The following is a 57671-nucleotide window of genomic DNA, read 5'->3' on the forward strand; positions in this document are numbered from 1 at the left end:
AAGAATTGTTCATGAGGAACGTGACACTTTTGAACGAATACGGAATCTTCTTCCCATTCGGTTATAATCATTTTATTCAAATGAATGAACAATCGGGCATCGGAGGCTTGCCTATGTACAATGTTCAAGTAGCGAATTCTTACTTAGTATAAGGGAAAAAAAAAGAGCCGGCTATAACGGGAAATGCCTTTCCGTTATAGCCGGCTCTTTTTCTTAGTTTATGTCGTTATCCTCAAACCATCTCTTGAATTCTGCTTTTTCATGGTAGCCTACTAATCGAGCCTTTTCTTGTCCATTATTATAATGGACGATGGTTGGTGTACTCTTTATGCCATAGTCGCTCCATCCTTGCTCGAATTCCAATAAATTGTACTGAACAAGGTCAATGCCCATCTCTTCAGCGAGGGGTGCAACCACCGGGGTGGTTTTTTGGCAATGCACGCATGTAGGGCTATAATAGTAGACGGTCATTTCTTCTTTTTTCTGCAAGTCATCCTCCAACTCTGCCGGAAGGATCAAATTTTGATAATTGGGATCATCCAATTGATCGACAGTTGCAGATTTCAAATTTTCTTTTCCATATGGATTCCCTTTTGCTTTTTCTTCTTTTTTCATATTTGTCACAACGCCCAGTATGATGAATAGAGCGACGATAATCACTAAAAATACAGCTATTTTTTTCATTAAGCGGAAGCCTCCTTGGATCTTGCCCATACGATGTAACTGCATAGGAATATAATGATGAATGCTATGAGAGCTAAGGCAGGGATTGTAATGAATCCAAACCAATTAATATATTGACCTGTACATGGAACCCTTCCGCATGCTAGTGCATGGTCGGAAAAGAATGAAACCTTTTGAATCAGATAATGGTACGTTGAAATGAGTGCGCCAATCCCAGATAATATCATGGTATAAAAGCTGATCCAATGGTCTTTGCGAATGATGGCTATACCTATAATGACTGTAAAAGGATACATGATAATCCGTTGGTACCAACAAAGGGCACAAGGTTCGTATTGCTTGATTTCAGAAAAGTATAAACTTCCAAACATGGCAATGATGGAAGCAGCCCATGCAATAAATAGCCAGTTTTCCTTACTGTCTTTTGTCTTGTCCATCGCTCACTATTCCACCTTTTTTTTCTTTAATAAAAGTATAGTCTGTATCGATGGCGTCTGTAAAATATATGTTCTTAAAAAATGCTTCATAAGAGGATTCATCAAGGTATTTAACAAGTGAATGAGGGATCCCAAGTGTTTTAATTTTAAAATTAGGGGTATAATCTTCGATGAAGAGTATAAAGGAGCCTGAGAAAAATGCCTAATTTAGACCTGCATAAATTTGAGAAAATCATGGAAATACGAAATATGAAGCCAGGGGACATAGACGAAATCATTGCTATGCAAGCGACTTGTTTTCCAGGGATGGATCCATGGAAACGAGACCAGCTTGAAAGTCATTTGGAAATCTTTCCGGAGGGCCAATTTGTAGCTGAGTATGATGGCAAAGTGATTGGTTCCTGTTCCAGCCTCATTATCAACTTTGACGAATATGATGATCGCCATACTTGGGATGATGTGACGGATAATGGCTACATCACGAATCACAATCCTGACGGTTATAATTTATACGGGATCGAGGTCATGGTTCATCCTAAATTCCGCAGGATGAAAATAGGACAAAGACTATATGATTCAAGGAAAGAACTAGCAGCACAAATGAACCTGAAAAGTATCATCATCGGAGGCAGGATTCCGAATTACCACAAATATGCGGATGAATTGTTACCGAGAGAATACGTCAAGGAAGTGCAATTACATAAAATTTACGATCCGGTCCTATCATTCCAGCTTTTAAACGGGTTCACTCTGATGAGGATCAATCCCAACTATTTGCCAGATGATTTGGCCTCCAATAAATACGCAACACTCATGGAATGGAATAATTGGGATTATCAGCCGAAAACGAAGCGTTATTACAAGACTTCGGAACCAGTTCGGATATGCGTTGTACAATATATGCTCCGTCGTATTGAATCATTTGAAGATTTCGCCAACCAAGTGGAATATTTCACGGATGTAGCTTCCGACGCGAGCGCTGATTTCGCAGTATTCCCAGAACTGTTCACGACCCAGCTGATGTCGTTCTTAAATGAACGGTCTCCAAGTCTGGCAGTCAGAAAGCTATCGGAATTCACGGAACAATACATCGAATTATTCACGAGGCTTGCTGTAAGATATAACGTCAATATTATTGGCGGTTCTCATTTTGTTAAAGAGGAAGATGACAATATCTATAATATTGCCTATTTATTCCGCCGCGACGGGACCATTGAAAAGCAATATAAAATCCACATCACTCCCAATGAAAGGAAATGGTGGGGAATTAATGCGGGGGACCGCGTGCGTGTCTTTGATACGGATTGTGGAAAAATCGCGATTCAAATCTGTTATGACATCGAATTTCCGGAACTTGCCCGGATTGCGACTGATATGGGTGCCAAAATCCTTTTCACACCTTTCTGTACGGAAGATCGGCAAGGCTATCTGCGCGTTCGCTACTGCGCCCAGGCACGTGCTGTAGAAAATCAGATTTACACGGTCATCTCCGGAACGGTGGGTAACCTGCCGCAGACGGAAAACATGGATATCCAATATGCGCAGTCCGGAATTTTTGCTCCATCAGATTTTGAATTTGCTCGTGATGGCATTGTCGGGGAAACAAGTCCCAACCTTGAAATGGTACTTATCGGTGATGTTGACCTGGAAATCTTGCGACGGGAGCGGCAGTCCGGTACTGTAAGACAGTTGAAAGACCGTCGTCATGATATTTACAAGCTGAATTATAAATATGGGACTAAGTAAGGATTTAGTTGGGCTCGTGATGAAAAAGCAACGCTGGTAGCTTTTTCGTCGCGAGCCTTTACTTCAATTATTGGGAAATATATGTTAATTTGGTAATAGGATTAGATACATATAAACATTACATAACGGCGTTGAGAGGAGATGTTGGAGATGGAATGGAAATCTTTATATACCGCTTGGGCAGGCTACCAGAATTTGAATGAGGAATTACGGGTCCTGCTCGAGGAAATGCAACGGGATGAAGCTAAACTCGAAGATGCCTTTTATAAGAACTTAGAATTTGGGACAGGCGGCATGCGTGGGGAAATTGGAGCTGGAACAAACCGGATGAACTTATATACGGTTCGGAAGGCAACGTTAGGACTGGCACAGTATATTTCTTCATTCGGAGAAGAGGCGAAGAATAGGGGGACGGTCATTGCCTATGATTCGAGGCACAAGTCACCGGAATTCGCACTGGAGGCGGCTAAAACGTTGGCCACATTCGGAGTGAAGGCCTATTTATTCGATGAATTGCGTCCTACACCCGAATTATCCTTTGCTGTTCGGGAGCTGAATGCTTTTGCTGGAATCGTGATCACGGCAAGCCACAACCCGCCTGAATACAATGGATACAAGGTGTACGGACCGGATGGGGCCCAGCTGCCTCCTGATGCGGCAGACCAAGTCATCGAATATGTGAATGCAATTGAAAATGAACTGGATATACAGATTAAAGAAGTTGAAGAACTTAAGGATAAGGGGCTTATCGAAATCATTGGCGAAAAGCTTGATGCCGCTTATAATCAACAACTATTAACGGTTCCAGAGAATCCTCAATTAGCGGAGGAAATCGACGTGTCGCTTGTATTCACGCCTCTTCACGGGACGGCCAATAAATCAATAAGGCGTGCCCTTACTGATTTAGGCTATCACAATGTCCATATCGTCAAGGAACAAGAATTGCCTGATCCTGATTTTTCGACAGTGAAGTCCCCGAATCCGGAGGAGCCAGCCGCATTTGAAATGGCCATCGAGCTCGGAAATAAAGTGGAAGCAGATTTGCTAATCGCCACGGATCCCGATGCCGATCGACTTGGAATCGCCGTGAAGAACGAAGCAGGTCAATATGTCGTTTTGACGGGCAATCAAACCGGTGCCTTGTTCTTGGATTATTTATTGCGACAGCAGAAAGAAAAAGGGACGCTACCTCAGAATGGAGTTGTCTTGAAAACAATCGTGACCTCGGAAATCGGAAGGGCTATTGCCAAATCCTACGGGTTGGAGACCGTCGATGTACTGACTGGATTCAAGTTCATTGCTGAGAAAATAAATGAATACCACGAAAGCGGAGAACAAAGCTTCGTCTTCGGATATGAAGAAAGTTATGGCTATCTAATCAAGGACTTTGCCCGCGATAAAGATGCCATCCAAGCCGCACTACTGGCAGTGGAAGTATGTGCCCATTACAAGAAGCAGGGTCTGACCCTTTATCAAGGCTTGATGAATGTCTTTGAAAAATATGGATTCTATTTGGAAGGACTGCGTTCATTAACCTTAAAAGGAATTGAAGGGGCGAAACAGATTCAGGGAATATTGGATCGGTTCAGGCAGAACCCTCCCACACAGATTGCCGGTATCCCGGTAGCTGTGGCAGAAGATTATCAGAACGGCAAAAAGCATATTCTAAAGACCAATGATGTGGAAGATATTGAACTTCCGAAATCTAACGTTTTAAAATACTTCCTCGATGACGGAACGTGGGTATGTCTCCGTCCCTCGGGTACAGAACCGAAAATCAAATTTTATTTCGGGGTCCAAGGGGCATCCATGCAGGAATCTGTAGATAAGCTTTCAGTCGTCATGACTGATTTCATGAGTGAAATTGAAGCATTGGTGTAATGTATTAGGGATGGGAACGGAGGGCCTTAATGGTTCTTCGTTCTTCCATGTGTCGATCATGTAGAAATAGCTTAAATTTAAGCAAATCCTACAGTGCTTTTGGTATACTGAAATAGACATTATTATTCAAACCATAAAAAACATCCAAGGAGGGATATTTTCATGAAATTAGTTATCATTAACGGTTCACCACGTAAGCAGGGCCGTACAGGGATTACTTCACGCTTCATTTCTAAACAATACGGAGCAGAATTAATCGATTTAAGCAACAGTGAAATTCCTTTGTATTCCGGGGAAGGCGAGCAATACCAATTGAAAGTGATTCAAGATCTTCGTACAAGCATTGAAGAAGCGGATGGTGTCATTTTGGCGACTCCAGAATATCACGGTTCTATGAGTGGCGCTTTAAAAAATGCTTTGGATTTCCTTAGCAGCGACCAATTTACACACAAGCCAGTTGCGCTTCTGGCCGTTTCAGGTGGAGGAAAAGGTGGAATCAATGCCTTGAATTCGATGAGGACGGTCGGACGCAGTCTTTATGCGAATGTGATTCCAAAGCAATTAGTACTTGATCCTCATTGCTTCGATTACGAAAATGACGGATTGAATGAAGATTCAGCATTGCTTGTAGAGGCTTTGGTGGATGAGTTAAAAATGTATGCTACTGCATATGCAACGATAAAAAAATAGAGGAAAAAGGGTCAGGTGCATATGCCTGACCCTTCCTTGTTTCCTAATTATAGGGTCCACCAGCCATAGTTTAATCCCCGTAAAACGCAACTTGTATAATATTTCCCTTTTTGTACAAACTAATGTTGATTTCAGTAAAGAACTTCATTTCCATATTCACTCGTCTGTTCAGCAGCATGGTCAAGATAACGAAATAGGGCATACAGCTGAGATTGAACAATTTGGTAATCGTGCTCAAACTGATAAGCGTGTAAAAAATGTTCGATTTTCTTCGAAAGAATGTGATCTTTCGTACGAACCATCAATACTAACAGGCTGTCCCAATCCGAGCGGTGTGTGTGAAACAAAGCCTGATCATAATCCGCTATCCTCATGTCATTCTCCTCCTTAATAAGGAGCTATTTGTATTTTGTACAGAATGAGCAGAAGCTCTCCTTACAATAAGTGGCGATATAGAAAAAACGGTGTTTGTTGTTTTTTACCTGAATAATAAATAAAGGTGAGTACATGAAAAAAATCATTTTCATGGGGGTTATCTGTTTTCTGCTTTTACCTCCAATCACGTTCTCGGAACAGCGATATTCACCAGAAACAATGGAAAAAGACCTTTTAAAAATACAGAAAAAGTATCAATTAGAGGTTGAAACAATCGGTAAAACTGAAAAAGGAAAACCAATAAAGGCCGTTAAACTTGGTAAAGGGAAAAAATCGATTCTAATGGTCGGTGCCCATCATGGTAGGGAATGGTTAAGTTCCCTTATCCTGATGGCGATGCTGAAAGACTATGCCTCCGCCTATCAAACGGGTAAGCCAATCGGTGAATTTTCGTCAAACTTATTGGATGAAGTCAGTATCTGGTTCATTCCAATGTTGAATCCTGATGGAGTCCGCATCCAGCAGGGAGATCTTTCCCACTTAAATGTCTGGGAGAGAGCGTCAGTCTGGAAAATGAACGACTATAGCACAGATTGGTCCCGGTGGAAAGCCAATGCGAAGGGCATTGATTTAAACAGACAATATCCGAGTGGATGGGATGACATCGACAATGAAGCGAAAAGACCCACGTATCAATTTTATAAAGGAAAACGCCCGCTGATGGCAGCGGAAGTGAAAGCCCTCTCGACCTTCACGAAAAAAGTCGATCCCCTTTTTGCGGTTTCCTACCATACGTCCGGGCGGGAAATATTTTGGCACTATCATAATAAGCATAAGAATATGGCGAGGGATTATGGGATTGCCAAAAAAGCGGCGGAGATGACAGGGTATGAACTGACGATTCCGGATAAAGAAGCGATTGGCAGTGGCTTTACGGATTGGTTCATCACTGAGTTTGAACGGCCGGCACTGACCATTGAGCTTAGTTATTTAGTTGAGGAAACGAATCCACCCCTATCCGTATTTCCCGAGGAGTGGAAAAGAAATCATCAAGTTGGGATCATGCTTGTTAAAGAAGCAAAAGAGCTGAATAACAAGGACGCGGTTATACATAATAAGACTAACTAGAAAAGAATGAGGAGGAAGAAATGAGGAAATTACTGACGTTGATCATGGGATTCATGGTGATCATGCAACTTGCCCCAAGTACCCCGCTTGCTGCCAATCCGGATTATGAGAAATATGGAAAGATAGCCATCGCAGTCGTTCAGGCCGATTATCCAGGAGATGATGTGACCGACTATGAATACAAAGGCCGTAAAAAATTGGCCAATAATCAAGTTGAAGATGACTTTGTATTCCTCGTTGTGGAAAATGGTAAGGAATTTAACGTAATTGTGACGATTCAACATAACCTGAAAAATAATAAACTATTGAGTATGAAGGTAACCGAACAGAAGAAAAAATAAACACGAGTAAAAGCACCTCCGTTTTTCGGGGGTGCTTTTTTCTGGTTTCAGACAATGAGACGACTGAAAACAAAAGTAATAGAAAGGAGTTTGTTCACAGCGATTGGAGCCTATGTTACATTGAATATAACAAATTTTACCTGTAGTGGAGGTGTAAGATGTCCGATCATTCACATGACGAATTGTTAGCCGGAGGTAATGTATCGAAAGTATTTCGGTCAGGTCATACCGTTAGACGGGATTTAAAGTCCAACAGCGAAAGAATCCATGCCTTATTAAAACACCTTGATAAGAAAGGATACGATCATGCCCCTAAGTTCCTTGGTATCGATGAAAATGAAAGAGAAATTCTATCATTCATCGAAGGGGAAGCTGGTCATTATCCCTTGAAAAAATATATGTGGTCAGATGAAAACTTACAGGGGATTGCGAAAATGCTCCGTCTCTATCATGATGCTGTCATTGACTTTCCCTTTGACGATAGTTGGCGACCAATAGACCATACCCCACAACATAGGGAGGTGTTATGTCATAACGACTTTGCCATGTACAACATCATTTTTCAAAACGGAAGACCGATGGGCATTATTGATTTTGATGAAGCCGGACCTGGTCCACGGATTTGGGACATCGCTTATACGCTTTACACCAGTGTTCCATTAAGTAGATTTTATCTTGATGAAACAGGCGGGAAAATGAATTACCAGTCAGATCAAGACGCTCACCGGATAAAAAACAGGGTTGCTTTGTTTTTTGACTCATACGGTGAGGATGTTGCCGGAAATTATATCGAAATGGTCCTGCTGCGCTTAGAAGGATTATGTAAAACCATCACAAGAAGAGCGAATGAAGGTGATCCAGCATTTCAAAAGATGGTGGATGAAGGGCACCTTGAACATTATCGGGACGATATCACTTTCATTTCTGAGCATAGGAATGAATGGGCTTGAAATTCAAGCTATTCAAGGTCATCATGAACTTTTCATTGCATTTATGAGGAAGGAACAAGTATAGTTAATAACAGGTTAAATACAGCAAGATTTTAGGGGAATTCGATAATGAGAAAGTTTAAAAAAGTGTACGTTGAAATAACGAACATATGTAATCTGAAGTGTAATTTTTGTCCGAGTTCTAGTTTGCAGAGAACATTGAAATTTATGGATCCTGAAGGTTTTACCCACGTAATCGAGAAGATAAAACCACATACCGACCATATATACTTCCATCTGATGGGTGAACCATTTTTAAATAAAGATTTGGGTACGTTCCTGGATATTAGCGCCGAAAATGACCTGAAAGTGAATATTACGACAAATGGCACGTTGATTCAAAAGGTGAAGGATAAGCTTCTGGCCAAAAAAGCCCTTCGTCAGGTGAATATCTCCCTTCATAGTTTTGAAGCGAATGATACCAATAATAGCCTAGAAACGTATGTCAGCAATATAACCGATTTTATTAACGAGGCAAACGCAACCAGCGAAGTGATCTGTGCAATCCGACTATGGAATATGGACTCGGATGAACTTAAAGCGAGTAATGGATTGAACGATGACATTCTCTCGATGTTGGAAGAGAAGTTGTCATTGGATATTCGTTTAAGTGAAGCCCTTCAGGAAAAGAATAATATCAAACTGAAGGACCGGGTTTATATCAATATGGCGGAAAAATTCGAGTGGCCGGAACTCGACCGCGATATCATTGATGAAAATATATTCTGCTATGCATTGAGAGACCAGCTAGGCATTTTAGTGGATGGTACGGTAGTGCCTTGTTGCCTGGATAGTGAAGGAAAGATCCCACTTGGGAATATTTTCGAGTCATCCTTAGAAGAAATTCTTGATGGTGAACGGGCGAAGAACATGTATGACGGTTTTTCGAGAAGATGTGCGGTTGAAGAGCTTTGTAAACGATGTGGCTATGCAAAACGCCACAAAAAATAAATGGTAGTGAGTTAATCCCACGGAGATATACTTCGTGGGATTTTATTTTATTGATTATTCAGAATATTATTGTTTTTTGAAAATGTACGTGTTAGAATGTTCTCTATTATCAGTGAAGGCAATACTTCATAATTAATGAAAAAAAGTATATAATTCATTTTTTGCCAATGAAGGGAAGGGTTTTATGGATGTTCAGCTAAAAGCTAAGGAGATATTCCCGTCATTATCGTCAGGGCAAAAAAAAGTGGCAAAATACTTATTGAGCCATTCGCATATCTTTGCGGTCAGCTCAGCTCAAACATTAGGTAAGGAGATAGGCGTGAGTGAGACGACGATCATACGCTTTTCTTACTCATTGGGGTTGAGCGGATTTGCTGAACTTCAAAAACTGATTCGAAATCAGCTCATATTCGAGAGTAGTAGCTTGAATGAATATCATTCTTCTAAACTGGAAGTCGCAAATCAGCCCAACTTCATGGCACAAGTGATGGAACAAGATATCATGAGCATAAAAAAGACCATAAATAATCTGTCGAATGATAATTTTACAAAAGCGGTGGATAAAATTGTTGTAGCCGATAGTGTTTTAATATCAGGACACCGTTTATCCTTTTCAGCGGCACATTGGTTAACGTTCACACTTAGGCTAGTGAAGGATGATGTTCAATTATATAGACCGGATACAGACGATATTTTTTTACAACTGAATAAAATGACAGAAAATTCCGTATTTATAGCGATATCCTTTCAGCGCTATGTGAAAGAAACGGTGAAAATTACAGAAATGGCAAAACAGGCCGGGGCATTTGTAATTGGCATTACGGATTCCGATTTGGCACCAATTGCTGAATATGCGGATGTATTATTACCGGTTTCAACGCCTAGGACGTCGACCATCGATACGGCACCTGTATTATTTTCTTTATTAAACAGTTTAGTAGCGGGTGTCTCGATTAAGAATGAAAAGAAAATTAAAGAAAGAAATACCAAATATGACGCATATAATCAGGATGATTTTTTCTTTTGAAGGGGGAGATGGAAATGGATATTACACAATCACTTGTTAAATTAAGACCACGCATCATCGAGATATTTGACCATTTGCATGCAAATCCTGAAACGAGCTGGTATGAAGTGAATACAACTTCTTTCATTACTGACATTTTAATAGAGAATCAATGCACGGTGACAACCTTTGCCGATTGTACTGGCGTAATTGGGGAGATGGGGGAAGGTAGTTTTACGGTTGGGCTACGTTCGGATATTGATGCACTGTGGCAAGAAGTGCATGATACCTTCCAGGCCAATCATTCCTGTGGTCACGATGGGCATATGACTTTGGCAATAGGCGTTTTCCTGGTTTTGAAGGAAATGAATTTTCAACCAAATGGGAAATTGAAATTCATTTTTCAGCCCGCTGAAGAAAAAGGAACGGGTGCCTTAAAGATGATCGAAGAAAAAGTTGTCGATGATATGGATTATCTATATGGCGTACACCTAAGGCCAGCTGAAGAAGTGAGTGATGGTCAGGCATCACCTGCCATCGTTCATGGTGCAGCACAGTTCATAAAAGGACAAATTATCGGAACGGATGCACATGGTGCAAGGCCTCATCAAGGTCAAAACGCGATTGAAATAGGAGCTTCATTCGTCACAATGCTAAACAATATCCACCTTAATCCCTCCGTCCCTTATTCCGTAAAAATGACGCAATTTTCTGCAGGTGGAGAAAGCTCGAACATCATTCCAGGCAAAGCTACTTTTTCACTGGACTTACGCGCTCAGAAAAATGAAATCATGAAGGACTTAACATCGAGAGTGAAAAAGATTGCAGAAGCATTGGCCCATACCCATGGTGTTGAAATCAATCTGGAGTCAAACGGATATGTAGCGGCTGCACATGTCAACGAACAAGCCCAAGCGATCATGGCCGAGGCCATTTCAGATACATTGGGCATAGAAAACATGGTTCCCCCTGTCATTACGACGGGAGGAGAGGACTTTCATTTTTATACCTTGAAGAAACCCAATATAAAAGCAACGATGCTCGGATTGGGTTGTGGCTTAACACCAGGCCTGCATCATCCGCTTATGACCTTCAATAAAGAAGCATTGCTTTCTGGAATCGAAATTTTAACGAAAGCCATCCTTCTTACTTTTGATAAACATGGAGAAGGGGACCACCATGAGTAATGAATTATTTATCAAATCGTTATCAACATTAAAAGAATTACAAGAGGTGCAGCAACTAGAAACGCTTGTATGGGGCATGGATAGTATTCCCACCCATCAGACGCTGACAGCAGTCAAGAACGGAGGGATTGTTTTAGGCGGTTATATCAACGATCAGTTAGTGGGCTTTCAATACAGCTTCCCTGGATTTAAGGATGGAAAGGTCTTTCTTTGCTCGCATTTGTTGGCTATCCACCCGGATTATCAGAAGAAGGGATACGGAAAGTTGTTGAAGCTGGCCCAGAGAGAGGAAGCACGTAAAAAAGGCTACGATTTAATTTCTTGGACATACGATCCGTTGGAAAGCGTGAATGCCCATTTAAATATCGGAAAACTTAAGGCGATTTGCCGCACCTATATGGAAGATTGCTACGGCAAGCTTGAAGGCTCTCTTAATGAAGGGCTCTCTACTGATCGTTTTATGGTGGAATGGTATATCAATCAAGATAATCAAAAGGATCAGGAGTTACATCGTCAGGTGACGCATCTCGTAACGATTGAAAAGGATGAACAAGGTTTTCCTTTCATCAAAGACTATTGGCTGGATACATATGAAGAGGTGATAGCCATCCCTATACCAACAGAGATACAAAAAATCAAAAAAGAAAGTCTTTCGTTGGCAATGGATTGGCGTTCCAAAACACGTGAGATATTCCAGGCCCTTTTTGCCAAGGGTTATGTAGTAGTCGGGATTGAACGGAACAAAGAGGATAATATCCAACATTACATCTTAAAAAAACAGAATTGAGTGGGGAATATACATGAAAATAAAAGAAGTGCGTTTACGTCATTTGAATATGGATTTAATTGCGCCATTCACAACGAGCTTCGGTACGTTTGTAGATAAAGAATTTATCTTGGTGGAAGTGAAAAATGAAGCGGGATTATCGGGATGGGCCGAATCCGTGGCGTTTGCCGCTCCTTGGTATAACGAGGAAACCATTAAAACGAACTGGACGATGCTGGAGGATTTCCTGATTCCGCTTGTGTTGGATAAAGAAATAGAACATCCAGGTGAAGTGGCTGAACTATTTGCCCACATCCGAAAAAATAATATGGCCAAATCGGCTATCGAGGGAGCTATATGGGATCTTTATGCTAAAGACAAGAATATCCCGTTGAGTACAGCTCTAGGTGGGGAACTGGAAAAGATTGATGTTGGCATTAGTATCGGTATCCAAAAAACAGTTCCCGACCTGCTGGACAAAATCGAAAAGGGACTGAAAGATGGTTATAAACGGATCAAGATTAAAATTCAGCCAGACTGGGATGTCGATGTGATCAGGGAAGTACGCAATCGCTATCCGGATGTACCGATCATGGCGGATGCGAACTCGGCTTATCGCTTGAAGGATATCGAGTTACTGAAACAACTCGACCAATTCGACTTAATGATGATTGAACAGCCATTGTCATCGGATGATATTGTCGATCATGCGACATTACAAGCAAGTATCACGACACCGATTTGTCTGGATGAAAGCATTCATTCCGTAGAAGATGCCAGAAAAGCACTGGACTTGGGTAGCTGCAAAATCATCAATATCAAAATTGGCAGAGTGGGCGGTTTATCGGAAGCAAAAAAAATCCATGATTTATGTAAAGAGAGAAATGTGCCTGTATGGTGTGGGGGCATGTTGGAATCAGGTGTGGGGCGTGCTCATAATATCGCATTGACCACACTTGATAATTTTACAATGCCTGGTGATACAGCCGCTTCTGCGAACTATTGGCATAAAGACATCATCAAACCTGAAGTGACAGTAGAAGATGGCGTCATCCATGTTCCGAAGACGGCTGGTATTGGTTATGAAGTGGACACTTCCATTGTCGACGAATTCACGTCATATAGTAAACGCTACACAAAATAAGCAAGCAAGAAGGAATGGCACTCAAGCTTCAGTGTTCGAAAACTGAAGCTCGGGTGTTCATTACACTAAAAATGGGTCAATCTCCATGTGAATTAAATTGTCGGAATAATCATAAAATTAAGGTGGACTTCCTATGAAAAACAGTATTAATTTAGCTGGTGCATATATTGGGATTATTATTGGGGCAGGATTTGCTTCAGGTCAAGAAGTGTTGCAATTCTTCACGAGCTTTGGAATTTACAGTGTAGCGGGAATTATCGTCGCGACTGTATTATTTGCATTCCTCGGGATGCAAGTGACAGAATTGGGATGCACTCTTCAAACACGTTCGCATAAAAGCATCATCGATCACTTATGCGGCCGGTATTTAGGTAGAGTTGTCGATGTAATCATTACCTTTTTCCTGTTTGGTGTTACCGTGATCATGATTGCTGGTTCAGGTTCCATTTTTGAAGAGCAATTTGGCATTCCAAGTATCGTTGGCGCCGCAATCATGACGGTTCTCACCATTGGGACTCTCCTGCTTAAGGTTGATAAAATCATGTCGATCATCAGTGCCGTCACGCCATTTTTATTTATCATCATGATCATTGTTGCTGGTTATGCATTCTTTACATCCGATCTTCATTTTAGAGAAATCATGACTTCATCTAGTAAAGAAACGGCTGCAGCAGGAAATTGGATGATGGGCTCATTGCTGTATGTTTCCTATAATATTACGGCTGGAATCGCGATGTTAGCCGTAATGGGTGGCACGATGAAAAGTAAGAAAGAAGCGGGAGTTGGTGGGATTTTAGGTGGAATCGGTTTAGGAATCCTATTATTCTTGATTAATATGGGAATGATGTCCGACTTAAAAGGCATTGAAGGAGTAAGCATGCCTACTCTTTACTTGGCAAATGAAATCTCGCCTTGGTTGGGGAATATTTTATCCTTAGTCCTTTTAGGCATGATTTATAACACGTCAGTTGGGATGCTTTATGCATTTACGGCTAGGCTGGTACCGTCTGAAACAAGGAACTTTAAAATTTCGGTTATTGTCGTAGGAATTCTCGCATTTCTGGCCAGCTTTGTTGGTTTCATTAAATTGGTTGGAACCGTTTATCCGTTAACAGGGTATTTAGGTTTTGTCATCATTGCAGCGCTTATCGTTTCATGGGTACGCTCAAAAACGAAAAAACAGGCATTGCATGCGGAAATAGCAAAGTAATAGCAGCAAGAGTTCAAATTTCTATATTTCTTAACACTTTCACTCTTGAGGGTGTTTTTTTCTGTGTGCGAATGACCTTTAAGGCGGAACAAAGCATTTTTCCGCCTTTTTTTCATACATTAGACTAAAGACAGAAGACATGGGGGGATATCGGATGAATGGATCGGAGCAGAAGGCTCTGGAATATGCCATCAGTGAAATTACGGAAATAGCCACTGGATTCGGATTGGATTTTTACCCGATGCGTTATGAAATTTGTCCATCGGAAATCATTTATACGTTTGGTGCGTATGGTATGCCGACCCGTTTTTCACACTGGAGCTTCGGGAAGCAATTTCATAAAATGAAACTGCAATATGATTTCGGTTTAAGCAAAATCTATGAATTGGTCATTAACTCTGACCCGTGTTACGCGTTCTTACTGGACTCGAATTCACTTGTGCAAAATAAATTGATCGTGGCGCATGTTCTAGCTCACTGCGACTTTTTCAAGAATAATGTCCGTTTCCGGAACACGAAGAGAGACATGGTAGAAAGCATGTCGGCCACGGCAGAGCGAATCCGGGAATATGAAGTCTTGCACGGAAAGCGGGAAGTGGAAACATTCCTGGACGCCCTTTTGGCGATTGAAGAACATATCGATCCGTCACTGATGAGGCCGAAGCTCGCTTGGACGATGGAGGATGAGGAAGAAGAGGAGGAAGTGAAGCCGGCCGCAACAGAGTATGATGATTTATGGAGTCTTGAGAACAAAGATGTGAAGAAGAAGCCGACTGCTAAAAGAAGGAAGAAATTCCCGCCACGTCCTGAAAAAGATATCATGCTATTCATTGAGCAATACAGCAGGGATTTAACGGATTGGCAACGTGACATCATGACCATGATCCGTGAAGAAATGCTCTACTTCTGGCCACAGCTCGAAACGAAAATCATGAACGAAGGCTGGGCATCGTTCTGGCATCAGCGGATTATGCGTGAACTGGATTTGACTTCAGGTGAATCCATTGAATTTGCGAAACTGAATGCCGGAGTCGTGCAGCCATCACGCACGAGCATCAACCCTTATTACCTGGGATTGAAGGTGTTTGAAGATATCGAAGAGCGGTATGACAACCCAACCGAAGAAATGCTTAAACTCGGCATCGAGCCGGGGTCGGGCCGGGAAAAGATGTTCGAAGTCAGGGAAATTGAATCGGATATATCTTTCCTTCGTAACTACCTGACCAAAGACCTTGTCATGCGGGAAGATATGTACTTATTTCAAAAGCAGGGTAAGGACTATAAAATCGTCGATAAGGCGTGGGAACAGGTGCGGGATCAGCTCGTCAGCATGAGGGTCAACGGTGGATTCCCCTATATCACGGTCAATGACGGCGACTATATGCGGAATGGAGAACTATATTTGAAACATTGGTATGAGGATATAGAACTCGATTTGAAATACCTAGAAAAAGTCATGCCTTATGTCCACCAGCTGTGGGGGCGCCCAGTGCATATGGAATCGGTCATGGAGGGAAAAGAGGTTGTGTTTTCCTACGACGGAAAAGGGATACACAGGAAATATATATGAAGAAACGATACTGCCGGGAAATCGGCAGTTTTTTTCTGTAGGCATTTGGAGAAGTGGCCTGATATTTTTGAAAAACGTTCAATCTTTTTATCAATTTAAAAGGCCAATCTCTTTACATCTCAAACTCACGAAGTTGTCTAAAGAAAGAACATCAACGTTTTTCTACAAAACACAAGTTAAATATAAACAATCAGGGAGAAAGGCCGATGTATGAATGGAAAGAGTAAGGTGAAAAGGACTAATTTGTAAAGGTGATCCTTATCTACCATTTTATCTTATTTTTCGTGCGAAACGGCGAGTTGTAATTAAAGCATGGTTATGAAGATATTGAATTAGATATGAAATATCTGGAGAAAGTATTGCCTTATATTTATCAACTTTAGGGGAGATTGGTGCACCTAGAGACGGTGGTTGAGGCCAAAGAAGTTCTCTTCTCGTATGATGGAAAAGGGGTGCATCGCAAGTATTTATAAAGAAACTTTGGTCGTAATAAATATATTCTCTCATAAAAAAGAGCGAGCAATGTAATTCGAATTGAATTACATTGCTCGCTCTTCTAAAGGCTATGTTAAAGGATAAGGTTGATCTAAAAATGCACCCATTAGTTAGTCAAAGAAAAATTACATTCAATCACAGTCAGTTTAAACACATATGTGTATTAGTTATTTAAATCCTTTGATTATATCTTTTACAAGCTTAAGAAAAATAGTTTCCTGAAAATTAGATTTTCCAGACTCCACTTTCCATTATTAGTATCTCTTTCTGATCTAATAATCCATACACATTCATCGTGCTATCGCCGATCATAATATCTTCATGAACCGCAGATCGATTCATACCGAGCTCATTTAGTTCCTCTTCCGTTCTCATGGAGCCATCCAAAATATTATTAATGTAAGCTTGACCTAGTGCGATATGACAAGCTGCATTTTCATCAAATAGTGTACTTTTGAAAGTGATTCCCATTTTGGCAATGCCTGAATCGACTGATACCAGGGCAACTTCTCCCAGCATACGGGCACCATTATCTGTTTGAAGGAAATCGAGAACGACTTGATGTTGGGGTTCAATTCTAACTACTTTTCCATTTTTAAAGAACAGCTTTAATCTTTCAATAGTTTGTCCTGCTAATATAAGGGGCTTTGTGATGCTTACATATCCATTCACTTGATTCTTATTTGGGATGGTCCAAACTTCTTCAACGGGGATATTAGACATGAATTCTCTTCCATCTTTAGTCGTTTCAGATCCCCCTAACCAAACATGATTTTTGACTAAAGAAACAGTTAAATCTGTTTTTTTACTAATAAATCGCAAACCAGAAAACTTATAATTGTTCAACTTTTTCGCTATACTTTTCAAGGTACTATCATGTTGTTTCCAAGTTGATACAGGGTTTGGTTCATTTGATTTTGATGCTTCAAAAATATATGTCCATAAAAGTTCAATAGCTTTATTTTCAGGAAGATCTGGAAACACTTGCAGTGCCCATTCCTTTGTTGGTGCGTTAACAACTACCCATTTATTATGATTATCCATCCCATATGTTCGTATTGGACTCATAGCGATTGATTTTGCTTTAGTTACTATGGATGTTCTTTCCTCCCAATCAGAATCCATATCTGAAAACCTCGGTGCAACGATTGTGATTGTCGAATACCCAGACTTCGCATCATTTAATTTATTTTCAATGATTGATTTAGGGAAGACGTCTAAAAATTCGTCAGGAAGAAAACGCACTCGATCCTTTTCGATTTCCGAATCCCGTACATCAAGTGATACATATTGCGCCCCACTCTTATATGCTTCTTTTGAAATTTCGCGTACTAAAGACAAATGTTCAGGAGAAAAAACGATTTTAATTAAATCTCCCTTCTCAACTGTCACTCCAATATTCACAATTACTTTTGCATAATTATTTAAAGACATAAAGTACTCCTTTTATGAGATATTGATTGTTATATAGGAAACAAAAATGAGCTGGGAAATGAACCTCTAGCTCAATGTATTTTGATGTTTGTTTTTATTAACTATTTGATGTGATTATTTTTCCGTTCTTCACTACCACATGACTTGCCATTGTTCCTAAAATACAAATAGAATAGCTTGAGTCTTCTGGAGATGTATAAGTAACTTTTAATTTATCATCAATAGAATCTGAGTAAATGTTATCTATTTCATAATTCTTATTAGAAGAATCTGGAGAATAATTTTTAATTATTCCAATAGTCATATGATTAAACGAATCATTAGATTGTAATTGAAACTCAATAGTTACTTTCTTTGATTTTTTAAATATAGAGATTCAAATATAAGAACTTCAGCATTATCTAATTCTAAATCAGGAAGTTTATATTCACCTTTATCATTGTATTTTAATGGAATAAATGTGGAAAACCCAAAACTGTCCAATTTAATTTTTTCATTACCACTTAAAGAATCATCTTGTTCAGATTGTTCAGAATTTCTTACAGATGTTTTATTATCACCTGAGTGTTCTATGTTATTTGATGACTCACTAGGTAAAGTGTTTGTACACCCTACTAATAAAAAAATACTGAGAAAAAAATACCTACTGTTTTTTTCACCATATAGATTTTAACCTCCGTTTCCTTTTTGATACTGGATTTGAGTCAATATTTTGGACACAAAAAAGTTAAATCTTAAGCTGTATTTCTAATTTGATCTTCAATGGCTTGCAGGGTTTGGTACCCCAAACTACTATGAATCCTTTTTCTGTTATACCAACCCTCAATAAATTGGAACATCGCTAATTTTGCTGTTTGATAGTCTTGATATTGTGCATGGTTTACTTCTTCTTTTTTTAATATGGCATGAAAGGATGCAATGCAGGCATTACCATATGGGCACCCTTTCTGGCTAAAGGACTGCTTAATATGATGATTTTGGATATGTTGAGTAAACTCATCACTGGTATATTGTGAGCCAAGATCTGTATGAAGAACTAAGCCCTCTGCGGGCTTTTGTGATGTGTGTGCATGATTGAAAGCTTTTATAACTAGTTCAGTCGTCATAGAACGTGAAAAGGAATAGCCTACTATTTTCTTAGAATGAAGATCCAATACAGAAGCTAAATAACACCATCCGTCGTTTAATGTATGAATATACGTAATATCCGCTGCCCATTTCTCATTAATAGTATTGGTCGTAAAATCACGTTTGAGCCAATTCTCTAACTGTATAACCTTTTCTTTAGATGGATAAGGACGGTATTTTTTCTTAGTGATTGAACGAATCCCCATCTTACTCATTAAGCGCTGGACACGCTTGAGACTTAGGCTAAATCCTTTGGTTAATAAGATTTCATGGATCTTGGGAGCACCATAGCGACGCTCGCTGTCTAGGTGAATGTGATGAATTTCTTTCGTTAGTTCTTTGTTTTCCTGTTCGATTTGATACGACAAGTTGAAGAGACTGATAATGGCTACTTCTTGAGATTTCTAATACTTCACACATTTTCTTTACGGGATATTGGTTCTTGTGTTCCACGATAAATTCGGTGAGATCTGTCTCGGTTACTTTTTGGCGAATATGGCCATAGCCTTTTTTAGGATTTCAACTTCCTGCTTTAACCGAAGGTTTTCCTTCTGTATCGCAGCTAATTCCTTCGGAGTCATGGTCTCTTCCCCTAAACCAATAGGGGTAAATTCTTTAACCAACTTATAAATCGTTACGTCAGATACGCCATATTCGCCACTTAATTCTCTTACTGAGTTACCCGAGTGATAAAGATCTACAATTGTCTTCTTAAACTCATTATTATATTTTTTGCCTGTATGCTTACGTTCCAATCCGAACACATTCTCTCAAAAATCATTGTAAGGATTTAACTAAAATGTGTCCATGAAACTATACTAACTCCAATACAGCCTTTTTCTTTATGCAACTATTGGCGCAGATTAATTCAACAAGGGTAATTTACATTTTAAGTAGAATATATAGAGTGTAGGTATATTCGAAGAAATGAGGTGACCATCATAAAGAAAATTCTTAGTTTATTGTTTTTGTTTGTATTGTTTATTGGTGTAGTTGCTTGTAACAAAGATGTGGCGAAAGAGGCCAATATAGAAAAATTCGTTAGAGATTACAGTATGGAACGATATAACGTTAAAAACCCCTCTAATCCTCCGACTTCAGATGAAATTGCAAACAATGTTAAAGAATATTTATCAAAAGATGAATATGATACTCAAATAGCTAACCGTTATTACTCCATACCATCAATGGTAGCCAAGGAAATTAATAAAAGTATTGAGGTACAAGATCTTAACCTTGAAGAAAAAATTAAAAATGATGATAGTACAATTGTTTATAAATACACTTTAAAATTTAAGCTTTATGATGAGAAATCATCTGAAGTTTATGATAAAGAAGGAGAGCTAACTATCTCCACTAAAGATAATCAATTAAAAATTACTCGGGATTTTAGTAGGGGAGTAGAAATTGACGGGTTAGATGGTGGACTTTAATAAGAGCTTTTAGAATTAACGGGTGCTTTAATAGAAAACAAACATCAAAATATAATGAGCTTGGAGACTTATGAGCATTTTAAATCAACTTTTACCTTTAACATAGTCTTTTTATTTTAATTTGTTTGGATTGAATCGCTTTATTGGAAACATGGCTGGGCATCATTCTGGCATCAGCGGATTATGCGTGAACTGGACTTAACCTCAGGTGAATCCATTGAATTTGCGAAACTGAATGCTGGCGTCGTGCAGCCATCACGCACGAGCATCAACCCTTATTACCTGGGGCTGAAGGTGTTTGAAGATATCGAAGAACGCTATGATAACCCAACCGAGGAAATGCTTAAACTCGGCAACAAGCCGGGATCGGGCCGGGAAAAGATGTTCGAAGTCAGGGAAATTGAATCGGATATTTCTTTCCTTCGCAACTACCTGACCAAAGACCTTGTCATGCGGGAAGATATGTACTTATTTTAAAAGCAGGGCAAGGACTACAAAATCGTCGATAAAGCATGGGAACAGGTGCGGGATCAGCTCGTCAGCATGCGAGTCAACGGTGGATTCCCGTATATCACGGTCAACGACGGAGACTATATGCGGAACGGGGAACTATATTTGAAACATTGGTATGAGGATATAGAACTCGATTTGAAATACCTAGCTAGAAAAAGTCATGCCATACGTCCACCAGCTTTGGGGGAGACCAGTCCATATGGAATCAGTCATGGAGGGAAAAGAGGTTGGGTTTTCCTACGACAGAAAAGGGATACACCGGAAATACTTATAGTGAATGGAGGCTACCGGGAGATTGGCAGTCTTTTTGATGTGGGCATTTGGAGAAGTGGCCGACAGAATAGATTCACAAACACTTTTTGCTACACAAAACAGTTTTGTCGGCAAACAAAAAAGGCGATGCAACTTAGAGCATCGCATCCATTAATGAAAAGAAACTGAATCAATTCATAGCTATTTGAATCAGTTTTTAGAATGAGAGGAAAGACCCCGTCCGATAAGGTTTGCAGAAACTGGCTTTCTTCTCAATCCTCTTGCCCAAATTGATAATTGTCCTACTTGGTGATTTCATGAACAATGGTATGCCTCATAACTTCGCCCCAAGTATCCGTTACGATTCTTCCATCTGGCAGGGTATCGTAAAATAATTGATTTTCCATACGAGGATTCCAACTGTTCACAAAGTTCTCCACTTCTGAATGAAATTCTGAGTCCAATCTTCGAACCTTATTGAAACTTTTATAATTATTGAAACTCTCCTGAAAATCAGTTTTCCCCTGTAGGAGACGTATCCAACTCCATTCGACATCAACAATATGGAAAAGTGTATGTAATATACTTCCCATTCCACCTGTTCGGTTTTCCAAAAGTTCTCCTTCACTTAACTCTTCACACCAACGATCGATACCAGTCTTCTCTCACCATCCAGTTATATTTAAAAAGTGTTTGCAATAAAACCCCTCCGCAATAAGAAAATAAATACATTAAAAATATACTAAAGAACCTTATATAATTACGGTTCCAACAAACATAGGATATTAAACAGGGCTGTTTGTTCAAGAAGTTCCCTCGCTAGACATTACCATAAAATGGGTGAATACTATCCTTTTTATATGAAAGGCACCAACACCTTGGGAAATTAATAGAGTTCAATTGGTTTGAAAATTTTGACGGTTATGTGAACAGGTAGGATTTGCAACTAGACATCAAGAACACTATTTATATAAAGGGGGCTTCTATAATGAAAAAGAATCTACTGTCTATGAAATGTTCGTGCTGCAAAAAGGAATTGGACGCAATGGACTTGGTAATCATCAATGACTCACTTCAGATGACACATATTCAATGCCCTGATAAAGGGGAAATACCTATTATTGATGTTGGATATTATAATGCTGTTTCCCAAAAATACCTGACATTTACGTGAAAAAGCTCAGTAGGTCTGTAAAGCCTAGGACAGCAAAAATATATATATGCAACGGATTCGTCGTTAGCTAAAGATCGGAGCAACCTTAAAGGCAGCGCCGATCTTTATAATACCCTAATAAGAAGTCTACGAAAATCCGCAAAGAAGGTGTTTGTTATCCAAAAACAGTATGACACCCCAACGGAGGAAATGGTTTCAAGCGGTAAAGTTTATGAAGAAAAGATATTGCCGGGAGGTTCACTGGATTAAGTTGTAAGTATATGGATATAGTATATTATATCGGTAATCACTAGCTTATAGTTTACTTAAAATCAATTCGGGTAAAGACTTAAGGAGAGGCAAGCTACATACACATACTAATAAGGGTGGACAGAATCCATACATAGTTTTCAGAAATAGCATTCTGTTTCACTTTTATTAAATATCTTTTAGGAGTGACAGCAACTATGAAAAGCAAAAAATTAGCAATTGGATTGGTTTCTTTGGCATCAGCATTCGCATTATCAGCATGTAATGATGACAATGAAGAGAAAAACACTGATCAATCAACGAAGACGGAACAAAGCTCAGATGCGGATACGACTAAAGAGGAAACGAATCATATGGATCATGCTAAAGATTCTTCCAATGAAGCAGAGGTTCCTGATGGTTTGAAAGCTGCGGAGAATCCAAAGTATGAAAAGGGAAGTAAAGTAACGATTAAATCTGATCATATGGAAGGCATGGATGGAGCCGAAGCAACAATTGTCGGAGCATATGATACGACAGCTTATTCCGTTACCTATACACCTACAACGGAAGATAAAAAAGTTGAAGATCATAAATGGGTGATTCATGAAGAAATCAAAGATGCTGGTGAAGTCCCGTTAGAACCAGGTACTGAAGTGACTCTTGATACCGATCATATGGAAGGTATGGAAGGTGCAAAAGGTATCATTGAGGAAGCCGATACCACTACCGTTTATATGGTTGATTACAAACCTACAGATGGTGGGATTGAAGTGAAAAATCATCAATGGGTAACAGAAAGTGAACTATCATCTAAATAAGGATGAGTAGCTGTCGAAAGATCTTATCTCACTGGATAAGGTCTTTTTGACGTTAAAAATCTTTTGTCCGATTCATTTTCATGTAAAAGCATGTTCTGCTATAGCGGAGCATGTTTTTTACTTTTTCTCATTAATGATCAAGAATAGCTGCTTCCTGTAAGGATCTCATGTACCGTGTATTTTGAAGGGGAAGACATTTTATGAATGGAGCAGAATGCCCTCGGATTTTACCGAATTATTTCCTTTTTTTTATAATAGTTTAGGGGATTTTGTCGATATAACTAGTGGAATTCCTTTTTAGAGATTTTCTTTACGTCATCTATAAAAGGCGATACGAGTATACAGCAATACTTATTTATCACTTGAAACAGCATGGTTTTTAGGGGGACAAATGTAAATGGTACAAATCAAATCTGCTTCCAGTAGTAAAAGTAGTGCTTTGGAAGCCTTTCGGGAAATCAAGAGCGGTGTACATAATGAACCGAAGTTACTTCTCTTTTTTGCAAGTACAATTCAGAATTTTGAGGAATTAACCGCACTTTTTCATGAATCGTTTCCTCAATCGGAGATACTGGGATTAACCACAGTTGGTGAAATAGGTCCGAAAGGGATTTCGGAACATGGGGTTTCAGCCATGAGTTTTAACGGAAATAATTTCTCGGCAAAAGGTGTGATGATCAAGGATATCATCAAATATCCAATTTTTTATCGTGATCATTTAATCCAAGGTTTAAAAGAAGTGGGGATTGATCGAAACAGTAGGAATATCGAGAAAGAAGGCGTCGGCCTTGTCTTTCCCAATGGGTTATTGGGGGCGGAGGAAAAAATGCTATCCGTTGTGAATTCGGTATTCAAACAAGAAGGGTTTCCGCTGTTTGGTGGAACGGCCGGAGATGATGAAAAGTTCCAAGAGACATTGGTTTCTTATAACGGGGAAGTTTCGAATACGGCTGGGCTGGTTGCCTTCATTAAAACCGATGATGAGTTTGTGATACGTAAGGAGAATATCTTTCAGACGACAGGCAAGGAATTGAAGATTACTAAATCCGATACGGAAAGTCGTACCGTTTATGAAATGAATGGAAAAAAAGCGACGAGTGAATATGCCCGTTTATTGGGCATTCCTGAGAATCAGCTGTCAAACCACTTCATGTCCAATCCTTTGGGTAGGGCGGTCAATGAGGAAATCTATATTGCCTCACCTTTCCAAGCACAGTCAGACGGTTCCATTCAGTTTTATTGTCAAATATTCCAGGACTCGGTAGTGGAGATATTGGAACCGAAAAACCCAGTGGAAACGCTGAAAAGTACAGTGGCTGAATTTAAAGAGGAATTTTCTCAATTGGATGGTGTGCTGGGCATCAATTGCATCTTGCGTAAAATGCAGTTTAAAAACCAAGGTATTGTCCCCACATTGAATAAAGAATTAGAGAAAATTCCTAACTTGGGTGGATTTTGTAGCTACGGGGAGCAAATGAACAACACTCAATTAAACCAGACCCTTATATTACTGGGATTCGGGAAACGTAAACGGGGAGATGAAAAATGAGTATTCTAGATTTGCTGCGGAAGGGCAACGTCGAGAAAGTAACGAAAAATGAGGTTGTTGAGCTTGCGACCATGATGGATAAACAAGACTTCGATCAAGTTGTAAAAGGTTTGGAAGACTTGGTCGGATTATTACGGGAAACGAGCAGCAATAATTCTAAACAAGACAGCCAGTTAAATCATTTTGTTAATGATTTGAAATCTAGTATCGAAGATCAAAATCAGGCACTGGAAGAGACGGTTTCTAACATTCGTCATGTTGTAGGCAGTACGGAAAACATCGAGACGATTACGGATGAAGTATCTGTTCAAACAAAAGAAAGCATGGAAATGGTCTTGGCTGGAAGCGAAAACATCGATAGTTTAGTCGACCAAATGACGAATGTAAATGTCATTTTTCAACAATTTGAGGAAACAATCATTCGTTTACAAGAAGAAATCAAAGAGATTTCGAACTTTGTCGAGGTGATTGAATCGATTGCAGATCAAACGAATCTTCTCGCATTAAATGCCTCGATTGAAGCAGCGAGAGCTGGGGAACATGGTCGGGGGTTTGCTTTGGTGGCACAGGAAGTCAGGAAATTGGCAGATAAAAGTAAAGCCTCCCTGACGGAAATCAACCTGAAAGTAAGTAGTATCGTGAAAAACGTGGATACCTTTTCTGCCAGTGTTTCAGAGAAGACGAATGAAATCGAAGGTGTTATCCTGACCACTGAAAATACGAAAAAGTACTTTGAAGAAATCTCAAACAATGAGACGAAATTAGCCGAGAAAATGGATGAAATCAAAAAAGCGACAGGTGTTACCCTTCATGAAATGATTGGTTTTTCAGAAGGACTGGATGATGTACTGAATGGCTTTATCGAAAATAATGATAAAATCAAGGCCCTATACGCCTTGTCACAGGAAAAATTCATTTTTTCTACAGAAGCGTTTGCCTATATCACTCAAATGAAAGATTTAGTACAGGCTTTGAAGCAGGGTAAACTGTAGGTCGTGCACAAAATGAAAAATGAAACAAAGAAAACTGCCGATTAATTAGGCAGTTTTTTATTTTAGCTAAAATGAAATATTTTGCATTGAGGAAACATTTTGTCATAATGGCATATATTGTATAAAGGAGAGGATTCATATGAATTGGACAAATCGTACCCAAAAGAAAATCATAGGATATTCCGCCATGTTCAAGAAGCTGGGAATCATCAATGATCAGGAATATAAAAATATAATGAATACTGTTCAATCGAAGGATTAAGCTGTGGATATCTATAACCGCGGTTTTCAATAAGAGGTAAGACCCCATCTTTATTACTAAGTAAGGTGGGGGAGGCTGCGGTTATGAGTACAAGAGAAAGAGGATATGTTATGGTAGGGTAGAGATTACATTTACTGGTTGATTTTCTACTAAGTGGGAGGTTGAGATAAAATAATGATGCAAAACTTGTATATACATATGCCCTCATTCATTCTATTACTGTTCAGTTATGTACTTATCGGCATCCTTTTTTTTATTGTCTATAAAAGACAACAAAACCCGCCAAAGGTCTGGAAAGGATTGCTGGTTATGCTCATCGGAATTTTTTCTTTCAGCATAACTTTTAATCTATCAGCTGAAGTGATCAAGGTGCCCATCCTACCATTGGGAGTAGCGCTTTTATATTGGTTGTTGAGAAGAAAGGGAAATACAGAGCGTTGGCCGCGGTACCGTCGCTATGCTTGGTTAGGATTTTGGGTGAACTGTATCTTTTTGGCTTTTTCCTTCTTACATTCACCACTTGATCATTTCATGTTCCCAAATGATGAACCCTCGACATATATGCAGGATGTTGAAAAGGCTTCCTTGATCAACACACACCCAACTGCGAAGAAGGTCACATTGAATAATGAAGTGTTGCAAAGACAGGTGGACAAGATGAAACAAAAGCAAATCAAAAGTGAGTCTTGGTATTACAAAATTAATGAAAAAAATGGATATGAGGAACGTTTCCCTTATTTTCTGACAGGAACGGTTCCTAAAATGGGTAGTGGGCTTAAAACGGTCATTTATGTAGAAAAAGATGGAAAAGGTTTCCTCATTACCACGAATAAAGGACGCCAGGTTTACTTCCGGTCGGAAGAATCCGTGTTGTCTGGAGGTGCTGGTAAGAATGACTAAAAAAACGAAAACAATCATCTTAGTGATAGTGATTGTCCTTATTGTGGGAGTCCTTTCGATCATTCAATCCCCAAGAGAACCCGAAGCATTTCTTACGGATCAGCAAGTGATTAATCGGATCAATTCTTTTTTTCCTGAAGCAGAACCTAAGGTCATACAGGACGTTCTTTATTTAGATGATACTCATGTTTTTGTTCCTTTCATCAATGAAAGCAAAGAATACGGGATGAGTTTCTGGGTTTGGAAGGACAATAAATGGAGGGCGGCTTCCGTGGATAATGGGGGCGAGCCAAAGGCTTGGAATGGAGAAGGAGATTCATTCATCATGTGGAATCTAGACCCAAAGGATGAAGTGTCTGAAATCAAGACGTTTATGAAAAAAGATAGGAATTTCAGTGTATCAGGGGATGAGGCGACCTATGAACCCGGCCTAGAAATGATGCACAGTATCCCCATCAAAAATAAACCATACGGAGTCGAAACGTACCCGGATAGCTGGAGGACCCTTATGGATACGTATGCAGAACTACCGGGGCAAACCCGTTTTAATGAGTTCCTTGAGTACAGACAAACATTAAAAATAGGAAATATATTTTATAACAAGGATGGTAAGCAAGTCTTTCCGACAGTGCCTTCCGATGGAATCGGGTATTCAACAGGGAATGATTATGTGGATGTACCTTTCCTATTGTATTTAGAAGAAAGTGAATTGGAAGGTTCATATTGACAGGGGGCTGCCAAGAAATTGGCGGCCTTTGTGCGTTGTGTAAAAACTAGTATTCTTATATAGTTAAGGGAAGAAAGTTTTATAGAAGGAGTGGCTTAGAGGTGCTGGCATCATGAGTTCGACGGTTTTAGCTCTATTTATTTTTATGATTACGTTAGTGTTGGTCATCTGGCAGCCAAAGGGGCTGGGGATTGGCTGGAGTGCCTGCGGAGGGGCGATCATCGCTCTTTTGTTCGGTGTCGTTTCGTTCCAGGACGTAAGTGATGTGACGCAGATTGTCTGGAATGCGACGTTGACGTTCGTGGCGTTGATTATCATTTCGTTAATATTAGATGAAATAGGTTTCTTTGAATGGGCAGCACTCCACATGGCCCGTTATGCGGATGGAAAAGGCTTTCGTCTCTTCATTTTAGTGATGATTCTTGGAGCCATCGTTGCAGCGCTGTTTGCAAATGACGGGGCCGCATTGATTTTGACCCCGATTGTGCTAGCAATGGTACGGGCATTGAAGTTCGATGATAAGATGGTGCTGCCATTCATTATGGCAAGTGGATTCATCGCCGATACGACTTCCTTGCCATTTGTCATCAGCAATCTGGTGAACATTGTATCTGCTGACTTCTTCGGGATCAGTTTTGGTGAATATGCCAGCCGGATGATTGTTCCGACTTTATTCAGTTTAGGAGCTAGCATTCTCGTGCTCTATTTGTTTTTCAAAAAAGATATACCAGCAACGTATGACTCCGATCATTTGAAACGGCCGGCCGAAGCGGTAAAAGATCCGCGGATGTTCAAGATTTCCTGGTTGGTCCTTGCTGTTCTGCTTGTTGGCTATTTTTCAAGTGAGTTTATCGGTGTACCCGTTTCGTTTGTGGCTGGTGCAATTGCCATCGTTCTTTTAATCCTGGCAAGAAGAAGTCCAGCCGTGAAAATCCGTACGATCCTAAACGGTGCTCCGTGGAATATCGTCTTCTTCTCTATTGGGATGTATGTGGTCGTATACGGACTGAGGAATGTAGGATTGACCAGTCTATTAGCTGATGTCATTAAGGCAACGGCCAATCAGGGCTTGTTTTCGGCGACAATTATCATGGGATTCATCGCCGCAATCCTTTCTTCGTTCATGAATAATTTGCCGACGGTCATGATTAATGCCCTGGCCATTGCGGAAGTACAAACAACGGCTCCTATCAAGGAAGCTCTGATTTATGCCAATGTCATTGGTTCCGATTTAGGGCCGAAAATCACACCGATTGGATCTTTGGCCACACTTTTATGGCTCCATGTCTTAAAGCTCAAGGGAGTCCGGATCACCTGGGGATATTATTTTAAAGTGGGAATCATCCTGACTGTTCCGACACTATTCATCACTCTGTTTGGTCTATATATTTGGCTATTGATCCTTCATTAACGAAACTGCCAGTTTTCTGGCAGTTTTTCTTTTGTCGTAAAAATAATTGGTGAAGGAGTGATTCCTTTGAGATAATAGAATAAATGATTCAAAAAGGAGTTACATAGATGGCAGAGGATTTTAATATTCCGAGTACCAAGGTGGATGAAATCGACAAAAAAATCATTTCGATACTACATGAAGATGCGCGGATTTCTTATACGGATTTAGCAAAGCAAGTGGAGCTTTCGAGAGTGGCGGTTCAAGCGAGAATCAATCATCTAGTGGAAAAAGGGGTGATCGAACGATTTACGGCCGTCATCAATCCGGCTAAGATAGGTATTCATGTTTCTGCATTTTTTAATGTCGAGGTGGAGCCTAAATATTTGGAATCGGTGGCACAACAACTGGAGGAAGAGCCTGCCGTAACGAGTTTGTATCATATGACAGGACCTAGCAAGCTGCATATGCACGGAATCTTCACGGATAATCAGGAGATGGAACGCTTCCTTAATGAAAAGCTTTATCCAGTGCCCGGGGTTGTCAGTGTCGATTGCCAGCTTCTCATTAAACGGTATAAGAGCCGGATGGGAATGAAGCTTTAAGACGAAGAAATATGGTTTGATAAAAAAGATTGTAGAGTTGGTTCATTTATCTCTACAATCTTTTTTTTGTATTTGGCAGGAGGCCGGATTATCATGCTTCATGCACTGCCTTATATGTAAAGGGAACCCGTGTCTAACAGTTTGCCAATGTATAAGGATGAGAAACTACTACTCTTACATTTCCTCCACAATGCCTTTAACCAATCCAACGAATTGAGTTCTCACTTTACCTGCCACTTCTATAACTTCATCGTGACTTAATGGCTGATCCAAAATTCCGCATGCCATATTCGTTAAGCAGGAAATCCCTAGAACTTTCATATTGCCATGCACGGCTACAATGGCTTCCGGAACGGTTGACATTCCTACAGCATCTGCCCCTAAAGTACGGATCATCCGAATTTCCGCCGGTGTTTCATATGCGGGGCCGCTCCACCAAGCATAGACACCCTGTTGCAAGGAAATGTTCTGTTCCTTGGCCACTTTGGATGCAATGTTACGCAACTCAGGATGATATGTTTGCGAAAGGTCTGGGAAGCGTGTACCCAATTCACTATCATTCGGTCCAATGAGAGGGTTTGTACTGACCAAATTGATATGGTCAGTAATGAGCATTAAATCCCCAGGGTTAAAATCTGTATTAACAGCGCCACAAGCATTGGTAATGATTAATTGCTCCACCCCTAATGACTTCATGACACGCACAGGAAAAGTCACTTCATCTAATGAAAAACCTTCGTAATAATGAAAGCGTCCCTTCATGGCCACTACGGTTTTACCTTTTAACTGCCCGATTACCAATTCATTTGCATGGCCGATTGCTTCGGATTTTGCAAAGTGAGGAATTTCGCTATAGGGGATTATGAAGGGGTTCTCAATTTCATCCGCAAGAGTTCCTAGTCCTGAACCTAAAATCATACCGATCTTTGGCTGATTGTCTGTTTTACTCATAATGAAATCCCTAGCTTCTAAGATTTCTTGTGTTCTTTGCATTTACAATTCCTCCTTGGGAAATGATTATTCTGAAAAAATAATTAATGGTGGGTATCCAAAGTTTACTGGCTTTCATCGCCAATGTAAATAAAAAAAATCCGATATCGGGGAATTTTAAAATGATTATTTTTATTAAACTTTGTATGTGTAAAATGGATGCCTAATTTAGTTATTAAATCCTTTTTAAACAGAAGCGGCTGCTAAAAAACAATTCATAGAAGTACAATTTATAGAAAGCTCGGGCGGAATACTAAAAATGAAGGTTTATCTAATATCAATGGATAATGAAAAGCCTGGATGTCCTTTCTTGATTATCAAACAATCCAACCAATGGGCTCTCTATTTGAGCAAACTCTCTTACTTTTTTATGATGGAGTCATTTAGAGGTTAATGGATAAAAAAGGACTGGATACCAATAAAATGTTTGGCCGACATGGAAATCTCGAGTAAAGAAATGCTAACTAAAAAGTGAGATATAAAAAGACCGCAAGGAATTCCTCTGAATTTTCTACGATCTTTTTTTGCAAAAGGGTTGGCGTAGGTTGTAATTTATATGCTTTATGCGAAATTTTAAATCGGACACTATACAGCTGTAGGAAATGGATGCTGGACAACGATGTCCAAGCGTTAACCTTGATTTCATAAAAAGTTCCCTGTCAAAATGCTTCATACACTATGAAGATGTGATATACCTCCAGATCGCCTACAAACTTGACAACTCGATAAAGTTCCTTTTTTCATCAAATCATATTGCTCACTAAAAGTGTAAGTGAAAACTTCTTGCGTTCCTACATTTTTTGGATATAAGTAAATAACCACTAGTGTTGATCCTGAATCAAAAATTAGTTCTACTGAATAGTTTCGTGTTTGATGAAAGATAATAGGTGTAGCTTTTAAATATATTATACTTTCCCTTTTTTATAATCGCCGCGTGACTAATAAATGACTATAGTGAGGGATTTATATGTTTTGGAAAAAGAATAAAAGGCAAAACGGTGCATTTATGGAAATATCTCTAAAAACGACAGGTCAACAAGAAATTTCCATGGACCTATTAAAGCAGGTTTTAACAAATTTGGATGATGCAGAAATCATTGAAAGACAAAATGCAAAAGATCAAAATGTCACATTCGTATACATAAGAACATTGATTGATGAGGAAAGAATGAATGAATCCATAATAGAACCTGTGATTCTTTGTACTCATGACAAAATCCTTGATTGTATGTCCACTACTAAAGTCTCTGAAATTTTTACCTTAGAAGAAGCACAAAAACAATTATTAAAAGGTTCCATTATTATTTATGACGTGATTGGAAACCATTGGTTGACTGCACCACTCAGGAATAACATAGGCCGTTCTATCGAAACGTCTGACACTGAAACGATATTATACGGAGCGAAAGACAGCTTTAGTGAGCAAATAGAAGTTAATATGACCTTAATTCGTAGGAGACTGCCATTAGCCGAATTAAAAGCAGAGAAGTTTAAAGTTGGATCCTTAAGCGATACAACTGTTGTCCTTATGTATATGGAGGGGGTAATCAATCCTGAATTCGTTTCTGTTGCCAAGGAAAAAATCTCCAAGATTAATTTTGATTTATTTTTTGATTCGTCTCAAATTGCGGCTTTTATGGAAGATCATCAAAATAGTATATTTCCACAATTTCAACAAACGGACCGTCCGGATGTTTGTGCCTATTCTTTAGGTCTCGGTAAACTGATTATCTTGGTGGACAATACACCGTTTGTATTAGTTGGCCCTATTACATTTTTCCATCTTTTTCAATCACCTGAGGACTATATTAACCGCTGGCCAGTCGCGAGCTTTTTACGCACTATACGATATATCAGTTTTTTCTTATCTATTGCACTAATTCCCCTTTATGTAGCGTTAACTACTCATCACTATCATATGATTCCTTTGCAAATTCTTTTTGTACTAGTGGAATCAAGGAGTAAATTGCCATTCACTCCCTTCTGGGAAGCGCTGCTCATGCTTATCATTTTGGAAATTATCAAAGAAGCCAGCCTGCGAATGCCATCAAAATCCAGTCAAACACTAGGTGTAATTGCCGGAATAGTCATTGGCCAAGCTTCAGTAGAAGCAGGTTTTGCCAGTAAGGTATTGATTGTGCTGGTTGGTATTTCAACTATCGCTTCTTTTTTGGTCCCCAACTATTTAGTGACAAAAGCTAATACATTGATTCAGTTTGTTTTTCTTGTACTTTCTTCATTTCTCGGGATAATTGGGATCGTGCTGGGTATGATAGTAATTCTTGCCCACTTAAACGGACTTACGTCACTTAGACAACCTTATTTAGCACCGGTAGCCCCTTTCTACTGGAAGGATTGGATGGATCTTTTCATACGCGGACCGTTAACGAAGATGAAAACTAGACCTGAGCATTTACATCCATTACAAAAATGGCGTTATGGTAAAAGGAGGTGAATTCGTGAATTCATTTTCTTTATATGATAAAACATCATCCTTCAGTGGCATTTATGTCTTTTTTTTAGTGAACCGACTCCAAATGCTTTACTTTTTATTTATTATGCCAACAATACTAACCCACCCATATATGATTTGGGGAATTATCTTGGTAGGAATGCTTTCTCAACTCAATTTAATGGTGTTGTCAAAATGGGTATCTTCAGATCATGCTTCAAAAGGTTATCAAGGGTTTGTGCAGATTTTTGGGAATTGGTTAGTACGTGTATTTACATTTTTCGGTGTCATTCTAATGTTATTGAAAGTAGTCGTCCTTACATTAGGTTACGTGGAAATCATCCATCAACTTGTGTTTCCATCGATGAATGCAAATTGGTTGGTTGTATTTATAATGGTGATCTGCTGTTATGTAGCATCACTAGGAATGAGTAACTCGATTCGTTTTGTAGTAATCACCTTCCTATGTACGATATGGATGATTGTCTTATTTTATCCTTTTTTCTTTCCCAAGATTGCTTCACTACATGATCTATATCCACTAGTACCAACTGAATGGTCTAAGGATTCTTGGAGGGGATTGTTGTTTATATGGTCGTCTTTTTCGGGACCTGAGTATATCGTCTGTTTAGTTCCCTGGCTTAAATCCAAAGAAAATTTGGTTCGATATTTCACTTATGCCAATACACTTTCTATACTGGAATATGTGCTTTTATTTATGGGCTCCTTATTCTTTTTTGGATCCGAATATTTAAGCAAAAGCAAATTTCCTGTGGTAACAATGGCTAAGTACTTACAGACACCTGTATTTGAGAGAATCGATATCATCATGATTTCTTTAGAGGTTTTTAACTTAGTGTTTGCTGTATCAATCTTTTTGTTATGTATCTATGGTGCCTATCGAATCATAAGAAAAAAATCACAAAACCAACCTACCAGAAAGGGGCTCCAATTTACTTGTTTGGTACTAATTGTAGGCCTCATTGCCACAAACAAATGGATCTGGCAGGAAGATCACCAAAGCCTTTTACTTAATATTCAAATATGGTGTGGGTCATTTACATACTTATTGGTCCCTTCATTGCTTTTCATATCAAGTAAAAGAAAGGAACGCATGTAGAATATGACATCCTTTAAAAAGGCTATATTGCTGGTTATAGTGAGTAGCATCTTGTGGATTACTGGTTGTGCCCCCTTTGTGGAAAATAACGAGATTGAAGAAATTGCACCAGTGATTTTCTGGTCATTAGATGACGCTGGAGAAGGGAAATTAAAAGCAAGCACAGTCGTGCCTCCCTTGATTAAAGAAAAACAACGTCTGCTGACTATGGAAGTTGAGCTACTGAAACAAGGTGGGAAAACCTTTAATTTTAAATATTACCGTGAGTTGAAAACAGGACAACTTCGTATTTTACTAATTAATGAAGAGCTTGCTAAAAAGGGAATGAAAACAATTATCGATACGGTATTTGCTGACCCCAACATATCTCAGCGTCTCTATCTCGTAATAGTAAGAGGAAACTTTGAAGAGTATATAAAAAATGAACTGCAAGACAATCAGGAAAATCTAGATTATTTCCTTTATCGTATGCTAAAACACTACGAGGAAAAACATCAAGGCGAGATGTCGATTGTAAACTTGCATCAATTTATGGAGAAACTATATGCCGTATACTCCGACCCAATATTGCCAGTTTTTAAGGCAGAGAAAGGTAGTTTCACATATGAGGGGACAGCAATCTTTCAAGACGACAAGCTAATTTCAACAGTTAGTCAAATGGATGATCAAATCTACCAGCTTATAGGGAATGACAACTATTTAAAATATTTGCCAATGCCCAATTTATCTACTGTTTTAGGTCAAGTACAATCAAATATGAATATGACATTAAATCAAGATTTATCAACATTGACCGTCAATGTAGAACTTACAGGTACGATAGACGAGTATCGTGGTACAAAGAATCTAAATGATCTAGCTGAAATAACGGTTTTGAAAACCGAAATTGAATCCTATTTGGAAACCAAAACAAAGGCATTTTTACAAAAGAATCAGGAGTGGAACGTTGATCCACTACAGATTGGAACTAAAACGTTCACGCCCTTCACTAAACCGATGAGTGAAGAAAAATGGTTTGAAAAATGGAGTAATATGAAAATCAATGTAAACTATCATCTCGAATTAGAGCCCTTAATTGATGTCCAAGGTTAACTTTGTAAAGTAAGGTGCTACTATATAACAGTTGTACTTCTATAATTCCCCTAGCAAACCGTATGACGAGATTTGGAGGGCAACGAGGTTATCAAAAGACTAGGATCACCCTTTAAATAATCTTCTTTATACATAAAAGTACCCTACAGAGAGACTTTTTTAAAGTGTCTACTCTATAGGGTGCATTCTAGAGGTGGTTTTTTTATGTCATCGGGAGGATGAACCCTCCATACAGAAAGGCGAAAATGATGACGAAGGCGGGGTGAATCTTGAATTTTCCTAACGCTAGGAAGGCGATTCCAGCGATGATCAAGGAATGGATATACCCTATCGATCCGACAGCATCAGCAGCCATATTCCATGTAAGCAACAGCATCATGATCGCAATCACGGGCTGAACAAGTAAGGACATGCCTTTCACAATGGGGGACTGCTTGTATTTTCGTAATATTTTCAATAGATATATCAAGACCACGGCAGACGGGATGATGGTGCCCGCCAATGCAGCGAAGAATCCGGGCCATCCATATACATCATAGCCGACATAGGCAGCGATTTTTGTGGCAATCGGTCCTGGAAGGGAGTTTCCGAGCGCAAGCATTTGTGAAAATTCAGTATTGGAAAGCCAGCCAAAGCGGGTGACAATTTGGTCGTACATCAGTGGAATTGAAGCAGGACCCCCTCCGTAGCCAAGAAGGTTCGCTATGAAAAAAGCCAAGAACACAGCTACACCAATCGGGATGAAAATGGCACCCATTATGCTGATTCCTCCTTCTTATCCTGTTTCTTATTCTTTAATCTGTTCTTCAATTTAAAATGAAAGGCACCATAGAAAAGGAAAATCATGATGACAATTCCAGGATGCAGGGAAACGACCTGAAGAAGTAAAAAGGAGATGGCAAAGAATAAGATGCCAAGCACTTTTCCCAATCCTTTAACGGCCTTTTCGCCAAATTCATAAGCCATTTGTCCAAGCATGACAGCAACGACAGGCATAACGGCTGCAATCATATTGCTGATCATCGCTGAATTACTGAGGACATTTATGAAGGCAATCAAGAACACCATGGCAAAGGCTGACGGTAAAATATGAGCTGCGACACTTACGATGGCACCTGGCCATCCTTTTAGTCTATACCCCAAATAGGCGGCCATCTTTGTAGCAATCGGTCCCGGGAGTGTATTGGCAATCGCCAATGTATCGCCGAATTCATCATCATCAAGCCAATGGTAACGGGAAACGGCCTCATGGCGGATGAGTGGGATAACCGACGGACCACCGCCAAATCCCAAAATCCCTGTCCGCATCATTCCCACGGTTAATTCTCCATATGGATTTTTCACTTCGAATCCCCCTATCAAGTAAGAATAAATAATTTCCATGTTTATCTATTAATCATAACAAATTATATTTCTAAATGCTTGTAAAATCTCAATAAAAGTTTCGAATTGTATGACCATTTATAAATAAATAGTTTAATAGGTAATTTAAATGATAAATGCATTTCAATTTGATTGTAAAATAAAAATATAGATTACGTATTGAGAAGAAAAGGTTTATAATACAAATATAGTTAATTGTCAGAAAAATTAAATAAAAGGAGCGACTTTATGAAACAATCGATTATTGGAACGAAGAGCATGGTAGTTAGTCCTCATTATTTAGCGTCGATGGCTGGAAATCATATCCTCGAAAAAGGTGGAAATGCCTTTGATGCTGCAGTAGCCGTCAGTGCCTGCTTAGGTGTGGTTTATCCACATATGACGGGCCTTGGAGGCGATACATTCTGGCTGAACTATGAAAAAAAGGAAGGGAAAATACGTGCCTATAATGGAAGCGGGCGTTCTGGGACCAATGTCAGCCGTGAAACATATACAGGGGAAGATGCCATTCCTTTTCGCGGCATAAGGAGCGCGATTACGGTACCGGGGATGGTAGATAGCTGGGATGTTATATTAAAAGAATTGGGCACTCTAACTTTAACTGATGTTCTTGCCCCGGCCATCGACTATGCGGAAAATGGTTTTCCAATCACGCAAAATCAAGTGGATTATACGAAGCAAAATTGGGATTGGCTTTCAAAAATGCCGATCACGTCCGATATTTATGCACCAGGAGGAAGAATTCCAGAAGTGGGGGAACGTTTCTACCAAAAAGACTTGGCCCGCAGTTTAGCCATAATTGCTGAGCAGGGGCGTGATGCGTTTTATCATGGGGAACTTGCCGAATCGATTGTTACGTATATGAAGGAACAAGGCGGACTGTTAACGGCAACTGATTTTGCTTCACATGAAGGCAATTGGGTCGAACCGATAGCCACTACATACCGCGACTATACGATCTACCAAGTCCCGCCCAACTCTCAAGGGTTTGTGGGGCTGATGGCATTGAATATTCTGGAGAACTTTGACTTGGAGAACATGAAGCATGGTTCTGCCGATTATTATCATGTATTGGTTGAGGCGTTAAAAGCGGGGTTCCGTGATCGAAATGAGGTGTTAACGGATCCCGAATTCTTTAATGTACCACTCGATAAGCTGCTTGATAAGCAATATGCAGCCAAGCTTGCAACAACCATTCAACAAACGAAGGCGGAAAAGGTATCAAGCCCGCCAATGGGCAGTGACACAGCCTATGCTGCCGTCGTAGATAAAGATGGAAATTCCGTTTCTTTCATTCAGAGCCTGTATTTTGAATTCGGGTCAGGCGTCGTTGCCGGCAACACAGGGGTAATCCTTCAAAACAGAGGATCATTTTTCTCGCTTGACTCCAATCATGTCAATGCGCTAGAGCCTAATAAGCGCTCCTTCCATACCTTAATGCCTGCAATGGCTTGTAAGGATGGAAAACCCAGCATTATCTATGGGACACAAGGCGGGGAAGGGCAACCGCAGACGCAGACGGCAATCATTACACGGATGATTGATTATGGAATGGATCCGCAAACGGCCATTAATGAACCTCGTTTTGTTTGGGGTAGGACGTGGGGAGAGTCGAGTGAGGCATTGCGCCTCGAAAGCCGTGTCGAAAAGGATACCATTAAGGAACTTCATGAAAAAGGGCATCTTATCGAAGTCGTCGAGGAATTTGACGGTGTGATGGGACATGCGCAGGCCATCCGAATCGATGGACAAGGCTTTCTTCAAGGTGGGGTCGACCCAAGGGGAGACGGGGCAGCTATCGGATCTTGAAAAGAGTGCGAACGTAACCCTAATTTAACCTGATTTTATTTCATAAAGAACGTATGGCCCCGGCTTTTAAGCCGGGGCCATACGTTCTTTACTATTACTTTTGATAGTTCATTAGTTTTATAGTATTGAGTATTCAATAAAAATTCTCACTCTATGAAATTATCTAGTCTAGACCCTAGAGATTATAGAACTTTAGTCTAGTGATAAAAGTAATTTAGGTAAAAAATACCATGTTAAACTTCGGTAGCTACCCTTTCCTATCATGTCCAAGACGGCAATACTAAGCTCATTTTCGCTATTTTTCTACTTTTTTACGGAGATTAATGTTTGGAAAGTGTCGAAGAGTAAGGGTAAAATGGTTGATTTAATAGAAAATATTTATTGAAAGTTCAGAAGATTATAAACATATAAGACTATATACAACAATATGTAAAATTAAGTAATATTATGTAAATACATTCTTTATTAAGAACAAATAAAACTTAATAAAGAATACTCTTAGAGTGAATGTGCTCCTAGATTAGTATTGAAAAGTTACTTCAAGAGTACTCATACGAGTTAAAAAATAAAAGGGAGGAGATTTATTTTACTTAATATTGTGTATTATGCGACTAAGTAACATCAAGAAGGATACTAAAGATTTTAAGAAAGTAAAATAGAGATACGGGGGGAAATGAAGTGGGTATGAAGAAAAAGTTAGGTTTAGGTATTGCATCAGCAGCATTAGGACTATCACTGATTGGTGGGGGTACATATGCTTATTTCAGCGATCAAGAAGTAACGAATAATACGTTCGCAGCCGGTACATTGGATTTGTCTATCAATCCACAAACGCTTGTCAATCTTGACAATATGAAACCTGGTGATGAGAAGACAACTGAATTTAAATTAACGAATAATGGCTCGTTGAAAATTAAAAACGTCAATCTAAAAACGGCTTATTCTGTCATCGATGCTAAGGGTGACAATGGTTCAGAGGACTTCGGGAAGCATATCCGAGTGAACTTCTTATGGAATTGGGACAAAGAAAGTGAACCAATTTTTGAAACAACACTATCAGAATTGAAAAATATGGATCCAGATCTTGTTAAAAAGAATATTACTGATCCTTTCTTTGCAAAAAATGGTGGGCTTGAACCGGGTGCTGTAAATGATCTTTGGGTACAGTTTGAGTTTATCGATAATGGTAAGGATCAAAATGTATTACAAGGCGACCAACTTAAACTAGACTGGACATTTATCGCTAATCAAACAGCTGGTGAAGCTAAGTAAAATCTCTCATATACCTATGAGAAGTAATTTAAAAACTATTTATCAGGGAGATGAGATAATTGAAAGTAAATAAGAAAATGGTTTCTACTACTTTAGCTCTATCCGTTTTTTTAGGGACGTTCGGTACAGGTGGATCACTTGTAGGTGCTCAGGATACTATTAAATATAATGATGAATATAAAACTCCTTCTTTTATCGGTGAAACCTGGTCCCCAAAAGGGAAAAGTGGCTTAAGCAAGAAGGAAATCGCCTATGCTTTCCTTAATGAGAATAGTAAGAAGTTTAAATTAAAAGGTGATATGAAAAAGAACTTTAAAGTAATAGAAGAACAAGCTGATAAAGAGTACGGAACCCATCACTTTAGAATGATTGAACAGTATAAAGGAGTTCCAATATACGGAACGGATTCGACGATAGCCATTGACGAAAATAATAATGTTACGTCTTTCTTAGGTGAAGTTGTACCTAATCTTGAGAATGAAAATATCAAGACAGAGGTTGCCATTTCTGAAACGGAAGCAATTGAAGTAACAAAACAGGATATTGAAAAGGAAATTGGCAAGGTAGATCAGTACGATGGTGACGTTGCCGTCGAACAGTATATTTATGAATTCGATGGAGCATTCCATAATACTTTTCTAGTTAAAGCTTCTACTATTGAACCTGAGGTTGGATACTGGCATTATTTCGTTGATTCTACCAATGGAAAGATTGTAGATAAGTATAATGCTGCCCAAGACGTTACGGCATTTGGTACTGGCGTATTTAATAACAAGCAGATGTTTGAAGCGCAATTTGCTAATGGGGTGTATGGACTCACTGATGTGACGCGAGGAAAAGGCGTAATTACCAATGATGCCAAGAACGGCAACAGACTAGTAACAAGTCTTATTAAAATGTTTAAAGACGGTGCTTCAGTGGATGCACATGCAAATGCACAAAAGACCTATGATTATTTTAAAGGTACATTTGGGCGTAATTCGGTTGATGATAAGGGCCAGCAGTTAATTTCTTCGGTCCATGTGAATAATAATTGGAACAATGCATCATGGAATGGAAGAACCATGTCTTATGGCGATGGTGATGGCATCGCCTATCATAACTTCGCTGGAGGCTTGGATGTTGCTGCCCATGAGATGGCTCATGGTGTGACTGAACATACGGCAGGTCTAATCTATCGTAATGAATCCGGAGCCTTAAATGAATCCATGTCAGATATATTTGCTGCCATGGTAGACAGAAGTGATGAAGAATGGCTAGTTGGAGAAATGATCGTTAAGGATGGAAGAAAGGGACTGCGTTCCATGAGTAATCCGGCAGAAATCGTTGACGTCAGAACGGATAGTGGCTATTCTCCAGATCATTGGAGCAAGAGATATATAGGTACGTTAGATAGTGGTGGTGTTCATATCAACAGTAGTATCAATAACAAAGCCGCTTATCTGATCTCCGAGGGTGGTGCACATTATGGTGTTACTATAACTGGAGTAGGGCGTGAAGCAACAGAACAAATTTATTACCGCGCCCTTTCTAAATACCTGACAGCCAGTTCAAACTTTACAATGATGAAAGAAGCAGCTATTCAGGCTGCAACGGATTTATATGGAGCTAGCTCAAAAGAAGTTAGAGCTGTAAAAGCTGCATATACCGCTGTTGGTGTGAACTAAGGATTTAAAAAGTGGAGGTGTCCCAAAAGTGTTCTTTTGGGCACTTCTTTTATCCAATATTACTTGAAATAAATCTATACATATGAGTTCCAAGAGAACATAAATCTAAGGATCGTAAGTCTGTCAGGAAGCAAGCATTATAAAGAATGAAGCCTAGGAAGAAGGGGTTTCCAATACTAAATAAAAAGGGAATTTGGAAGAGAAAAAAACTATTATGGACATTAACCAAGCTGGTGGCTATATGGTATTTATTTTTAGGAACAGTGTTGGCTGTTACGGGGCAAACGAATGCCTATTACACCGACATGGAACTAGTAAACCAAGAGATTTCAATTGGGACTTGGGAGATAGCAGAGGACATGGAATGCTCTAACGAAAAAGAGATTGAAAATCATGAAGAATGTGAAGAAGTGAAGGAACCGATTGAAGATGAGCCAGATCCAAATGAAAATCAGGAGAATGAGAGTGATGAGCCCGAAACTGAGGAGAATGAAGAGGCAATAGACTCTGATGAAAAAGTAGATGATTCCAATAAAGACGAAATTGAAAATAAGCCTAAAGAAAATGAGGCTATCGATAAAGAGAAAGAAGAAAGTGAGTTACCGATTGAAAAGGACCCTATTACAGAGGATGAGAATACAGATGGTAAGGTAGATAATAAGTCAGGAGGCGAAGAGTTTGAAAAGAACGCTGAAAGTAATAAGTAATTTGATTACATTCGTACTATTTTTAAACTTAATGGTCATGGTATTTCTTATCATATCTTCAAAAGCGTCAGGGGGAGAACCCCAGGTTTTTGGGTATCAGCTTAAAACTGTTTTATCTGGTTCAATGGAGCCTACTTTTCAAACTGGTTCAGTTATAGCTGTAAAGCCACTAGATTCAGATGAGAAAAAAGCCCTTCAAAAAGACGACATCATCACATTCCAAACAAGTGAGGAAATATTAATAACGCATAGGATATTCAAAGTGAACAGTAGCGGGGAGCATGTTCTTTACGATACGAAAGGTGATAATAATAAAACTGCAGATGCTGACCCAGTTCTCTCCGAGAATATTGTAGCTCTATACTCTGGATTTACTATTCCTTATGTAGGATATTTCATCGATTTCACTCAATCAAAAGAAGGTGCTGCCCTTTTACTGATAGGTCCAGGTGTATTGCTCTTAGCGTATTCAGGTTATTGCATCTACCAAGGATTAAGAGAAATAGAATCAAACGAAAAACTAACATCCAAGAAAAAAATAGTGTAATGGTATATTTAAAATTAACCATTGGAAAACCCGGGCAAAGGAAAAGTACATACTTTTCCTTTGCCCGGGTTTTTTGCAGTACTCCTAAAGTCATTAACTTCCCCGGTACACCTGATAACCCCATGGGGAGACGAGTAATGGCACATGATAGTGGGAAGCGGGGGAAGCTAGACCGAAGCGGACGGGTACTTGATCCAAAAAGGGTGGGTCGGGTAGCTCGATGGATTGACTGCGGAAGTAATCACCGATATGAAAGACGATTTCATAGTTCCCGGCTTTTGCATCTTCCCCGGCGAGGAGGGGGGAATCGAGCCGTCCATCTGCATTCGTGACAGCTGTTTGGAGCAGCTGCCAGGTGGAGGAGGATGATTCGGAATAATACAATTCAATTGTGACGTTTGCTGCAGGTTTCCCATGAGTTAAATCCAATATATGCGTTGTTAAACCAGACATAAATGACTCCTTATCCCTTGCATTCTTCGGCCAATGCCGAGACTTTTAGTTTTTGATTTTTTCCTGTAAACGTAAGAGTGCGATTCGGTGAATTTCAAATAAGGCCGTTTCAAATTCTTCTTTTTCTGTATGGTGGATCCTCGTTTGCATTGCGTCGTATATCTCATTCTTATCCTTACCGCGTACTGCGAGGATAAAGGGGAAGCCGAACTTATCCATATAGCGCTTATTCAATGAAAGGAAATTTTCGTATTCCAAGGCGGTTAAGTCCTTTAACCCGGCTCCACGTTGTTCCTTGATTGAGTCATCGGTCATTTCGACTTTGTCACCTAGGTTTGGATGCTTTCTTATTAAATCCAGCTTTTTTTCTGTTGATGAACGATTCACGATGTCGACCATGCATTGATGAAGACTTAGTAAGGTAGAAAAAGGCCGAGACGCTGCCGCTTGTTCTGGAATCCAAGGTGAATGCTCGAAAACATCACCGAGAAAGTCTGTGAATTCCTCATCGCTTTTTACTTGTAGCATTTCAAGTGAGATCATTTTTGGACTCCTTTTATACACTTTTCACTAAGACCTGTTCCGTTTCGGGCATCACTCTTGAATCTGATTTTTTCTTACGGGGAGTTAACATTAAGTTTAGGATGATGGCTGTCAGGCTACCGGTAATGATTCCATCCCCGACAACGATACGAATTGCCTCAGGAAGGCTTGAGAATAATTCGGGAACAACCGTTGCACCGAGACCCAAGGAGACTGAACAAGCGATCACCAATAAATTCGAGTTGTCGGAAAAATCGACGTCGCCTAACATTTTGATTCCTGACGAAACAACCATCCCGAACATGACGACGGTGGCTCCACCAAGAACAGCGGTAGGAATCAGGGTAGCGAGTGCCGCAATTTTCGGAACGAGTCCAAGCCCGATTAAAATGAAACCGGCTGCAATGGTGATGGAACGTTTTTTCACGCCGGATAATTGAACCAAGCCGACATTCTGTGCGAACGTGCTATAGGGAAAGGCGTTGAAAATTCCCCCTAAGGTGAATGCGAGTCCTTCTGCCCGGTAGCCTCGTACAATATCCTGTTCCTTTAATTCCCGTCCGGTTATTTTCCCAAGGGCTAGGAATGCGCCAGTGGATTCAATAAGAATGACCGTCCCCACGAGCAACATCGTCAGGATAGGGGCAATTTCAAAGGTCGGCGTCCCAAAGTAGAATGGGGCTGGGACATGAAACCATGAGGCCTCCATCAAGGTGGAAAAATCCATTTTCCCCGTAAATGCGGAAACGACCGTTCCTGCTACAATCCCGACCAATACGGAAATGGCGCGGATGAATCCTGTGAAATACCGATTCATCAGTAAAATGGTGGCAAGGACACCGAAGGAGAGCATGAGGTTTTCAGCTGAACCAAAGTCTTTGCTGCCTGCGCCGCCGGCCATGTTTTTAATACCGGTAGGAACCAAGGATAGTCCTATGATGATGACGACTGTACCCGTCACGACAGGAGGAAATAACTTAAGTAGCTTGCCGTAGATATTGGAGAAAAAAATGATGAATAAACCAGCTGCGATAATCGATCCATATATGGCGGAAATCCCATAATTACTGCCTATGGAAATCATCGGAGTGACCGCAACGAAAGAAGTTCCTAAAACAATCGGAAGCCCGATGCCGAAGTATTTATTTTTCCAAGACTGAAGTAACGTGGCGATTCCGCAGGTCAATAAGTCAATCGCGATAAGGTAAGCGAGCTGCTGAGGAGTAAAGCCTAGAGCGCCTCCGACGATGATAGGAACCAAGATTGCGCCTGCATACATCGCAAGGACATGCTGTAAACCTAATGAAAAGACCTTGGACTTGCCGTTTTTTTCATTCATGCTTGTAAAGCTCCCTTCTTTAAATGAGTGTAAGGTAAGATAACGCTCATTTGTTATAATTACTACCATCATAATAAATATTCTGACAATTGTCATTGGCTATTGTAAATAATTATCAGATGGGTTTATAGGCAAACTGCATAAAGAGAAGGGAGTGGACTTAACAAGTGTGATAGGTAAACAACAAATATGCCCTATAAGTCTTAGAAAGGAAAGTGTCCCATTCATGCTGGATACAGCACTTTACATGAGTGAATCTTTATACTTCTCAGGTGATACGAATGAAATAGTGAATCTGGGTCGACTACTTTATCCCTTACATCTAAATTCATTCACTCCATGTTAAAAGGCAAATCCATTCTTCAACCTGATGAGTTAGAGAAGGAAATTGAGAAACAGTACTTTGGTTCTTCTCAGAAAGTACTGACCGGTCGCTCTCAGAAATGCAAATATTAAATATCAAGAACTATATAAGATATAGCTGCTTCTTTTGTTAATCGCAAATGAAATTCAGCTGTTAAAGAGTGTTTCGTGCTCATTAACAGCTGGAAGTTTCATCCTATATACTCTCAAGCTTTTAAAGAAAGGGTGTTATAATGAAGATTGAAAGTTTACAAGTATCGGTTGAAACTTTTCCGATGTTCAAACCATTCAAGACGGCATTACGTAAAGCGACGGGGATCGAAACCATCATGGTTTCCGTTAAGCTGGAAGATGGGACGGAAGGTCTGGAATGCATGATTGGCAGTATGATGGAGTCGACGGTAAGTGTAGCGGCTGCAGCTCATTTGGCAACCGCACATCCCAATATAACGAAGATTGATCTGGATGCCCCATTATGGATCAAGGATGAACCGTTTGAAGGCATTCAATTTATCGGAGATCAACTCATCATTGCTGATGAACCTGGTATAGGAGTCAAGAGGAAATCCTCTATTATTTAATAAAAACATTTCGAAAGGGTGATTAGTTTGATGAAAAGGAAAGGGTTTATCGTACTCGTGCTTTCTTTCTTTGCACTCAGTATTATAGCATTCAGTTCGAATGAAGCCAGCGCAAGCACAAAGAAGAAAACTGCTTATGTAGATGTATCTGTTGCGACTCTTTGGACGGAGCCGGGCCTATTAAGAAAATTAGATGCGCCTTCTGCATCGAACCCCGTTAATTTGGATGCCTGGATCAAGTCCATGAAATACGAAGACAAGCTGTGGCTTGTGGGTAATCTGGAAACTCAAGCGTTATATGGTTCGAAAGTGACCATACTCGAAGAACGAGGGAAATGGGTGAAGGTGGCAGTTGCCAATCAACTGACACCTCGGAATGAGGCAGGTTATCCAGGATGGATGCCAAAGGGGCAGGTGAAAACCGGAAAAGCCTATGAGAAACAGTTTAAAAAAGGGTTCGCTCTTGTAAAGGCCCCAAAGACTTGGCTTTATTCAGATTCGAAACATCGTTCGAAATTCATGGAAATCAGTTTCGATACAAGACTTCCGCTTTTACAGGTGAAGAAAGATAAAGTGAAGGTTTTGACACCAAGTGATGGAGCTAAATGGATAGATAAGAAAGACGTGGCACTTTATCAAAACGAAATACATATTCCAGTGCCAACGGGTAAGGACATCGTACAATCTGGAAAAGGATTTTTAGGACTACCTTACTTATGGGCAGGGATGTCCGGTTTTGGATTTGATTGTTCAGGATTTACCTATACGATGTACCATGCTAATGGAATAACCATCCCGAGGGACTCTTCCGTTCAGGCTCAACAGGGGAAAAAGGTGAAACGGGAAAATCTTAAACCAGGTGATTTACTCTTTTTTGCGCATGATAAAGGAAAAGGTAAGGTGCACCATGTCGGAATGTATATTGGTAAAGGGAAAATGATCCACTCACCAAACAGTTCGACGCATGTAAGGATCGATGAAATCAAGACATCGGGATATGGCGAAGAATATGCCGGAGCAAGAAGATATCTAGATTGAGTAACCATGAGGGTACCTAGTGCTCCAGGGTCAAACAGTAGATAAAAAAGAGGTCGGAATTTAATCATTCCGACCTCTTTTTTATGTTTACTTCATCATCGCCAGTGCAGCATTCTTTTTATCTTGACTAGTATGCATTTTAACCATCGCCATTCTGGCGATAGGTTGGATCACTAAGCTCTCAGCAAGAAATACGATAAAGAAGTTTCTTGGCCAGCTCGATATAAAGTTGCTGAATGTATCTGAATTAAACCCGTTACCGATGATGCCACCGATAAAAGTCATGCACAATGACATACCGAATACCGTGAATACGATACGGAATAAGATCTTTGAGTTAAAGCTATCAGTCGGTTGAGTGAATTTTTTCACCAGGTTTTCTGCAATGCGCCCTACAAGGACAGGCTCGATGATCATGGCAATCACAAACATGATCGGCCATATTGTAATGATATCCAATGCAACTTTTCCATTGAATTCACCCATTACTGTGATGATACTGAAAGTCGACATGAATAAAGAGGTAAGAAAACAAATGATACCTCCGTACAATGCGCCCTCCTTACCGTTTCTTGGTAATCTCATTTCGTTTTTCATATTTTACTTCCTTTCAAAAAAAGTATTTAAGACGTTCGCAACATGTTCTAGCATGCTGTTTTGATTTGTTGATCCATCATTCATACGATAATAGCTGGGGTAATCCCTTTGAAATCGTTCTTAGGGGTTCACTCGTGTTTTTAGTTAAGCAAAGCATAATTCCACCTTCAATGGTGGCCGTCATCATTAAAGCGAGTGATAGAGCCGTTTGTTCTGAAAAACCGTCTTCCTCTAACTTGTACGTATAAATGTCTTGAATCTTTTGGAAAGAAAGGGCACAGGCATTTCTGACTGGCTCACTCAATGATCCCATTTCGCTCACGATGCTGCTAAATGTATAACCGGTAATCATCCCATCTCGATCATATTGATCGGCCAATTTCTCAATCATCGTTTGTGTCGCTAGTTGAGTGGTGGGGTATTGCTGAAAGATTTCTTTCATATCGGAAATAATGATGGTGTTCAATGAATGAAGACAAGCGATGAGTAATTGTTCTTTTCCATTCGGAAAGTGGTGATAAAGCGAGCCTTTTGAAATGTTACATTCCTTTAGGATTTCATTTATTCCCACACCTAAATAACCTTTTTTCTGAAAAAGGTTTGTAGAGATTTCAATGATCAGTGATTTTGTATCCAATCGCAATAACCCTCCTCTAAACCAACCGGTCTGTTTTTTAATATACCAAAATAATGTTTTATAAGTCAAGGTATTTATAATTTCCAAAAATACTGTTTTAAATCATTCCGAAAGTTATTTTGTTGAAATTTTATTGTGTTGTTCCGTAAATGTCGAACAATCGAAAGAGCGTTAATCCCATAAGGAGGACGTATAAATTGGTGCTTATCCTTTCTTTTTCATTAAAAAAAAGAGCTGTCAATCAGCTCCCTGGTTCAATGATGGCGAGAAAAGAAATTTTTATTTTTCTTTGTAAGCGGGACTCAATTCACTCCATACATCAAATTTATTACCATCCAAATCAAAGAAAACGAAATTTCTACCAGCATGTCCTCTATGTTCAAGTGAACCAATTCTTATTCCTTTATCACGAAAGTCTCGATGTATCGCTTCCAAGGCATGTAATCCATTCACCTCAAATGTGATGGAGAAATGCTCAGCACCATGTATATCATAGAAGTTTGAGCTTTGATTTTCTTTAGATTTAACAAGGAAAATACTTTGGTCCGCAAAATTAAGAATTGCTTTGTCTTTATCTTTATAACTTAACTCTGCACCCAATTTATTTACATACCATTCAGAAGAAAGTTCTACATTTGAAACTGGGATATAGGTGCTTCCTATCCTTAATAATTTATCATTCACAAGTTTAGCCTCCTTACTTGAATGAACTCATTCTTCAGGTGTATACCTTTTCCTTTTAATTATGCAGAAATACTCTTGCCTACATAGTTGTAATTATCAAGCACTGATAAATTTAAAAAACCACCCATTCTGGATTAATTTCTATTAAATTTCCTATTAACCTTATTGCCGGGTCTTTGACTCCAGAATTCTGAATTAATAATGGCAATTTATTGTCGACATACGATTGATGTGAAAGATTGTTATTCCATAATGAAGCTACTAGATACCTTTCTTTATGGTTTGGATTTCTACAAAATACCCCTGCTAACATTCCGGAAGTATCTGTCATACCCTTATTCCACACTTCTTTTTGTACTTGTTCAAAATGAAATTGTCTATTTAAATCTACATCACAATCTGCAATTCGAAGGAGATTTCCTTCATGTAATAACCTTGTGAAGTCTATTGAACCTATATCAAACATTTTTTCGTAAATTTCAACTGAGATATTTTGATAAGTATTTTTTTGATTACTGTTCTCGAAAATATCGTCATGATGATATTTCATGAATTTTTTATAAGAATGGGAGTCTTTCCAAAATGAAAGAATCCCTGCTTCAAAGGGCTTATTTTTATCCCAACCACCTATTTGACCTAAAAATCATTCCGAATTTTTTAAGTTACTCCATTTCTCTTGTGCGTTTGAAAATGAACCTTTACTTTTTTCATCTACATGACACTTAATCCACTTTATTATCATATAAGCTCCTAAAAGTTTCTAATCCTAAATCTGCAAAATCAAAGAAAGTAATTTTTTGGCTGACTCTTAGAACGGTTTAGATTTAGTGTTTATTCCGCTCTAAGAATTCCATCCGGTTACCGAAGGGGTCGGAAATGAAGAACCTTTTAACCCCGGGGATTCTATCGTCTTCTGTGACTTCGATCCCGTTTGTTAGTAAATGTTGTTTTAACGCTTCTAAATTTTCTATTGCAAAAGCCGGATGCGCCTTTTTGGCTGGATAAAAGGGTTCTTCGATTCCTATATGTATTTGATAATTTCCAAATTGAAACCACAACCCACCGCTTTTCTTTAATGATTCAGGCTTTTCGACTTCATCCAAACGCAAAATGTCCTTGAAAAACTTTCTTGCCGTGTCCTCACTGCCTTTAGGAGCAGCGAGCTGAATATGGTCAATGGTTTGAAACTTAAATGGCATATGAATCATTCCTCTCCGAATTCTATTGTGTGGTACCTAACTATCATTTTACTTCTATTGTAATAATAAGGAAATTACGGAGTTGTTATTTATAATAATAAGTCTTACTTATGTTTCTACATTCTAACGTGCTAATGAGACATGTGATATCGAGTACATCGAGTACACTAACTAGTCAGCAAGGTGTTGATTCTTAAGGCAAGTCGTATTTGCAATGTGGTTTCGGAATCTTTTAAGCTCTTGCCAAGCAGTTCCTCGCATTTCTCCAGCCTGTATACGACGGTGTTCCGATGAACAAATAGTCTTTTGGCTGTTTCGGATATTTGGCAATGGGTCTCAAGGTAAACGGATAAAGTCTGTAACAACGGTTCCTGTTCCTCGTTGTTGATTTTTGAAAATCCTTGCAGGGCGAAGTGGTGGAAGTTCTTTAGGTCTTCCTCAGGGATGATTCGTAACAATTCCATGATGTCCTTGGTCCGGAATGTCTGGATGTATTCGGGCCTCTTTGATAAACCACCTTCCTTGAGGGAATCGTTCGCTTCCTTGAAGGCATGTTTGATCTGAAGGAATTTCGGTGCCATATGACTGACACCGAACGAGACCGTACAACCGAATTGGTCATTCACCAATTTTTGCAGTTTTTGTAGGGAAGATTCTACATATTGAAGAGAACGGGTGGAATCTTCATTCACTTCATATAAAAGAATGCACTTCTTTCCTTTCGTAAAGAGATGGATGGGGAAAGGTGATTCGTGAAGTTCTTCTTCTAAAAACTTGTGGACCGTATCGGCTTTTTCTTGCTGTTGGGTAAAGTTTTTACTTTCTTGCATTTCATCAATTTTTCCGACAGCACATATATACGTTTGTTCATTATGTAAGGAGAATTCCTTTGCCCGGTTTATAATTTCCTCCTGTGAGGAGAAACTGCCATCAAGAACATGCAGGAAGAATTCATTCCGTATATTTCGATCGTGTTGCTTGAGGGCATGCTCTTTCATTAAGGAGAAGGAAATGACGTTTGTAGCCTGTTCAATCGTCAATGTAATGAGATTGTCACTTGTCTTGATTTCTCCCAAGATGATCAAATAGCCAAATATCTTTTCATCCATATAGATGGGGAATACGGTATAGGTTTGCTGATTGGATAGAATCGAAAAAGAGAAAAAGGGAGTTATGGTTGTTGGATAGTTAAATCCCTCACTTGCTATTTTTTTGATTATTGGAAAAATTGGAGAGACACGATTAGGGAAGACGATTGGTTTAAAGTATTGGTCAACCAATGTAATAGGAAATTCAATCATCTTGGATAAGTGATCAAGTAATTTCTGGATTCCTTTTCCGCGCATGATTAGGTTGGTAAATTGTTTGTGCGTTTCCATGGCGTACATTAACTCATGGGCGCGTTGATCTAAAATGGCCCTTAATGTGAGATTGGTGATTTCGCCGAGAGATAAGTCTTCGGGAAGATCGATTATGGGAAGTGAGAGTTCATTGGCGAGTTGAAGGATTTCATCCGGTACTTCTTTTAAGTAGCGTCGCGTTTTAATGCCAAGTGCGGCGCAACCTTGTTTTGCCATACCTTCGACGAGGGTCTTTAATAATAATGGTTGATCCTTTAGATGGTAAGCGGTCGTCACAAGAAATTCGTTCGGTTTTAGAAAATGGATGATATCCGGAGCGTCCATCATATTGACCGTACGCACTTCGCATTCCATTCCTGATTCTCCTGCTATTACATGCATCCCGGATAAAAACGGCAAATGTAAAAGTTCAGCTACCTTCATCTAAACACACCTCAATCTTTCATTTTATTTTTTCTAGATGATTGCGAGTTTAACAGTCTGATTATTTAAGAGCCTGCTTGGTGAAGACTATGTTCTGTTTCTTTTTATCGGCTTCATGCTGTGAATTTTTTTATCATATCTTACAATCTCTTTGACATTATTTACAATTTTATCATTTCTCTTTGTTAAAATATACAAATATTTATTTATATGTGAGGTTTTCTAACATAAGTGGTGACATAAAATTAGAAAATTGATACTATTTATAAAAAGCTAAAGAATGTTAGGGGAGATGAAGAAATGAAGGAAACCACTGTTGCTAGTAAAAAGAAAAAAAGAGTGACGCCCTATCCGAAGGAATGCACATTTAGTAAAGAGGATTGGGATGTATTGACGCAGTACTGGTTTCCGGTGGCGGCAGTCGAGGAAGTGACGGAAAAGCCCCTGGGCATTAAATTGCTGGATGTCCATCTTGTTCTTTACCGTGCGAATGGTAAAATCATCGTGGCAAGAGATCTTTGTTTGCACCGGGGAGTTCCTTTAAGCATGGGTTGGGTGGAAGATGATAATATTGTTTGCCCATATCATGGATTTAGATACGGACCAGAAGGGAATTGCACGGGAATACCTGCACATCCCAATGCGAAAATTTCTCCACGTCTTTGTATTAATATATATCCAACTGTAGAGCGTTATGGCTTGGTTTGGACTTCCATTGCGAGTGATGAGGAGGATATTCCTCCGCTGCCGGCTTGGGATGACCGAGAATATCTGAATATTCTGCCTCCTTACATCGACATTGCTGGGTCAGCAGGGAGGCAGATGGAAGGATTTTTGGATGTATCCCACTTTGCCTGGGTCCATTCAGAGAGCTTCGCTGATCGTGATAATCCTGTTGTGCCAAGTTATAAAGTGGATAAAACGGAGTATGGCTTACATGTAGAGTATGTGAGTTCGGTCAGCAATTATGGAAAGGACCTGCAACATTTGGAGCCACCGAACTTTAAATGGTTGCGCGTGTTCGATATATATCCACCTTTAGCGGCAAGGTTGACCGTCCATTTTCCAGAAGGAGGGAAATTATTCATCCTAAATTGCGCAAGCCCTGTTTCGGCTCGGAAAACCCGAATGTTTTCCCCGATGGCAAGAAATTTTGACATGGATGCTCCGCTTGAAGACACCTATGAATTCAATTTGCAGATTTTCAATGAAGATAAGGAAATGGTTGAAAATCAAAAGCCAGAGGAGCTACCACTAGACCTACAGGCAGAAGCTCATATCGCGGCGGATAAAACCTCGATTGCCTACCGTCAGCTATTGAGGGACTTGGGATTAGGGTCGAATTATACAAGTTGAAATGGGAGGGTGTCCTTTTGGCGGGCACTCTCGCTTTTTTCTCTCGTGAAAAGTCAAGGTGAATTCATGGGATAAATGGGAAGGTGAACTAGTAATCATGCACAAAAATATCTTGGAATTCTAACGGATTTGTCAATGAAGTTCACGGTTTAAGCAAGTAAAATACTCCATATAACATATTTTTGTGAAGATTCATAACATATAAAGATGAGAATAAAAGGAGCGATATGATGGCCATTCAAATTGAAAAATACAAATATGAAAAAGATAATGTTGCTTCCTTGATTGAATGGTTGGCTTCATTCGGTTTAACGGAGAATGATGGAGTCACTCGGTTATTATATTCCGAGGCATGGGTGAAGGCTCAGCATGCGGTGAAAAAGGAAATGGAAGAAGTGGGATTGCAGACCTATTTTGATGATGTAGGTAACTTATTTGGAAGATTGGAAGGGTCGAACCCCGGAAGTAAAACAATCCTCACGGGCTCGCATATCGATACGGTTGTTGATGGTGGGAAATATGACGGTGCTTTTGGGGTCATCGCTAGTTTCCTAGCGGTACAAAGGCTGTATCAAACCTATGGACCTCCCCAAAAAACGATAGAAGTCGTTTCCTTTTGTGAAGAGGAAGGAAGCCGTTTTCCTTTGACGTTCTGGGGATCGAGAAATATTCAAGGGGTGTATGGCCTTGATCAAGTGAAAGGGCTGACAGATTCAGAGGGCTATCCATTTTTGGGAGCCATGAAGGAAGCTGGTTTTGACCCTGATACATATATAACTCCAGTTCGTGATGATATTGAGAGATTCGTCGAGATTCATATTGAACAGGGAATGGTTCTGGAAAAAAATCAAAAGACAATCGGGGTCGTCAGCCATATTGTCGGGCAGCGCCGTTATACGATTAAAGTGCAGGGTGAAAGCAATCATGCGGGAACGACTCCGATGCACTATAGGAAAGATGCCGTCAGTGCCGCTTCGGAATACATTTCTTTTTTGACGAAAAAGGCCAAGGAAATGCATCCTCATTTAGTTGCAACAGTAGGTAAACTGGAAGTGTTGCCAAATGTTCCAAACGTCGTGGCAGGTGAAGTGGCTTTCAGTTTAGATATCAGGCATCACCAAGAAGGAGTCCTTGACGCGTTTTGTGCGGAGATTTTCTCGACCTTCCAATCTCATGCGGATGAGAGGGAGATGTCGTTGGAAATCTCGCAGTGGATGGATGTTTTGCCCGTTGAACTAAATGAAGAGATGAATGCAATGATTCGTGGAATTGCTGAAGATAAAAATATACCTTATCAAGATATCATAAGCGGTGCGGGGCACGATGCACAGGTATTTGGTTCGGTTTGTCCGACTTGCTTAATCTTTGTTCCCAGCCGGGATGGAATCAGCCACTCGCCTAAAGAATTTACGCATGTTCATGATTTAGAAAAGGGAATCGATGTTTTAAGCGAAATATTATATCAATTAGCCTATTAAGGGGAGCTGAAGAAAATGGCATATAAAGAACTATATACACCGATCAGGACCATCATGACCCCAGGACCGGTGGAGGTGGACCCGCGAGTTTTACGGGCGATGAGCGCTCCGATCTTGGGGCAGTTTGATCCCGCATTCACGAATATCATGAATGAAGTGATGGAAATGCTCCGTCTCGTATTCCAGACGAAGAATCACTGGGCCTTTCCCATCGATGGTACATCCCGGTCTGGGAATGAAGCGATTCTTTGTAGCATCATTGAGCCGGGAGATAAGGTCTTGGTTCCCATTTTCGGTAGGTTTGGTCATTTACTGGTTGAAATTTGTGAGCGCTATGGAGCGGAAGTGCATACAATCGAATGTCCGTGGGGAGAGGTTTTTGATCCCTCGGTTATCATTGCGGAAATCAAGAAAGTTTCGCCGAAAATAACGGCGATCGTCCATGGGGAAACGTCTACAGGCTGCATGCAGCCACTGGCGGAAATCGGGAAAGCCTGCCGTGAGCAAGGTGTTTTGCTCGTTGTCGATGCGGTCGCATCAATCGGGGGAACGGATGTAAAGGTGGATGAGTGGTGTATTGATGGATTGATAGGAGGTACGCAAAAATGCTTGTCCGTCCCTTCAGGAATGGCACCTATCACCTACAATGAGAGAATTGAAAAAATTATTCAGTCACGTAAAAAGGTAGAACGAGGGATTGCAACGGAGGAAGATCGTCAATATATATCAAGGCATCGCCCCATTACCAGTAATTATTTCGATTTGGGCATGCTGCAGGATTATTGGGGACCTCGCCGATTGAATCACCATACAGAAGCAACTTCGATGATTTATGCATTGCGTGAAGGTCTGCGACTTGTACTCGATGAAGGATTGGAACAGAGATTCGCCCGTCATAAGCATCACGAAGCCGCACTTGTGGCTGGAATCGAGGCAATGGGCTTAACGTTATTCGGGGATAGGCAAAATAAATTGCCATGTGTCACTTGTGTCGAAATTCCAGAAGCGGTGGATGGAGAGCAAGTTCGGTCGATGTTATTGAATGAATTTGGTATCGAAATCGCTTCATCGTTCGGTCCGCTTCACGGTAAGATTTGGAGAATCGGTACGATGGGATTCAGCTGCCGGAAAGAGAATATCCTCTTCGTTCTGTCCTCCTTGGAAGCGGTCCTTATACGCCAAGGGTTCGGAGTGAACAGGGGAGAAGCCTTGCAGGCTGCCCTCGACGTATATGTAGGGGAAACGGAGAAAATGTTTGGAGTGCAATAAGGCGGGGAGATGGCTCCTGTTTTATTGCCACACAACTTGAAGGAGTGATTATGGTGTCAACATACGATCTCATTATCCGTAATGGCTACGTGGTATTGCCTGATGAAGTGAAGAAAACTGATGTGGCCATCCAGAATGGCGTAATCATCAAGATTGGAAATCTGCTTGGTGATACAGGATTGGAAGAATATGAAGCGTGCGATCAATACGTTTTTCCTGGAATGATCGATGTGCATGTGCATTTTAGTGAACCTGGACGTGCCCATTGGGAAGGGTTTGAAACGGGCTCACAGATGATGGCGGCGGGCGGCTGCACGACCTATTTTGATATGCCATTGAATGGGATCCCTTCGACCATTGATGAAGCCGCGTTACTTGAGAAGGCGAAGGTCGGGGAAGCAAAATCGGTTGTCGATTTCGGGTTATGGGGTGGCCTCGTTCCTGGAAATATAGAGGAGTTGGAAGGGTTAGCTAAATCAGGGGCCGTCGGTTTTAAAGCCTTTCTATCCGCAACGGGCAATGATAAGTTTGAGCGAGCGGATGATTTTACCTTGCTTCATGGTATGAGGGAAATCGCAAAATTGGATAAGATTTTGGCGCTACATGCGGAAAGTGATTCCATTACACAATTTTTGAAGCAGGAGAAAGAGGATCAAGGATTATTCAGCGCTGAAGACTATGCGGCGACTCGTCCTGTATTAGCGGAAGCGGAAGCTGTCGAACGGGCTCTCACATATGCCGAAATGACAGGATGCCGGCTGCATTTTGTCCATATCAGCAGTGGTTTGGCGATGGAAAAGATTGAAGCGGCCAAGCGGTGCGGTCTGGATGTAACGGTTGAAACCTGTCCTCATTACTTGTTATTCAATCAAGATACGCTTGTCGAGAAAGGTACGGTCGCAAAATGCGCGCCCCCTCTGCGTGATAAGGCCGAACAGGAAAAGTTGATTGCTTTATTAATAGAAGGAAGGTTTGATATGATTTCTTCCGATCACTCTCCATGTCCTTACGAATTGAAGGACCCTGCGGAACATAACTTGTTTGAAGCATGGGGTGGTATAAGTGGTGGGCAATTTTCCTTGCTGTCGATGATTGAACTGGCTATTACCTATGAAATACCGTTTCATAAAATCGCGGATTGGATAGCCGGGGCACCGGCTGAACGGTTTGGTCTCTCTTCAAGAAAAGGGCAAATAAAAGTAGGGAAGGAAGGGGATGTTGCTATTGTTTCATTGAATGACACGCATACTGTCACCGAAGATAATTTCTTTGCCAAGCATAAGCAAAGTGTCTATATGGGCCA

At 40.0% G+C, this 57671-nt stretch carries 53 protein-coding genes and 7 pseudogenes (2 of these 60 only partly in view); 42 read left to right on the forward strand and 18 right to left on the reverse strand.

Annotation, left to right across the window (positions count from 1 at the left end):
* A protein-coding gene (locus tag ACIQXN_RS06660; RefSeq protein ID WP_402963600.1) for a DUF5365 family protein crosses the window boundary here: on the forward strand, positions 1 to 152 show its end. 271 nt of this gene lie to the left of the window's left edge; the window shows 152 of its 423 coding nt (coding positions 272-423); its start codon lies off the left edge, out of view; the stop codon is at positions 150 to 152.
* Positions 153 to 213: 61 nt separating this feature from the next.
* Here ACIQXN_RS06660 and ACIQXN_RS06665 read toward each other — a convergent pair whose 3' ends face one another.
* Together ACIQXN_RS06665 and ACIQXN_RS06670 are read right to left on the reverse strand one after the other, a co-directional pair.
* On the reverse strand, positions 214 to 684 hold the full coding sequence (locus ACIQXN_RS06665; protein WP_402963603.1) for a thioredoxin domain-containing protein: 471 nt from the start codon (positions 682 to 684) through the stop codon (positions 214 to 216).
* Positions 684 to 1121: a disulfide oxidoreductase gene (locus ACIQXN_RS06670; RefSeq protein WP_402963606.1), complete on the reverse strand. Its 438-nt coding sequence runs from the start codon at positions 1119 to 1121 to the stop codon at positions 684 to 686. Before ACIQXN_RS06670 ends, ACIQXN_RS06665 begins: the two co-directional genes overlap by 1 nt.
* A 198-nt stretch (positions 1122 to 1319) precedes the next feature.
* Between ACIQXN_RS06670 and ACIQXN_RS06675 the strand changes: the two genes are divergently transcribed.
* From ACIQXN_RS06675 to ACIQXN_RS06685, 3 genes are all read left to right on the forward strand, one after another.
* Positions 1320 to 2867 carry a GNAT family N-acetyltransferase gene (locus ACIQXN_RS06675; RefSeq protein WP_402963609.1) on the forward strand — a complete coding sequence of 516 codons (1548 nt, stop codon included), beginning with the start codon at positions 1320 to 1322 and terminating at the stop codon, positions 2865 to 2867.
* Positions 2868 to 3017: 150 nt separating this feature from the next.
* Positions 3018 to 4748, forward strand: coding sequence for a phospho-sugar mutase (locus ACIQXN_RS06680; protein WP_402963612.1), 1731 nt, complete (start codon positions 3018 to 3020; stop codon positions 4746 to 4748).
* A 162-nt stretch (positions 4749 to 4910) separates the two neighbouring features.
* A complete protein-coding gene (locus ACIQXN_RS06685; protein WP_402963615.1) occupies positions 4911 to 5438 on the forward strand; it encodes an NADPH-dependent FMN reductase in 528 nt (175 codons plus the stop codon).
* Between the two features lie 131 nt (positions 5439 to 5569).
* Here ACIQXN_RS06685 and ACIQXN_RS06690 read toward each other — a convergent pair whose 3' ends face one another.
* Positions 5570 to 5812 (reverse strand): YhdB family protein, encoded by a 243-nt coding sequence (locus ACIQXN_RS06690; RefSeq protein WP_402963617.1) that lies wholly within the window; start codon positions 5810 to 5812, stop codon positions 5570 to 5572.
* Positions 5813 to 5945: 133 nt separating this feature from the next.
* Between ACIQXN_RS06690 and ACIQXN_RS06695 the strand changes: the two genes are divergently transcribed.
* The 11 genes and pseudogenes from ACIQXN_RS06695 to ACIQXN_RS06745 form a co-directional block, all read left to right on the forward strand.
* Positions 5946 to 6941, forward strand: coding sequence for a M14 family zinc carboxypeptidase (locus ACIQXN_RS06695; protein ID WP_402963620.1), 996 nt, complete (start codon positions 5946 to 5948; stop codon positions 6939 to 6941).
* Positions 6942 to 6961: 20 nt separating this feature from the next.
* Positions 6962 to 7282, forward strand: coding sequence for a DUF3889 domain-containing protein (locus ACIQXN_RS06700; protein ID WP_402963623.1), 321 nt, complete (start codon positions 6962 to 6964; stop codon positions 7280 to 7282).
* A gap of 158 nt (positions 7283 to 7440) precedes the next feature.
* Positions 7441 to 8232: a phosphotransferase gene (locus ACIQXN_RS06705; RefSeq protein WP_402963626.1), complete on the forward strand. Its 792-nt coding sequence runs from the start codon at positions 7441 to 7443 to the stop codon at positions 8230 to 8232.
* 108 nt (positions 8233 to 8340) lie between these two features.
* Positions 8341 to 9222, forward strand: a complete 882-nt coding sequence (locus tag ACIQXN_RS06710) for a radical SAM/SPASM domain-containing protein (protein ID WP_402963629.1) — start codon at positions 8341 to 8343, stop codon at positions 9220 to 9222.
* 184 nt (positions 9223 to 9406) lie between these two features.
* The gene (locus tag ACIQXN_RS06715; protein WP_402963632.1) at positions 9407 to 10249 is read left to right on the forward strand and encodes a MurR/RpiR family transcriptional regulator; all 843 of its coding nucleotides are present in this window, start codon (positions 9407 to 9409) and stop codon (positions 10247 to 10249) included.
* A gap of 14 nt (positions 10250 to 10263) precedes the next feature.
* Entirely contained in the window at positions 10264 to 11415 is a 1152-nt protein-coding gene (locus tag ACIQXN_RS06720) for a M20 peptidase aminoacylase family protein (RefSeq protein ID WP_402963635.1), read from the forward strand.
* Positions 11408 to 12202 (forward strand): GNAT family N-acetyltransferase, encoded by a 795-nt coding sequence (locus tag ACIQXN_RS06725; protein WP_402963638.1) that lies wholly within the window; start codon positions 11408 to 11410, stop codon positions 12200 to 12202. The genes ACIQXN_RS06720 and ACIQXN_RS06725 overlap by 8 nt, the downstream gene beginning before the upstream one ends.
* Positions 12203 to 12215: 13 nt before the next feature.
* On the forward strand, positions 12216 to 13325 hold the full coding sequence (gene menC / locus ACIQXN_RS06730) for an o-succinylbenzoate synthase (protein WP_402963641.1): 1110 nt from the start codon (positions 12216 to 12218) through the stop codon (positions 13323 to 13325).
* A gap of 133 nt (positions 13326 to 13458) precedes the next feature.
* Positions 13459 to 14535, forward strand: coding sequence for a YkvI family membrane protein (locus ACIQXN_RS06735; RefSeq protein ID WP_402963644.1), 1077 nt, complete (start codon positions 13459 to 13461; stop codon positions 14533 to 14535).
* Between the two features lie 154 nt (positions 14536 to 14689).
* Positions 14690 to 16105, forward strand: a complete 1416-nt coding sequence (locus tag ACIQXN_RS06740; protein WP_402963647.1) for a SpoVR family protein — start codon at positions 14690 to 14692, stop codon at positions 16103 to 16105.
* A 305-nt stretch (positions 16106 to 16410) separates the two neighbouring features.
* A pseudogene (locus ACIQXN_RS06745) lies at positions 16411 to 16578 on the forward strand (stage V sporulation protein R); the annotation flags it as partial.
* Positions 16579 to 16825: 247 nt separating this feature from the next.
* Here the strand turns inward: ACIQXN_RS06745 and ACIQXN_RS06750 are convergent.
* Both ACIQXN_RS06750 and ACIQXN_RS06755 read right to left on the reverse strand, forming a co-directional pair.
* Positions 16826 to 18034 (reverse strand): aminopeptidase, encoded by a 1209-nt coding sequence (locus tag ACIQXN_RS06750; RefSeq protein ID WP_402963650.1) that lies wholly within the window; start codon positions 18032 to 18034, stop codon positions 16826 to 16828.
* A gap of 734 nt (positions 18035 to 18768) precedes the next feature.
* Positions 18769 to 19917: pseudogene (locus ACIQXN_RS06755) on the reverse strand (IS3 family transposase).
* Positions 19918 to 20094: 177 nt separating this feature from the next.
* Between ACIQXN_RS06755 and ACIQXN_RS06760 the strand changes: the two are divergent.
* On the forward strand, positions 20095 to 20595 hold the full coding sequence (locus tag ACIQXN_RS06760) for a hypothetical protein (RefSeq protein ID WP_402963653.1): 501 nt from the start codon (positions 20095 to 20097) through the stop codon (positions 20593 to 20595).
* 150 nt (positions 20596 to 20745) lie between these two features.
* Positions 20746 to 21382: pseudogene (locus ACIQXN_RS06765) on the forward strand (SpoVR family protein); the annotation flags it as partial.
* A 188-nt stretch (positions 21383 to 21570) separates the two neighbouring features.
* Here ACIQXN_RS06765 and ACIQXN_RS06770 read toward each other — a convergent pair.
* Positions 21571 to 22059: pseudogene (locus ACIQXN_RS06770) on the reverse strand (DinB family protein).
* A 289-nt stretch (positions 22060 to 22348) separates the two neighbouring features.
* On the opposite strand from ACIQXN_RS06770, the gene ACIQXN_RS06775 reads away from it, so the two are divergent.
* The 9 genes from ACIQXN_RS06775 to chrS all read left to right on the forward strand — a co-directional run bounded on the left by ACIQXN_RS06775 (position 22349) and on the right by chrS (position 30008).
* Positions 22349 to 22534 (forward strand): hypothetical protein, encoded by a 186-nt coding sequence (locus ACIQXN_RS06775; RefSeq protein ID WP_402963656.1) that lies wholly within the window; start codon positions 22349 to 22351, stop codon positions 22532 to 22534.
* Between the two features lie 446 nt (positions 22535 to 22980).
* Positions 22981 to 23583 carry a YdhK family protein gene (locus ACIQXN_RS06780; RefSeq protein WP_402963659.1) on the forward strand — a complete coding sequence of 201 codons (603 nt, stop codon included), beginning with the start codon at positions 22981 to 22983 and terminating at the stop codon, positions 23581 to 23583.
* 397 nt (positions 23584 to 23980) lie between these two features.
* Complete coding sequence (locus ACIQXN_RS06785) at positions 23981 to 25132, forward strand: FIST signal transduction protein (RefSeq protein ID WP_402963662.1); 1152 nt, start codon at positions 23981 to 23983, stop codon at positions 25130 to 25132.
* On the forward strand, positions 25129 to 26124 hold the full coding sequence (locus tag ACIQXN_RS06790; protein WP_402963665.1) for a methyl-accepting chemotaxis protein: 996 nt from the start codon (positions 25129 to 25131) through the stop codon (positions 26122 to 26124). Before ACIQXN_RS06785 ends, ACIQXN_RS06790 begins: the two co-directional genes overlap by 4 nt.
* Positions 26125 to 26263: 139 nt before the next feature.
* Positions 26264 to 26386: a hypothetical protein gene (locus ACIQXN_RS06795; protein WP_402963668.1), complete on the forward strand. Its 123-nt coding sequence runs from the start codon at positions 26264 to 26266 to the stop codon at positions 26384 to 26386.
* Between the two features lie 174 nt (positions 26387 to 26560).
* Positions 26561 to 27286, forward strand: a complete 726-nt coding sequence (locus ACIQXN_RS06800; RefSeq protein WP_402963671.1) for a hypothetical protein — start codon at positions 26561 to 26563, stop codon at positions 27284 to 27286.
* Positions 27279 to 28013 (forward strand): hypothetical protein, encoded by a 735-nt coding sequence (locus tag ACIQXN_RS06805; RefSeq protein ID WP_402963674.1) that lies wholly within the window; start codon positions 27279 to 27281, stop codon positions 28011 to 28013. Before ACIQXN_RS06800 ends, ACIQXN_RS06805 begins: the two co-directional genes overlap by 8 nt.
* A gap of 112 nt (positions 28014 to 28125) precedes the next feature.
* Entirely contained in the window at positions 28126 to 29424 is a 1299-nt protein-coding gene (locus ACIQXN_RS06810; protein ID WP_402963677.1) for an arsenic transporter, read from the forward strand.
* Positions 29425 to 29531: 107 nt separating this feature from the next.
* The gene (gene chrS, locus ACIQXN_RS06815; protein ID WP_402963680.1) at positions 29532 to 30008 is read left to right on the forward strand and encodes a chromate efflux transcriptional regulator ChrS; all 477 of its coding nucleotides are present in this window, start codon (positions 29532 to 29534) and stop codon (positions 30006 to 30008) included.
* Positions 30009 to 30182: 174 nt separating this feature from the next.
* On the opposite strand, the gene ACIQXN_RS06820 is transcribed toward chrS, so the two are convergent.
* Complete coding sequence (locus ACIQXN_RS06820; protein WP_402963683.1) at positions 30183 to 31001, reverse strand: purine-nucleoside phosphorylase; 819 nt, start codon at positions 30999 to 31001, stop codon at positions 30183 to 30185.
* A gap of 312 nt (positions 31002 to 31313) precedes the next feature.
* Between ACIQXN_RS06820 and ACIQXN_RS06825 the strand changes: the two are divergent.
* The 4 genes and pseudogenes from ACIQXN_RS06825 to ACIQXN_RS06840 form a co-directional block, all read left to right on the forward strand.
* Positions 31314 to 31451 (forward strand): annotated as a pseudogene (locus ACIQXN_RS06825) (6-phospho-3-hexuloisomerase); the annotation flags it as partial.
* A gap of 514 nt (positions 31452 to 31965) precedes the next feature.
* Positions 31966 to 33453, forward strand: a complete 1488-nt coding sequence (locus ACIQXN_RS06830; RefSeq protein WP_402963686.1) for a spore germination protein — start codon at positions 31966 to 31968, stop codon at positions 33451 to 33453.
* A 4-nt stretch (positions 33454 to 33457) separates the two neighbouring features.
* Positions 33458 to 34570: a GerAB/ArcD/ProY family transporter gene (locus ACIQXN_RS06835; protein WP_402963689.1), complete on the forward strand. Its 1113-nt coding sequence runs from the start codon at positions 33458 to 33460 to the stop codon at positions 34568 to 34570.
* A gap of 51 nt (positions 34571 to 34621) precedes the next feature.
* A complete protein-coding gene (locus ACIQXN_RS06840) occupies positions 34622 to 35662 on the forward strand; it encodes a Ger(x)C family spore germination protein (protein WP_402963692.1) in 1041 nt (346 codons plus the stop codon).
* Positions 35663 to 35864: 202 nt separating this feature from the next.
* Here the strand turns inward: ACIQXN_RS06840 and chrA are convergent, their stop codons facing one another.
* Together chrA and chrB are read right to left on the reverse strand one after the other, a co-directional pair.
* Positions 35865 to 36419 carry a chromate efflux transporter ChrA gene (gene chrA / locus ACIQXN_RS06845; protein ID WP_402963695.1) on the reverse strand — a complete coding sequence of 185 codons (555 nt, stop codon included), beginning with the start codon at positions 36417 to 36419 and terminating at the stop codon, positions 35865 to 35867.
* A complete protein-coding gene (gene chrB, locus ACIQXN_RS06850) occupies positions 36419 to 37006 on the reverse strand; it encodes a chromate efflux transporter ChrB (RefSeq protein ID WP_402963698.1) in 588 nt (195 codons plus the stop codon). Before chrB ends, chrA begins: the two co-directional genes overlap by 1 nt.
* A gap of 267 nt (positions 37007 to 37273) precedes the next feature.
* On the opposite strand from chrB, the gene ggt reads away from it, so the two are divergent.
* The 5 genes from ggt to sipW all read left to right on the forward strand — a co-directional run bounded on the left by ggt (position 37274) and on the right by sipW (position 43047).
* Complete coding sequence (ggt, locus tag ACIQXN_RS06855; RefSeq protein ID WP_402963701.1) at positions 37274 to 38854, forward strand: gamma-glutamyltransferase; 1581 nt, start codon at positions 37274 to 37276, stop codon at positions 38852 to 38854.
* A gap of 678 nt (positions 38855 to 39532) precedes the next feature.
* The gene (locus ACIQXN_RS06860; RefSeq protein ID WP_402963704.1) at positions 39533 to 40126 is read left to right on the forward strand and encodes a TasA family protein; all 594 of its coding nucleotides are present in this window, start codon (positions 39533 to 39535) and stop codon (positions 40124 to 40126) included.
* Between the two features lie 77 nt (positions 40127 to 40203).
* On the forward strand, positions 40204 to 41793 hold the full coding sequence (locus ACIQXN_RS06865) for a M4 family metallopeptidase (protein ID WP_402964654.1): 1590 nt from the start codon (positions 40204 to 40206) through the stop codon (positions 41791 to 41793).
* A 233-nt stretch (positions 41794 to 42026) separates the two neighbouring features.
* On the forward strand, positions 42027 to 42500 hold the full coding sequence (locus ACIQXN_RS06870) for a hypothetical protein (protein ID WP_402963707.1): 474 nt from the start codon (positions 42027 to 42029) through the stop codon (positions 42498 to 42500).
* Entirely contained in the window at positions 42472 to 43047 is a 576-nt protein-coding gene (sipW, locus tag ACIQXN_RS06875; protein WP_402963710.1) for a signal peptidase I SipW, read from the forward strand. The genes ACIQXN_RS06870 and sipW overlap by 29 nt, the downstream gene beginning before the upstream one ends.
* Before the next feature lie 93 nt (positions 43048 to 43140).
* Here sipW and uraH read toward each other — a convergent pair whose 3' ends face one another.
* Genes uraH through ACIQXN_RS06890 form a run of 3 tightly spaced genes read right to left on the reverse strand, consistent with a single transcriptional unit; the run spans position 43141 to position 45382 of the window.
* Positions 43141 to 43500 (reverse strand): hydroxyisourate hydrolase, encoded by a 360-nt coding sequence (gene uraH, locus ACIQXN_RS06880; protein ID WP_402963713.1) that lies wholly within the window; start codon positions 43498 to 43500, stop codon positions 43141 to 43143.
* Positions 43501 to 43545: 45 nt separating this feature from the next.
* Positions 43546 to 44043, reverse strand: a complete 498-nt coding sequence (gene uraD, locus ACIQXN_RS06885; RefSeq protein ID WP_402963716.1) for a 2-oxo-4-hydroxy-4-carboxy-5-ureidoimidazoline decarboxylase — start codon at positions 44041 to 44043, stop codon at positions 43546 to 43548.
* A 13-nt stretch (positions 44044 to 44056) separates the two neighbouring features.
* Complete coding sequence (locus ACIQXN_RS06890; protein WP_402963719.1) at positions 44057 to 45382, reverse strand: nucleobase:cation symporter-2 family protein; 1326 nt, start codon at positions 45380 to 45382, stop codon at positions 44057 to 44059.
* A 312-nt stretch (positions 45383 to 45694) separates the two neighbouring features.
* On the opposite strand from ACIQXN_RS06890, the pseudogene ACIQXN_RS06895 reads away from it, so the two are divergent.
* The 3 genes and pseudogenes from ACIQXN_RS06895 to ACIQXN_RS06905 all read left to right on the forward strand — a co-directional run.
* Positions 45695 to 45838: pseudogene (locus ACIQXN_RS06895) on the forward strand (DUF3870 domain-containing protein); the annotation flags it as partial.
* A gap of 140 nt (positions 45839 to 45978) precedes the next feature.
* The gene (locus ACIQXN_RS06900; RefSeq protein ID WP_402963722.1) at positions 45979 to 46326 is read left to right on the forward strand and encodes a hypothetical protein; all 348 of its coding nucleotides are present in this window, start codon (positions 45979 to 45981) and stop codon (positions 46324 to 46326) included.
* Positions 46327 to 46356: 30 nt separating this feature from the next.
* A complete protein-coding gene (locus ACIQXN_RS06905) occupies positions 46357 to 47364 on the forward strand; it encodes a C40 family peptidase (RefSeq protein WP_402963725.1) in 1008 nt (335 codons plus the stop codon).
* A gap of 87 nt (positions 47365 to 47451) precedes the next feature.
* Here the strand turns inward: ACIQXN_RS06905 and ACIQXN_RS06910 are convergent, their stop codons facing one another.
* The 6 genes and pseudogenes from ACIQXN_RS06910 to ACIQXN_RS06935 all read right to left on the reverse strand — a co-directional run bounded on the left by ACIQXN_RS06910 (position 47452) and on the right by ACIQXN_RS06935 (position 52265).
* On the reverse strand, positions 47452 to 47961 hold the full coding sequence (locus ACIQXN_RS06910; protein WP_402963728.1) for a DUF2798 domain-containing protein: 510 nt from the start codon (positions 47959 to 47961) through the stop codon (positions 47452 to 47454).
* 76 nt (positions 47962 to 48037) lie between these two features.
* The gene (locus ACIQXN_RS06915) at positions 48038 to 48598 is read right to left on the reverse strand and encodes a TetR/AcrR family transcriptional regulator (protein ID WP_402963731.1); all 561 of its coding nucleotides are present in this window, start codon (positions 48596 to 48598) and stop codon (positions 48038 to 48040) included.
* A 279-nt stretch (positions 48599 to 48877) separates the two neighbouring features.
* Positions 48878 to 49282 (reverse strand): VOC family protein, encoded by a 405-nt coding sequence (locus ACIQXN_RS06920; RefSeq protein WP_402963734.1) that lies wholly within the window; start codon positions 49280 to 49282, stop codon positions 48878 to 48880.
* A 112-nt stretch (positions 49283 to 49394) separates the two neighbouring features.
* Positions 49395 to 50024 (reverse strand): annotated as a pseudogene (locus ACIQXN_RS06925) (YdbC family protein).
* A gap of 82 nt (positions 50025 to 50106) precedes the next feature.
* A complete protein-coding gene (locus tag ACIQXN_RS06930) occupies positions 50107 to 50481 on the reverse strand; it encodes a VOC family protein (RefSeq protein WP_402963737.1) in 375 nt (124 codons plus the stop codon).
* Between the two features lie 167 nt (positions 50482 to 50648).
* Positions 50649 to 52265 (reverse strand): PucR family transcriptional regulator, encoded by a 1617-nt coding sequence (locus ACIQXN_RS06935; protein WP_402963740.1) that lies wholly within the window; start codon positions 52263 to 52265, stop codon positions 50649 to 50651.
* A gap of 300 nt (positions 52266 to 52565) precedes the next feature.
* On the opposite strand from ACIQXN_RS06935, the gene ACIQXN_RS06940 reads away from it, so the two are divergent.
* The 4 genes from ACIQXN_RS06940 to ACIQXN_RS06955 form a co-directional block, all read left to right on the forward strand.
* Positions 52566 to 53621 carry an aromatic ring-hydroxylating dioxygenase subunit alpha gene (locus ACIQXN_RS06940; RefSeq protein WP_402963743.1) on the forward strand — a complete coding sequence of 352 codons (1056 nt, stop codon included), beginning with the start codon at positions 52566 to 52568 and terminating at the stop codon, positions 53619 to 53621.
* A gap of 230 nt (positions 53622 to 53851) precedes the next feature.
* Complete coding sequence (allC, locus tag ACIQXN_RS06945; protein WP_402963746.1) at positions 53852 to 55099, forward strand: allantoate deiminase; 1248 nt, start codon at positions 53852 to 53854, stop codon at positions 55097 to 55099.
* 15 nt (positions 55100 to 55114) lie between these two features.
* Entirely contained in the window at positions 55115 to 56368 is a 1254-nt protein-coding gene (locus ACIQXN_RS06950; protein ID WP_402963749.1) for a pyridoxal-phosphate-dependent aminotransferase family protein, read from the forward strand.
* A gap of 53 nt (positions 56369 to 56421) precedes the next feature.
* Positions 56422 to 57671, forward strand: partial view of an allantoinase gene (locus tag ACIQXN_RS06955; protein ID WP_402963752.1) — the 5' portion only. The gene runs 124 nt beyond the window's last position; the window shows 1250 of its 1374 coding nt (coding positions 1-1250); the start codon lies at positions 56422 to 56424; the stop codon falls past the right edge of the window.

The sequence above is a fragment of the Peribacillus sp. NPDC097295 genome, from assembly GCF_044761665.1.
Classification (GTDB): Bacteria; Bacillota; Bacilli; order Bacillales; family DSM-1321; genus Peribacillus.

Bases quoted from the DNA above. Each gene is read 5' to 3' on its own strand.
- ACIQXN_RS06665 (WP_402963603.1), bottom strand. From the start codon at position 684: ATGAAAAAAATAGCTGTATTTTTAGTGATTATCGTCGCTCTATTCATC.
- ACIQXN_RS06670 (WP_402963606.1), bottom strand. From the start codon at position 1,121: ATGGACAAGACAAAAGACAGTAAGGAAAACTGGCTATTTATTGCATGG.
- ACIQXN_RS06675 (WP_402963609.1), top strand. From the start codon at position 1,320: ATGCCTAATTTAGACCTGCATAAATTTGAGAAAATCATGGAAATACGA.
- ACIQXN_RS06680 (WP_402963612.1), top strand. From the start codon at position 3,018: ATGGAATGGAAATCTTTATATACCGCTTGGGCAGGCTACCAGAATTTG.
- ACIQXN_RS06685 (WP_402963615.1), top strand. From the start codon at position 4,911: ATGAAATTAGTTATCATTAACGGTTCACCACGTAAGCAGGGCCGTACA.
- ACIQXN_RS06690 (WP_402963617.1), bottom strand. From the start codon at position 5,812: ATGAGGATAGCGGATTATGATCAGGCTTTGTTTCACACACACCGCTCG.
- ACIQXN_RS06695 (WP_402963620.1), top strand. From the start codon at position 5,946: ATGAAAAAAATCATTTTCATGGGGGTTATCTGTTTTCTGCTTTTACCT.
- ACIQXN_RS06700 (WP_402963623.1), top strand. From the start codon at position 6,962: ATGAGGAAATTACTGACGTTGATCATGGGATTCATGGTGATCATGCAA.
- ACIQXN_RS06705 (WP_402963626.1), top strand. From the start codon at position 7,441: ATGTCCGATCATTCACATGACGAATTGTTAGCCGGAGGTAATGTATCG.
- ACIQXN_RS06710 (WP_402963629.1), top strand. From the start codon at position 8,341: ATGAGAAAGTTTAAAAAAGTGTACGTTGAAATAACGAACATATGTAAT.
- ACIQXN_RS06715 (WP_402963632.1), top strand. From the start codon at position 9,407: ATGGATGTTCAGCTAAAAGCTAAGGAGATATTCCCGTCATTATCGTCA.
- ACIQXN_RS06720 (WP_402963635.1), top strand. From the start codon at position 10,264: ATGGATATTACACAATCACTTGTTAAATTAAGACCACGCATCATCGAG.
- ACIQXN_RS06725 (WP_402963638.1), top strand. From the start codon at position 11,408: ATGAGTAATGAATTATTTATCAAATCGTTATCAACATTAAAAGAATTA.
- menC (WP_402963641.1), top strand. From the start codon at position 12,216: ATGAAAATAAAAGAAGTGCGTTTACGTCATTTGAATATGGATTTAATT.
- ACIQXN_RS06735 (WP_402963644.1), top strand. From the start codon at position 13,459: ATGAAAAACAGTATTAATTTAGCTGGTGCATATATTGGGATTATTATT.
- ACIQXN_RS06740 (WP_402963647.1), top strand. From the start codon at position 14,690: ATGAATGGATCGGAGCAGAAGGCTCTGGAATATGCCATCAGTGAAATT.
- ACIQXN_RS06750 (WP_402963650.1), bottom strand. From the start codon at position 18,034: ATGTCTTTAAATAATTATGCAAAAGTAATTGTGAATATTGGAGTGACA.
- ACIQXN_RS06775 (WP_402963656.1), top strand. From the start codon at position 22,349: ATGAAAAAGAATCTACTGTCTATGAAATGTTCGTGCTGCAAAAAGGAA.
- ACIQXN_RS06780 (WP_402963659.1), top strand. From the start codon at position 22,981: ATGAAAAGCAAAAAATTAGCAATTGGATTGGTTTCTTTGGCATCAGCA.
- ACIQXN_RS06785 (WP_402963662.1), top strand. From the start codon at position 23,981: ATGGTACAAATCAAATCTGCTTCCAGTAGTAAAAGTAGTGCTTTGGAA.
- ACIQXN_RS06790 (WP_402963665.1), top strand. From the start codon at position 25,129: ATGAGTATTCTAGATTTGCTGCGGAAGGGCAACGTCGAGAAAGTAACG.
- ACIQXN_RS06795 (WP_402963668.1), top strand. From the start codon at position 26,264: ATGAATTGGACAAATCGTACCCAAAAGAAAATCATAGGATATTCCGCC.
- ACIQXN_RS06800 (WP_402963671.1), top strand. From the start codon at position 26,561: ATGATGCAAAACTTGTATATACATATGCCCTCATTCATTCTATTACTG.
- ACIQXN_RS06805 (WP_402963674.1), top strand. From the start codon at position 27,279: ATGACTAAAAAAACGAAAACAATCATCTTAGTGATAGTGATTGTCCTT.
- ACIQXN_RS06810 (WP_402963677.1), top strand. From the start codon at position 28,126: ATGAGTTCGACGGTTTTAGCTCTATTTATTTTTATGATTACGTTAGTG.
- chrS (WP_402963680.1), top strand. From the start codon at position 29,532: ATGGCAGAGGATTTTAATATTCCGAGTACCAAGGTGGATGAAATCGAC.
- ACIQXN_RS06820 (WP_402963683.1), bottom strand. From the start codon at position 31,001: ATGCAAAGAACACAAGAAATCTTAGAAGCTAGGGATTTCATTATGAGT.
- ACIQXN_RS06830 (WP_402963686.1), top strand. From the start codon at position 31,966: ATGTTTTGGAAAAAGAATAAAAGGCAAAACGGTGCATTTATGGAAATA.
- chrA (WP_402963695.1), bottom strand. From the start codon at position 36,419: ATGGGTGCCATTTTCATCCCGATTGGTGTAGCTGTGTTCTTGGCTTTT.
- ggt (WP_402963701.1), top strand. From the start codon at position 37,274: ATGAAACAATCGATTATTGGAACGAAGAGCATGGTAGTTAGTCCTCAT.
- ACIQXN_RS06865 (WP_402964654.1), top strand. From the start codon at position 40,204: ATGGTTTCTACTACTTTAGCTCTATCCGTTTTTTTAGGGACGTTCGGT.
- uraH (WP_402963713.1), bottom strand. From the start codon at position 43,500: ATGTCTGGTTTAACAACGCATATATTGGATTTAACTCATGGGAAACCT.
- uraD (WP_402963716.1), bottom strand. From the start codon at position 44,043: ATGATCTCACTTGAAATGCTACAAGTAAAAAGCGATGAGGAATTCACA.
- ACIQXN_RS06890 (WP_402963719.1), bottom strand. From the start codon at position 45,382: ATGAATGAAAAAAACGGCAAGTCCAAGGTCTTTTCATTAGGTTTACAG.
- ACIQXN_RS06900 (WP_402963722.1), top strand. From the start codon at position 45,979: ATGAAGATTGAAAGTTTACAAGTATCGGTTGAAACTTTTCCGATGTTC.
- ACIQXN_RS06905 (WP_402963725.1), top strand. From the start codon at position 46,357: ATGAAAAGGAAAGGGTTTATCGTACTCGTGCTTTCTTTCTTTGCACTC.
- ACIQXN_RS06910 (WP_402963728.1), bottom strand. From the start codon at position 47,961: ATGAAAAACGAAATGAGATTACCAAGAAACGGTAAGGAGGGCGCATTG.
- ACIQXN_RS06930 (WP_402963737.1), bottom strand. From the start codon at position 50,481: ATGCCATTTAAGTTTCAAACCATTGACCATATTCAGCTCGCTGCTCCT.
- ACIQXN_RS06935 (WP_402963740.1), bottom strand. From the start codon at position 52,265: ATGAAGGTAGCTGAACTTTTACATTTGCCGTTTTTATCCGGGATGCAT.
- ACIQXN_RS06940 (WP_402963743.1), top strand. From the start codon at position 52,566: ATGAAGGAAACCACTGTTGCTAGTAAAAAGAAAAAAAGAGTGACGCCC.
- allC (WP_402963746.1), top strand. From the start codon at position 53,852: ATGGCCATTCAAATTGAAAAATACAAATATGAAAAAGATAATGTTGCT.
- ACIQXN_RS06950 (WP_402963749.1), top strand. From the start codon at position 55,115: ATGGCATATAAAGAACTATATACACCGATCAGGACCATCATGACCCCA.